The sequence below is a fragment of the Pseudomonas sp. P1.31 genome (assembly GCF_001269815.1).
Lineage (GTDB): Bacteria > Pseudomonadota > Gammaproteobacteria > Pseudomonadales > Pseudomonadaceae > Aquipseudomonas > Aquipseudomonas rustica.
In genome coordinates, this window is sequence record NZ_LHVN01000040.1 from 1 (window position 1) to 57,671 (window position 57,671).

General features: G+C 59.3%; 49 protein-coding genes (1 of these 49 running past the window's edge). 28 read left to right on the forward strand and 21 right to left on the reverse strand.

The window, feature by feature from the left end:
- Positions 1-105: 105 nt before the first annotated feature.
- The 6 genes from AD669_RS25025 to AD669_RS25050 all read right to left on the reverse strand — a co-directional run bounded on the left by AD669_RS25025 (position 106) and on the right by AD669_RS25050 (position 7,911).
- Positions 106-876: an electron transfer flavoprotein subunit beta gene (locus AD669_RS25025; protein WP_053124552.1), complete on the reverse strand. Its 771-nt coding sequence runs from the start codon at positions 874-876 to the stop codon at positions 106-108.
- Between the two features lie 9 nt (positions 877-885).
- The gene (locus tag AD669_RS25030; protein ID WP_053124554.1) at positions 886-2,106 is read right to left on the reverse strand and encodes an electron transfer flavoprotein subunit alpha/FixB family protein; all 1,221 of its coding nucleotides are present in this window, start codon (positions 2,104-2,106) and stop codon (positions 886-888) included.
- Entirely contained in the window at positions 2,106-4,055 is a 1,950-nt protein-coding gene (gene dgcB / locus AD669_RS25035; RefSeq protein ID WP_053124556.1) for a dimethylglycine demethylation protein DgcB, read from the reverse strand. The genes AD669_RS25030 and dgcB overlap by 1 nt, the downstream gene beginning before the upstream one ends.
- 163 nt (positions 4,056-4,218) lie before the next feature.
- Positions 4,219-6,279, reverse strand: coding sequence for a dimethylglycine demethylation protein DgcA (dgcA, locus tag AD669_RS25040; RefSeq protein WP_053124557.1), 2,061 nt, complete (start codon positions 6,277-6,279; stop codon positions 4,219-4,221).
- A 15-nt stretch (positions 6,280-6,294) separates the two neighbouring features.
- Positions 6,295-6,825 (reverse strand): DUF5943 domain-containing protein, encoded by a 531-nt coding sequence (locus AD669_RS25045; RefSeq protein ID WP_053124559.1) that lies wholly within the window; start codon positions 6,823-6,825, stop codon positions 6,295-6,297.
- 108 nt (positions 6,826-6,933) lie between these two features.
- Entirely contained in the window at positions 6,934-7,911 is a 978-nt protein-coding gene (locus AD669_RS25050; RefSeq protein WP_008083166.1) for a dipeptidase, read from the reverse strand.
- 234 nt (positions 7,912-8,145) lie between these two features.
- Here AD669_RS25050 and AD669_RS25055 point away from each other — a divergent pair, with 234 nt between their 5' ends.
- Together AD669_RS25055 and AD669_RS25060 are read left to right on the forward strand one after the other, a co-directional pair.
- Positions 8,146-8,547: a lysozyme inhibitor LprI family protein gene (locus AD669_RS25055; RefSeq protein WP_008083168.1), complete on the forward strand. Its 402-nt coding sequence runs from the start codon at positions 8,146-8,148 to the stop codon at positions 8,545-8,547.
- 47 nt (positions 8,548-8,594) lie between these two features.
- Positions 8,595-9,011, forward strand: a complete 417-nt coding sequence (locus AD669_RS25060; RefSeq protein ID WP_053124561.1) for a DUF3010 family protein — start codon at positions 8,595-8,597, stop codon at positions 9,009-9,011.
- An 84-nt stretch (positions 9,012-9,095) separates the two neighbouring features.
- Here the strand turns inward: AD669_RS25060 and AD669_RS25065 are convergent, their stop codons facing one another.
- Positions 9,096-10,040 (reverse strand): GlxA family transcriptional regulator, encoded by a 945-nt coding sequence (locus AD669_RS25065; protein ID WP_053124563.1) that lies wholly within the window; start codon positions 10,038-10,040, stop codon positions 9,096-9,098.
- A gap of 206 nt (positions 10,041-10,246) precedes the next feature.
- Here AD669_RS25065 and AD669_RS25070 point away from each other — a divergent pair, with 206 nt between their 5' ends.
- From AD669_RS25070 to AD669_RS25100, 6 genes are all read left to right on the forward strand, one after another.
- Positions 10,247-11,191: a choline ABC transporter substrate-binding protein gene (locus AD669_RS25070; RefSeq protein WP_053124565.1), complete on the forward strand. Its 945-nt coding sequence runs from the start codon at positions 10,247-10,249 to the stop codon at positions 11,189-11,191.
- A gap of 111 nt (positions 11,192-11,302) precedes the next feature.
- Positions 11,303-12,190 (forward strand): 3-keto-5-aminohexanoate cleavage protein, encoded by an 888-nt coding sequence (locus tag AD669_RS25075; protein WP_053124567.1) that lies wholly within the window; start codon positions 11,303-11,305, stop codon positions 12,188-12,190.
- A 156-nt stretch (positions 12,191-12,346) separates the two neighbouring features.
- Positions 12,347-13,312, forward strand: coding sequence for an L-carnitine dehydrogenase (locus AD669_RS25080; RefSeq protein ID WP_053124569.1), 966 nt, complete (start codon positions 12,347-12,349; stop codon positions 13,310-13,312).
- A gap of 227 nt (positions 13,313-13,539) precedes the next feature.
- A complete protein-coding gene (locus AD669_RS25090) occupies positions 13,540-14,016 on the forward strand; it encodes a thioesterase family protein (RefSeq protein WP_053124573.1) in 477 nt (158 codons plus the stop codon).
- Between the two features lie 24 nt (positions 14,017-14,040).
- Positions 14,041-15,204 (forward strand): gamma-butyrobetaine dioxygenase, encoded by a 1,164-nt coding sequence (locus AD669_RS25095; RefSeq protein ID WP_053124575.1) that lies wholly within the window; start codon positions 14,041-14,043, stop codon positions 15,202-15,204.
- 387 nt (positions 15,205-15,591) lie between these two features.
- The gene (locus tag AD669_RS25100) at positions 15,592-15,855 is read left to right on the forward strand and encodes a hypothetical protein (protein ID WP_007962640.1); all 264 of its coding nucleotides are present in this window, start codon (positions 15,592-15,594) and stop codon (positions 15,853-15,855) included.
- A gap of 163 nt (positions 15,856-16,018) precedes the next feature.
- Here the strand turns inward: AD669_RS25100 and AD669_RS25105 are convergent, their stop codons facing one another.
- The 3 genes from AD669_RS25105 to AD669_RS25115 all read right to left on the reverse strand — a co-directional run bounded on the left by AD669_RS25105 (position 16,019) and on the right by AD669_RS25115 (position 19,258).
- Positions 16,019-17,122 (reverse strand): GlxA family transcriptional regulator, encoded by a 1,104-nt coding sequence (locus AD669_RS25105; protein WP_053124577.1) that lies wholly within the window; start codon positions 17,120-17,122, stop codon positions 16,019-16,021.
- 514 nt (positions 17,123-17,636) lie between these two features.
- Complete coding sequence (locus AD669_RS25110; protein ID WP_053124580.1) at positions 17,637-19,013, reverse strand: L-serine ammonia-lyase; 1,377 nt, start codon at positions 19,011-19,013, stop codon at positions 17,637-17,639.
- Positions 19,014-19,078: 65 nt separating this feature from the next.
- Positions 19,079-19,258, reverse strand: coding sequence for a hypothetical protein (locus AD669_RS25115; RefSeq protein ID WP_053124581.1), 180 nt, complete (start codon positions 19,256-19,258; stop codon positions 19,079-19,081).
- 191 nt (positions 19,259-19,449) lie between these two features.
- On the opposite strand from AD669_RS25115, the gene AD669_RS25120 reads away from it, so the two are divergent.
- The 3 genes from AD669_RS25120 to choV all read left to right on the forward strand — a co-directional run bounded on the left by AD669_RS25120 (position 19,450) and on the right by choV (position 22,484).
- Entirely contained in the window at positions 19,450-20,397 is a 948-nt protein-coding gene (locus tag AD669_RS25120; protein ID WP_008085762.1) for a choline ABC transporter substrate-binding protein, read from the forward strand.
- A 66-nt stretch (positions 20,398-20,463) separates the two neighbouring features.
- Positions 20,464-21,309, forward strand: a complete 846-nt coding sequence (gene choW / locus AD669_RS25125) for a choline ABC transporter permease subunit (protein ID WP_008085763.1) — start codon at positions 20,464-20,466, stop codon at positions 21,307-21,309.
- Positions 21,306-22,484 (forward strand): choline ABC transporter ATP-binding protein, encoded by a 1,179-nt coding sequence (choV, locus tag AD669_RS25130; RefSeq protein ID WP_053124583.1) that lies wholly within the window; start codon positions 21,306-21,308, stop codon positions 22,482-22,484. Before choW ends, choV begins: the two co-directional genes overlap by 4 nt.
- 253 nt (positions 22,485-22,737) lie before the next feature.
- Here choV and betT read toward each other — a convergent pair whose 3' ends face one another.
- Positions 22,738-24,735 carry a choline BCCT transporter BetT gene (betT, locus tag AD669_RS25135; RefSeq protein ID WP_053124585.1) on the reverse strand — a complete coding sequence of 666 codons (1,998 nt, stop codon included), beginning with the start codon at positions 24,733-24,735 and terminating at the stop codon, positions 22,738-22,740.
- A gap of 323 nt (positions 24,736-25,058) precedes the next feature.
- On the opposite strand from betT, the gene betI reads away from it, so the two are divergent.
- The 12 genes from betI to yccS all read left to right on the forward strand — a co-directional run bounded on the left by betI (position 25,059) and on the right by yccS (position 41,335).
- Entirely contained in the window at positions 25,059-25,652 is a 594-nt protein-coding gene (betI, locus tag AD669_RS25140; protein ID WP_053124587.1) for a transcriptional regulator BetI, read from the forward strand.
- A gap of 88 nt (positions 25,653-25,740) precedes the next feature.
- A complete protein-coding gene (betB, locus tag AD669_RS25145; RefSeq protein WP_053124590.1) occupies positions 25,741-27,213 on the forward strand; it encodes a betaine-aldehyde dehydrogenase in 1,473 nt (490 codons plus the stop codon).
- A 145-nt stretch (positions 27,214-27,358) separates the two neighbouring features.
- A complete protein-coding gene (betA, locus tag AD669_RS25150; RefSeq protein WP_053124592.1) occupies positions 27,359-29,062 on the forward strand; it encodes a choline dehydrogenase in 1,704 nt (567 codons plus the stop codon).
- 184 nt (positions 29,063-29,246) lie between these two features.
- Positions 29,247-30,245 carry a hypothetical protein gene (locus AD669_RS25155; protein WP_053124594.1) on the forward strand — a complete coding sequence of 333 codons (999 nt, stop codon included), beginning with the start codon at positions 29,247-29,249 and terminating at the stop codon, positions 30,243-30,245.
- On the forward strand, positions 30,245-30,970 hold the full coding sequence (locus AD669_RS25160; RefSeq protein ID WP_053124596.1) for an AzlC family ABC transporter permease: 726 nt from the start codon (positions 30,245-30,247) through the stop codon (positions 30,968-30,970). The genes AD669_RS25155 and AD669_RS25160 overlap by 1 nt, the downstream gene beginning before the upstream one ends.
- Positions 30,967-31,311 (forward strand): AzlD domain-containing protein, encoded by a 345-nt coding sequence (locus tag AD669_RS25165; protein ID WP_053124598.1) that lies wholly within the window; start codon positions 30,967-30,969, stop codon positions 31,309-31,311. Before AD669_RS25160 ends, AD669_RS25165 begins: the two co-directional genes overlap by 4 nt.
- A gap of 218 nt (positions 31,312-31,529) precedes the next feature.
- Entirely contained in the window at positions 31,530-32,972 is a 1,443-nt protein-coding gene (locus AD669_RS25170; RefSeq protein ID WP_053124600.1) for a TldD/PmbA family protein, read from the forward strand.
- The gene (locus tag AD669_RS25175) at positions 32,972-34,309 is read left to right on the forward strand and encodes a TldD/PmbA family protein (protein ID WP_053124602.1); all 1,338 of its coding nucleotides are present in this window, start codon (positions 32,972-32,974) and stop codon (positions 34,307-34,309) included. The genes AD669_RS25170 and AD669_RS25175 overlap by 1 nt, the downstream gene beginning before the upstream one ends.
- A gap of 189 nt (positions 34,310-34,498) precedes the next feature.
- Positions 34,499-35,926, forward strand: a complete 1,428-nt coding sequence (gene mdtD, locus AD669_RS25180) for a multidrug transporter subunit MdtD (protein WP_053124604.1) — start codon at positions 34,499-34,501, stop codon at positions 35,924-35,926.
- Between the two features lie 275 nt (positions 35,927-36,201).
- Entirely contained in the window at positions 36,202-37,587 is a 1,386-nt protein-coding gene (gene dbpA / locus AD669_RS25185; protein ID WP_008085781.1) for an ATP-dependent RNA helicase DbpA, read from the forward strand.
- Between the two features lie 159 nt (positions 37,588-37,746).
- Positions 37,747-38,925, forward strand: a complete 1,179-nt coding sequence (locus AD669_RS25190; RefSeq protein ID WP_053124606.1) for an NAD(P)/FAD-dependent oxidoreductase — start codon at positions 37,747-37,749, stop codon at positions 38,923-38,925.
- Positions 38,926-39,142: 217 nt separating this feature from the next.
- Positions 39,143-41,335: a YccS family putative transporter gene (gene yccS / locus AD669_RS25195; protein ID WP_053124608.1), complete on the forward strand. Its 2,193-nt coding sequence runs from the start codon at positions 39,143-39,145 to the stop codon at positions 41,333-41,335.
- A gap of 112 nt (positions 41,336-41,447) precedes the next feature.
- Here the strand turns inward: yccS and AD669_RS25200 are convergent, their stop codons facing one another.
- Positions 41,448-42,185 (reverse strand): ABC transporter substrate-binding protein, encoded by a 738-nt coding sequence (locus AD669_RS25200; protein WP_053124610.1) that lies wholly within the window; start codon positions 42,183-42,185, stop codon positions 41,448-41,450.
- Between the two features lie 255 nt (positions 42,186-42,440).
- Here AD669_RS25200 and AD669_RS25205 point away from each other — a divergent pair, with 255 nt between their 5' ends.
- Positions 42,441-42,893, forward strand: a complete 453-nt coding sequence (locus AD669_RS25205) for a GNAT family N-acetyltransferase (RefSeq protein ID WP_053124612.1) — start codon at positions 42,441-42,443, stop codon at positions 42,891-42,893.
- A gap of 98 nt (positions 42,894-42,991) precedes the next feature.
- Here AD669_RS25205 and AD669_RS25210 read toward each other — a convergent pair whose 3' ends face one another.
- Genes AD669_RS25210 through AD669_RS25220 form a run of 3 tightly spaced genes read right to left on the reverse strand, consistent with a single transcriptional unit; the run spans position 42,992 to position 45,996 of the window.
- Positions 42,992-43,288, reverse strand: coding sequence for a helix-turn-helix domain-containing protein (locus AD669_RS25210; RefSeq protein WP_016772794.1), 297 nt, complete (start codon positions 43,286-43,288; stop codon positions 42,992-42,994).
- Between the two features lie 50 nt (positions 43,289-43,338).
- The gene (locus AD669_RS25215) at positions 43,339-43,827 is read right to left on the reverse strand and encodes a M48 family metallopeptidase (RefSeq protein ID WP_053124615.1); all 489 of its coding nucleotides are present in this window, start codon (positions 43,825-43,827) and stop codon (positions 43,339-43,341) included.
- Between the two features lie 45 nt (positions 43,828-43,872).
- Positions 43,873-45,996 carry a bifunctional diguanylate cyclase/phosphodiesterase gene (locus AD669_RS25220; RefSeq protein ID WP_053124617.1) on the reverse strand — a complete coding sequence of 708 codons (2,124 nt, stop codon included), beginning with the start codon at positions 45,994-45,996 and terminating at the stop codon, positions 43,873-43,875.
- 321 nt (positions 45,997-46,317) lie between these two features.
- Between AD669_RS25220 and AD669_RS25225 the strand changes: the two genes are divergently transcribed.
- The gene (locus AD669_RS25225) at positions 46,318-46,986 is read left to right on the forward strand and encodes a polysaccharide lyase family 7 protein (RefSeq protein ID WP_053124619.1); all 669 of its coding nucleotides are present in this window, start codon (positions 46,318-46,320) and stop codon (positions 46,984-46,986) included.
- Positions 46,987-47,250: 264 nt separating this feature from the next.
- Here the strand turns inward: AD669_RS25225 and fba are convergent, their stop codons facing one another.
- From fba to tkt, 6 genes are all read right to left on the reverse strand, one after another.
- Positions 47,251-48,315, reverse strand: a complete 1,065-nt coding sequence (gene fba / locus AD669_RS25230) for a class II fructose-bisphosphate aldolase (protein ID WP_007913760.1) — start codon at positions 48,313-48,315, stop codon at positions 47,251-47,253.
- Positions 48,316-48,560: 245 nt separating this feature from the next.
- Positions 48,561-48,893, reverse strand: a complete 333-nt coding sequence (locus tag AD669_RS25235; protein WP_053124621.1) for an MliC family protein — start codon at positions 48,891-48,893, stop codon at positions 48,561-48,563.
- 57 nt (positions 48,894-48,950) lie between these two features.
- Complete coding sequence (locus AD669_RS25240) at positions 48,951-49,172, reverse strand: hypothetical protein (protein ID WP_007913756.1); 222 nt, start codon at positions 49,170-49,172, stop codon at positions 48,951-48,953.
- A gap of 34 nt (positions 49,173-49,206) precedes the next feature.
- Positions 49,207-50,370, reverse strand: coding sequence for a phosphoglycerate kinase (locus AD669_RS25245; protein WP_008081033.1), 1,164 nt, complete (start codon positions 50,368-50,370; stop codon positions 49,207-49,209).
- Positions 50,371-50,382: 12 nt separating this feature from the next.
- Positions 50,383-51,435, reverse strand: a complete 1,053-nt coding sequence (epd, locus tag AD669_RS25250) for an erythrose-4-phosphate dehydrogenase (RefSeq protein WP_053124623.1) — start codon at positions 51,433-51,435, stop codon at positions 50,383-50,385.
- A 159-nt stretch (positions 51,436-51,594) separates the two neighbouring features.
- Complete coding sequence (gene tkt, locus AD669_RS25255) at positions 51,595-53,592, reverse strand: transketolase (protein ID WP_053124625.1); 1,998 nt, start codon at positions 53,590-53,592, stop codon at positions 51,595-51,597.
- 283 nt (positions 53,593-53,875) lie between these two features.
- Between tkt and AD669_RS25260 the strand changes: the two genes are divergently transcribed.
- The 3 genes from AD669_RS25260 to ligB form a co-directional block, all read left to right on the forward strand.
- The gene (locus tag AD669_RS25260) at positions 53,876-54,871 is read left to right on the forward strand and encodes a metalloregulator ArsR/SmtB family transcription factor (RefSeq protein ID WP_016987232.1); all 996 of its coding nucleotides are present in this window, start codon (positions 53,876-53,878) and stop codon (positions 54,869-54,871) included.
- 18 nt (positions 54,872-54,889) lie between these two features.
- Positions 54,890-56,080 carry a methionine adenosyltransferase gene (gene metK / locus AD669_RS25265; RefSeq protein ID WP_053124627.1) on the forward strand — a complete coding sequence of 397 codons (1,191 nt, stop codon included), beginning with the start codon at positions 54,890-54,892 and terminating at the stop codon, positions 56,078-56,080.
- A gap of 236 nt (positions 56,081-56,316) precedes the next feature.
- Positions 56,317-57,671 carry the 5' portion of an NAD-dependent DNA ligase LigB gene (ligB, locus tag AD669_RS25270; protein ID WP_053124628.1) on the forward strand. 322 nt of this gene lie beyond the right edge of the window, so 1,355 of the gene's 1,677 nt are visible here — the first part of the coding sequence; it begins with the start codon at positions 56,317-56,319; its stop codon lies off the right edge, out of view.

A 57,671-nucleotide genomic window follows, 5' to 3' on the forward strand; every position in this document is an offset into this window, starting at 1 on the left:
GCAACGMGGCTGCGATCTTTTGGTGTTGGTATTTGAAAACAAGATCAAAAGATCGCAGCCTCGTTGCACTCGTCAGCTCCTACAGAGATTTGGGGGTGTCGGGGGTCAGCGGACGACGCCTTCTTCGATGAGGAGTTTGAGGATGGCTTCGGCACCGGCCTGTGGGGTAACGCCTTTGAGCACTTGCCCACCGCCGCCGCTGGCTTTCGCCGTAGCGGCTTTCATCCGGTCAGCACCGCTTTTGGCTTTGATCACTTTCAGGCGTTTTGGCCGTGGTTTGGCCGGTTGCAGGGTCGCGACGGACAGAAGTTCATCATCGATAACTTCAACGTCGTCAGCCTCCAGTACCCCTCGTCGCGCCGGGCCGTAAGCACTCTGCCGAGGTTTGGGCGCAGCGTTATCCACAGTCGCCAGAAACGGCAGTTTCACCTTCAAGCGACGTCGTTGCCCACGCGGCAAAGCCTGCAGCACCAACGCCGATCCATCATTGATCGACTCCACCTGCGCCAACCCGACCACCAGCGGCCAGCCCAAACCTTCAGCGAGCAGAAACGGCAACATCCCCGAACCTTCACCGGTTTCGGCCTGGCTGCCGGTCAGCACCACTTGCGCACCGGCATCGCGGAGATACGCGGTCAGCGCCGGTAACGCATCAGCGCCAGTCGGTTGCTCAAGCACATGCATCTGTTCCAGGCCCATGCCCAGATAGGCGCGCAACGCCGGTTCCGTAACATCGCCGGCATGCAGCACTTGCAGGTTATCCCCAGCGAGTTGCAGGCCCAACTCCACAGCGCGGGCATCTTGCTCGGCGCGACGTGGCCGGCCGGAGGTCGGGTGAGCGCCGATTGAAACCAGACTGATAACGTTCGTGTTCATAGCGTTTCCTTAAGCCGCATCGCGCTTGGCGTCGTTGCGGTAAGCCGCCACCGCCGCGATCAAGGCTTGAAGAATCTCTGCGCTTTCGCCGATCACCGAGAGGTCGGCGCGTTTGATCATGTCGCAACCGGGATCGAGGTTGATCGCCACGACCTTGTCGCAGGCGCCAATGCCCTGCAGATGCTGGATCGCCCCGGAGATGCCCACAGCGACATACACCCGCGCGGTGACCCAGGTGCCGGACGCGCCGACCTGGCGATCACGCGCCATAAAGCCATCGTCCACCGCCACCCGCGATGCGCCTTCGGTGGCGCCGAGTGCGGCAGCCGTTTCGTGGAACAGCGCCCAATCCTTGACGCCGTTACCACCGGAGAAAATGAACTCCGCTTCGGCCATCGGAATCGCTGCCGGGTCGACCGCCACTGCGCCAAGATCTTCGATCCGCGACAGGCTGCGGGCGACGCTTGTGGATAACTCAACCGGCAACGCTTCATGACGGGTTTCGCTGACCGGTTCGGCACATTCCGCCGACGCCAGAATCAACCGCGCGAGCGGACGTGCAAGATCCTGCAAGCCAGCACCGGCGCGGCCGATGCACTCTTGATCCTTGACCTGCCAGACCCGCGTCGCCGGGCGTTCACCCAGTGCAGCGGCGAAGCGTCGACCGAGTTCACCGCCACCGCTGCGACTGTCCGGTAGCAGCCAGTGACGCGGATTGAACTGGTTATCCACAGCACGCAAACCTTGCACGCGCTGCTCCGGTGCATAACCGCTGAAGGCTTCACCTTCGAGCACCAACAAACGATCGACGCCAGCAGTAGCGAACGCGTTTTCCTTATGTTCACCAAAAACCACCGCCAACACCGCGCCATCCTTGCCAGCGAGTTGATGGGCGAGGCCAAGCAAATCGCGATCATGGCTACTCAAGCGGCCACCGACCATGTCCGGCACCACGCTGATATAGAACGCCGGGGCCGGCACTTGATGCAGCGGCAATTGCACTTCCACAGCCGCCGAACGTTTGACCGCCCCGCCCTGCTGCGCGCCGCTGCGGTCGATCCGTTTGATGCCGTTGGGGCCGATAAAACCCATGCCGTGCAGGTTCTTGCGGATGACGCCGTTCGGCCCCATCCAGCTGTGCTGCGCCGGTTGCATCGCCGCGTGCAGCGGGTGCAGGCGGTTACGGGCAATCCATTCGGCGCGCGGGTCGCGGCGGATAATATCGCTCATCAGTGGGCCTCCGCAGGTTCACGTTTGGCCGGGGTGGCAGGCTTGCTTGGCGCGGCGTCTTCGAGCAGCGCGTCGGCCACCAGTTCGGCAATGTCCTTGATCAGCGGACGCGGTTCGACCACGCCTTCGAGCATCGCCGTGCACTGTGGACAACCCACGGCCACCAGTTCGGCACCGGTTTCGCGGATGTCTTCCATGCGCATATCAGGGATCCGTTGCTTGCCCGGAATGTCAGTGATCGGCGCCCCGCCACCGCCGCCGCAGCAGCGCGAACGGAAGCCGGAACGTTGCATTTCTTTGACTTCGATACCCAGCGCGCGCAGCACTTCACGCGGCGCCTCGTACTCGCCGTTGTAGCGGCCGAGGTAGCACGGATCGTGATAGGTCACGCTGTTGCCTTTGTGCTGACCGAGATTGAGTGCGCCGGCCTGAATGATTTCCGCCATGTAGGTGCTGTGGTGCTGCACCAGGTAGTTGCCGTCGAACGCGCCGTACTCGTTTTTCAGCACATGGAAACTGTGCGGATCGCAAGTGACGATGCGGTTGAAGCTGTATTTGCCCAGGGTCTGGATGTTGCGTTTGGCGAGCAACTGGAAGGTTGCTTCATCGCCCAAACGGCGCGCTACGTCACCGCTGTCACGCTCTTCAAGACCGAGCACGGCGAAGTCGATTTTCGCCGCTTTCAGCACTTTGACGAACGCGCGCAGAGTGCGTTGGTTGCGCATGTCGAACGCGCCGTCGCCGACCCAGAACAGCACGTCGGTGGATTTCTTTTCGCTGAGCAGATTGAGGTTCAAGTCCGCCGCCCAGTTCATCCGCCCGCCCGGGGCGAAACCGCCAGGGTTGTCGGTGGCGATGAGGTTTTCGAGGACTTCGGCGCCCTTGTTCGGGGTCGCGCCTTTTTCCAGGGTCAGGTGACGGCGCATGTCGACGATGGCGTCGACGTGCTCGATCATCATCGGACACTCCTCGACGCAGGCGCGGCAGGTGGTGCACGACCACAGGGTTTCGGCGTCGACCAGACCATTGACGATCGGTTGATGCGGATTGCCGCTGTGTTCGCCAATGGGTTTGCCGGGATACGGGCTGCCAGCAAACTTGGCATCGGTACCGCCAGCGAGGCCGACGACCATGTCCTGAATCAGTTTTTTCGGGTTCAGTGGCTGACCAGCGGCGAACGCCGGGCATGCGGCTTCGCACTTGCCGCACTGCACGCAGGCGTCGAAACCGAGCAACTGATTCCAGGTGAAATCTACAGGTTTCTCAACACCCAACGGCGCGGACGGATCATTGAGATCCAAAGGTTTCAGGCCCGTGGAACGACCGCCGCCAAAGCGTTCAGCGCGACGGTGCCAAGCCAAATGCAAAGCGCCGGCAAAGGCGTGTTTCATCGGCCCGCCCCAAGTCATGCCGAAGAACAGTTCCGACACGCCCCACAACACACCGATCCCCAGAATGACCGCGAGCACCCAACCGCCAAAGTTCTCTGGCAGGATTCCGGCCACCGGCAAAGTCAGCAAAAAGAACGACGCCGAGAATGCCAGCAAGCTTTTCGGCAGGCGCATCCACGGGCCTTTCGAGAGCCGCGCTGGCGGGTTGCGCCGACGCAGATAAACGAAGATCGCGCCAACGAACATCACTGCCGTCATCAGCAGCAGCGCGTAGCCGAGAATGCGGTTGTGCAGGCCGAAACCGTGCACCAGCAGCGCCAGCACAATCGACGCCACCGCGCCGCCGGCCGTGGCCACGTGGGTGTTGGCGATGTATTTGTCCCGCGCGACGACATGGTGCAAATCGACCATGTAACGCTTGGGCATGGCGAACAGGCCGCCGATCAGGTCGACCTTCGAGGCCCGGCCCCGACGCCACATGGCCACCCGCCGCAACGCGCCAAGGACACCAAGGCCCAGAGCTGCGAACAACAGGATTGGAAGAAGGGTGTTCAACATGGTGAAGCTCCCAAAGACCGCAGGGTCTTGCAGGTCGAGTTGCCTTACTCGGTCACTGTGGGAGCGAGCTTGCTCGCGAAGGCGGACTGACATTCAACATCGATGTCGACTGATCCACCGCTTTCGCGAGCAAGCTCGCTCCCACAGGGTTGTGTGTAAGCCTTTAGAAGTCTTTACACAGTCTGAGCGCGTCGTAGATGGCGGCGTGGGTGTTGCGCTGCGCCACGCAGTCGCCGATGCGGAACAGCAAGTAACCGTCGCCCGTGGTGCTCAACGAAGGCTGCGGTTTGATCGCGAACAAGGCATCGATATCGATCTGGCCCTTGTTGCGCGAACCGTCCTTGAGCCCGTAATACAGCTCTTCGTCCGGACGCACGCCGTTCTCCACTACAACCTGATCGACCACCCGTTCCTCTTTGGCGCCGGTGTATTCGTTCTCCAGCACCGCGATCAGTTTGTCGCCTTCGCGGTAGACCTTCTCGAGCATCATGTCGCCGGTCATGATCACTTCTTTCGGGTACATGCTGCGGTAGTAGGTCGGGAACGACGTACCGCCGATGGCCACGCCCGGTTTGATGTCGTCGGTGACGATCTCGACCTGGCTGCCCTTGTCGGCGAGGAAGTCGGCAACCGACATCCCGGTGAACTCGCAAATGGTGTCGTAGACCAGCACGTTCTTGCCGGGCGCGACCTTGCCGTCCAACACGTCCCAACTGCTGACGACCAAACCTTCAGCGGCGCCCCAGTGTTCGTTCTGCTCCAGGAACGGATGACCGCCCACCGCCAGCACCACCACGTCCGGACGCAAATCCATGATGGTCGCAACGTCAGCTGCCGTGCCCAGACGCAGGTCGACTTTCAACCGCGCCAGTTCCAGTTGGAACCAGCGGGTGATGCCAGCAATCTGGTCACGCTGCGGCGCTTTCGAAGCGGTGGTGATTTGCCCACCGATAAATTCTTTCTTCTCGAACAAGGTCACGTCGTGGCCACGTTCAGCCGACACGCGAGCGGCTTCCATCCCCGCAGGCCCGGCACCGACAACGACCACTTTGCGTTTGACGCCGGTGGATTTTTCGATGATGTGCGGCACGCCCATGTATTCACGGGAGGTCGCGGCGTTCTGGATGCACAGCACGTCCAGACCTTGATACTGACGGTCGATGCAATAGTTGGCGCCGACGCACTGCTTGATCTGATCGATCTGACCCATTTTGATCTTGGCGATCAGGTGCGGGTCAGCAATGTGCGCGCGGGTCATGCCGACCATGTCGACGTAACCGCCTTCGAGAATGCGCGTGGCCTGATTCGGATCCTTGATGTTCTGCGCGTGCAAAACCGGCGCCTTTACGACTTCTTTGATGCCCGCAGCCAAGTGCAGAAACGGCTCCGGTGGATAACTCATGTTGGGGATAACGTTGGCCAGGGTGTTGTGGGTGTCGCAACCCGAACCGACCACACCGATGAAATCGAGCATGCCGGTGTCGTCGTAATACTTGGCGATCTGTTTCATGTCCTCGTGGGACAAACCGTCCGGGTGGAATTCGTCACCGCACAGACGGATGCCGACGCAGAAATCATCACCGACTTCCTTGCGCACAGCCTTGAGCACTTCGAGGCCGAAACGCATGCGGTTCTCGAAGCTGCCGCCCCACTCGTCCGTACGCTTGTTGACGCGCGGGCTCCAGAACTGGTCGATCATGTGCTGGTGCACGGCGGACAGTTCGACACCGTCGAGACCACCGGCCTTGGCCCGCGCGGCAGCGGTAGCGTAGTTGCCGATCACCCGCCAGATTTCTTCCGGCTCGATGGTTTTGCAGGTCGCGCGGTGCACCGGTTCGCGGATGCCCGACGGCGACAGCAGGGTCGGCCAGTGCTCGCCATCCCAGCGCGAACGACGGCCCATGTGGGTAATCTGAATCATGATCTTGGCGCCATGCTTGTGCATCGCGTCCGCCAGATTCTGGAAGTGCGGAATGATCCGGTCGTCCGCCAGGTTCACCGATTTCCACCAGCCTTGCGGGCTGTCGATGGCGACACTGGAAGAACCGCCGCAAATCGCCAGGCCGATGCCGCCCTTGGCTTTCTCTTCGTAGTATTTGACGTAGCGGTCGGTGGTCATGCCGCCGTCCGTTGCGTAGACCTCAGCGTGCGCGGTGCTGAGCACGCGGTTGCGGATGGTCAGTTTGCCGATCTGGATCGGCTGGAACATTGCTTCGAAAGCCATGGCGGGTTCCTCGACTTACAACGGCTTGACGGTGAACAAGCCGTCTTCGTGGCCTTCTTCGGAGCCACCGTAAACTTGCTCGGCAACCGTGCGAATCTTGCTGCCGCGGGCTTCAAGAATCTGATCCATCGCACCGGCAAACCAACCGGTGAACATGTAATCGACCTTGCGCCCGACCTTGCCGTAGACGTAGACGAATGCTGAGTGTTCGAGCTTGACGCTGGCAGTGCCTTTGTCGAGGTCGATGTCCTGAATCTTGAACAGGCCCCAGCCACGTTGCGACAGGCGTTTCATGTAGTGCTCGAATACGGCGACGCCTTCCAGGCCGTGGCATTCAGCTTCTTTTTCGCACCAGTGCCAGGCGGATTTGTAGCCGGCCTTGTAGAGGATTTCGGCGTAGGCGTCGGCGCCCAAGACTTCTTCGATGCCCATGTGGTTATTGACGAAGAAATGCCGTGGCACGTAGAGCATCGGCAGGGCGTCGGAGGTCCAGACACCGGTCTCGCTGTCGACTTCGATTGGCAATTGCGGGGCGATCTTGGCCATGGAAAGTTAACTCCAAAAAAAAATAGTGGATTCAGTGGTGACCGCTGCCCTCACCCCAGCCCTCTCCCACAGGAGAGGGGGCAGTGCGGCGGCGGTCTTGAGTCAGCGTTACTCGCCCCAGACGTCTTTCAAGACGTTGACCCAGTTCTCGCCCATGATCTTGCGCACCACGCGCTCGGGATGGCCGCGCTTGAGCAGGGTTTCGGTCAGGTTCGGGAACTCGCCGACGGTGCGGATGCCCAGCGGGTTGATGATCTTGCCGAAGCTGGTCAGGCGGCGGGCGTAGCCTTTGTCGTGAGTCAGGTATTCGAAGAAGTCCTGGCCGTGGCCCTGGGTGAAGTCGGTGCCGATGCCGATGGCGTCTTCGCCGACGATGTTCATCACGTATTCGATCGCTTCGGCGTAGTCGTCGATGGTCGAATCGATGCCCTTGGCGAGGAACGGCGCGAACATGGTCACGCCGACAAAACCGCCGTGGTCGGCAATGAACTTCAGTTCTTCATCGGACTTGTTGCGCGGGTGCTCTTTGAGCCCCGACGGCAGGCAGTGGGAATAGCACACCGGTTTTTTCGATTCGAGGATGACTTCTTCAGAAGTCTTGGAACCGACGTGAGACAGGTCGCACATGACGCCGACGCGGTTCATCTCGGCGACGATTTCGCGACCGAAGCCCGACAGGCCGCCGTCACGCTCGTAGCAACCGGTGCCGACCAGATTCTGGGTGTTGTAGCACATCTGCACGATGCCAACGCCGAGCTGCTTGAACACCTCGACATAGCCGATCTGGTCTTCAAAGGCGTGTGCATTCTGGAAGCCGAAGAGGATGCCGGTCTTGCCCTGCTCCTTGGCTTTGCGGATGTCGGCGGTGGTACGCACCGGCATCACCAGGTCGCTGTTGTCGCGGATCAGCTTCTGGCTGGCGGCAATATTGTTCACGGTCGCCTGAAAACCTTCCCACACCGACACAGTGCAGTTGGCTGCCGTCAGACCGCCCTTGCGCATGTCTTCAAACAGCTCGCGGTTCCATTTGGCAATGATCAGACCGTCGATAACGATGCTGTCGGCGTGTAATTCGGCTGGGCTCATCAGGCGTCCCCTTATTGGCGATTCATGCGCCGAATCGTCTGCCGGCGCTTTGGGGCCAGCATATGCCTCGGTGCAGGGGCGACCGGGTGCAAAAACGACAGGGGAATTGCCGAAAGCGTCAATCCGCGACAAAGGGTCATCCGCCGCCCCGACCGGCCACCTTTCCAAGCCCGCACGCTTGAGCCAGAATCACCGGCATCTTGCAAACACCACTGGATTAGAGCGGCGACAACAATGAAATCGATCTTCCTGGCCCTGGCACTGATTGCGACCGGCGTACACGCCGCCGAAGAGTCCGACAACAACCCGTGCGACGCAGTCGAAAACGACGTCCAGACCCTGGAATGCTCGACCTACAGCCGCACCACCGCCGAAGACCTGCTCAAAGACAACTACGCCAGCCTGACCGAACGCATGCAGACCGCATACGGCAAAAACGCCACGCAACTGGCGGATATCACCGCCAAACTCAAAACTGCTCAACAGCAGTGGTTGAAGACGCGGGATGCGGATTGCGCGGTTGAGGCATTCCCGGCTACGGCGGGGAGCAAGGCTTTTACCATTGCGCAGAATGATTGCGTGGCGCGGATGAGTGATGAGCGGTCGGAGTTTTTGGAGTCGATTGGGCAGGAGTGAGTGTCTGAGCTGTAAGCTGCCCTTCTATAGCCAATCTAGGTAATCACATGAACATCTGCGGCATTGAAATCAAAGGCAGCGAAGCGATCATCGCCGTGGCCGCTCTCGACGGTTCGACCCTGAGCCACGTTCCCCTTGCCACCAAGAAGATCGCCCTCGACGAAGATGACGAAGCGGCGAACGTGAAGCTGTTCGCGGCGCAAGTGGCGTCGTTTGTGCGTGAGAATTCGGTTGACCGGATTGCGATCAAGAAGCGCAGCAAGAAGGGTGAGTTCGCCGGCGGGCCGACGACGTTCAAGATTGAGGGGATTTTGCAGTTGCTCGATGGTTGTGAAGTGACGCTGCTGTCGCCGCAGACGATCAATGCGCAGGCGAAAAAGCATAATTTCGAGCTGCCGGGGACGCTGAACAAATATCAGCATGAGGCTTATAAAGCGGCGTGTTCGGCGTTGGTGAAAAAGTAAGATCAAAAGATCGCAGCCTTCGGCAGCTCCTACATTGGAATGCAATCAACTGTAGGAGCTGCCGAAGGCTGCGATCTTTTGATTTCAGGCTTGGGCGGTACGCCGGTCTTCGCGGGGGCAGCGGGCGAATTTTGCGCGATAGCTGCGGGTGAAGTAGGACGGTGATTCGAAGCCGCAGGCGATGCTGACCTCGAGCACGCTCATGTCGGTCTGACGCAGCAACTGCCGGGCCTTTTCCAGGCGCAATCGCAGGTAAAAGTTACTCGGCGTATCGTTCAGATGCAGCCGAAACAACCGCTCCAGTTGCCGCCGCGTGACTTTGATCGATTCCGCCAATTGCAGCGTGGTCAGCGGCGGTTCGCTGTGCTGTTCCATCTCGCCGATCACCTGCACCAGTTTCTTGTTATTGATGCCGTAACGCGTGGCAACTTCCATGCGCTGGTGGTCCTTGCGTGGGCGAATCCGCCCCAGCACAAACTGCTCACTGACCTCAATCGCCAGCTGCGGCCCATGGGCCTGGGCGATCAGATCGAGCATCAGATCGATGGACGCGGTGCCGCCCGCCGAGGTGATGCGCCGACGGTCGATCTCGAACAGCTCCTGAGTGACGCTGAGCTGTGGATAAGATTCCTTGAACGCATCGATCGCTTCCCAGTGCAGGGTCAGGCGATGGCCCTCAAGCAACCCGGCTTCGGCAAGGACAAAGCTGCCCGTGTCGATGGCGCCCAGCGTCACGCCATCGTTATCCAGCCGCCGCAGCCAATGTTCCAGCGCCGGGGTGGCGAATTTCAGCGGCTCAAACCCGGCCACCACCAACAACGTCGCGCCTTTCTTCAGCGGTTCCAGCGCGGCATCGGCGTTAACCGACATGCCATTGCTCGCCAACACCGCCCCGCCATCAGCGCTAAGTACGTGCCAGCGGTACAGCTCGCCGCGAAAGCGGTTGGCCACGCGCAGCGGTTCGATGGCGGAAATAAAGCCGATGGCGGAGAAGCCCGGCATCAGCAAGAAATAGAAATCCTGAGACATGTGCGCACTCGATTCGCGGGTAACGAGAGGGAGGGGAGCGTGGATCGTTGATACGCCGATTGTCCTCAGCGTTCAAGGGTGCAGGTCGCTACAGTGCAAATGCCCGTCGCCGTAGTGCGCTTTCACGGGCGCATTGCTGCGTAACTTTGCATCACCGGCGCATCAGATGCCGGGAACCACAATAACGACCTGCCGAGGAACCCGACATGAAACGACTGATCAGCAGCTGTGTTCTTGCACTCAGCGGTACCGCTTTCTTGAGCGCCAGCGTCATGGCGGCCGAACCTGCGTCATGCCAGAACGTGCGCATGGGCGTGGTCAACTGGACCGACGTGATCGCCACCAGTGCGATGACCCAGGTATTGCTCGACGGCCTCGGCTACAACACCAAACAAACCAGCGCGTCCCAGCAAATCATCTTCGCCGGGATTCGCGATCAGCGTCTGGACTTGTTCCTCGGTTACTGGAACCCGTTGATGACGCAGACCATTACGCCGTTTGTCGACGCCAATCAGGTCAAAGTCCTTGAAGCACCAAGCCTGAAGGACGCCCGCGCCACCCTCGCGGTACCGACTTATCTGGCAGATAAAGGCCTGAAAACCTTTGCCGACATTGCCAAGTTCGAAAAGGAACTCGGCGGCAAGATCTACGGCATCGAGCCAGGCTCAGGCGCCAATACGCAGATCAAGGCAATGATCGCCAAGAACCAGTTCGGCCTCGGCAAGTTCCAGTTGGTCGAGTCGAGCGAGGCCGGCATGCTCGCCGCCGTCGATCGCGCCGTGCGCCGCAAAGAGGCCGTGGTGTTCTTCGGCTGGGCGCCGCACCCGATGAACGTCAACGTGAAGATGACCTATCTCACCGGCAGTGAAGACGCCCTCGGCCCGAACGAAGGCATGGCGACGGTGTGGACAGTGACCGCGCCGAAATACGCCGAGCAATGCCCGAACATCGGTCGCCTGCTGAGTAATCTGACCTACACCGCCGAAGACGAGAGCCGGATGATGCAGCCGCTGCTCGATCACAAAGATGCTTTCGAATCCGCCAAGCAATGGCTCAAGGATCACCCGGAAGACAAGCAGCGCTGGCTCGACGGTGTGACCACGTTCGATGGCAAACCAGCCGCTGAAAACCTCCAGCTGACCAGCAAATAACCCTCTCAATTTAAAGCCCCTCTCCCTGACCGGAGAGAGAGGACTGAACCACGCTTCGCAGCCCCGAAACGGGCTGCGGACAGACCCATCACGCCTGAAGGAAACCGCACCATGAACCACGACGTCATCATCACCTGCGCACTTACCGGTGCTGGCGACACGACCGCCAGAAGTCCTCATGTGCCGGTCACCCCGAAACAAATCGCTGCGGCGGCCGTTGAAGCCGCCAAGGCTGGCGCCACCGTCGTGCACTGCCACGTGCGTGATCCGCAAACCGGCAAGTTCAGCCGCGACGTCGCGCTGTACCGCGAAGTGATGGAGCGCATCCGCGAGGCCGACGTCGACATCATCGTCAACCTCACCGCCGGCATGGGCGGCGACCTGGAAATCGGCGCGGGCGAGAACCCGATGGAGTTCGGCCCGAACACCGATCTGGTCGGCCCGTTGACCCGTCTGGCGCACGTAGAAGAATTGCTCCCGGAAATCTGCACCCTCGATTGCGGCACCCTGAATTTTGGCGATGGCGACACCATTTACGTGTCCACTCCGGCGCAACTGCGCGCCGGCGCCAAGCGCATTACCGAGCTGGGCGTGAAGGCCGAGCTGGAAATTTTCGACACCGGGCATCTGTGGTTTGCCAAGCAGATGATCAAGGAAGGTCTGCTGGATAACCCGCTGTTCCAGCTGTGCCTGGGCATTCCATGGGGTGCGCCGGCGGATACCACGACGATGAAAGCCATGGTCGATAACTTGCCCGCCGATGCAGTGTGGGCCGGGTTCGGCATTGGCCGGATGCAGATGCCGATGGCGGCGCAAGCGGTGCTGCTTGGCGGCAACGTGCGGGTCGGGCTGGAAGACAACCTGTGGCTGGACAAAGGCGTGCTGGCGACCAACGGCCAATTGGTTGAGCGCGCCAGCGAAATCCTCAGCCGCCTCGGCGCCCGCGTACTCACGCCGGCGGAAGGCCGCAAGAAAATGGGCCTGACCCAGCGCGGCTAAGCCTCAGCCAAAAAATGGGGCTCTCACAGCCCCCCAATTCCACCTGTAGGAGCTGCCGAAGGCTGCGATCTTTTGATCTTAATCTTAAAAAACAAGATCAAAAGATCGCAGCCTTCGGCAGCTCCTACAGGGATTACTTTCCACGGGAAAATTCCTATGAGCTTTATCACCGAAATCAAAACCTTCGCCGCGCTGGGCAGCGGTGTCATCGGCAGTGGCTGGGTCGCCCGTGCCCTCGCCCATGGCCTCGACGTCGTGGCCTGGGATCCGGCGCCCGGCGCTGAAGCGGCGCTGCGCAAACGCGTCGCTAATGCCTGGGGTGCGCTGGAGAAAAACGGACTGGCACCGGGTGCTTCGCAGGATCGTCTGCGCTTTGTCGCGACCATCGAAGAATGCGTGCGCGATGCCGATTTCATTCAGGAAAGCGCTCCGGAACGACTGGAGCTGAAACTCGAACTGCACAGCAAAATCAGCGCAGCGGCCAAGCCGAATGCGTTGATTGGTTCGAGCACTTCGGGGCTGTTGCCGAGTGAGTTTTACGAGAGTTCGACGCATCCGGAACGCTGCGTGGTCGGCCACCCGTTCAACCCGGTTTATTTGCTGCCGTTGGTCGAAGTGGTCGGAGGCAAAAACACTGCGCCGGAAGCCGTGCAAGCAGCGATGAAAGTCTACGAATCCCTCGGCATGCGCCCGTTGCATGTGCGCAAGGAAGTGCCAGGATTCATCGCCGATCGCTTGCTCGAAGCGCTGTGGCGTGAGGCGTTGCACCTGGTTAACGACGGTGTCGCTACCACGGGCGAGATCGACGATGCGATCCGTTTTGGCGCTGGATTGCGCTGGTCGTTTATGGGGACTTTCCTGACTTACACCTTGGCCGGCGGCGATGCGGGCATGCGCCACTTCATGTCGCAATTCGGCCCGGCGTTGCAGTTGCCGTGGACGTATCTGCCGGCGCCGGAACTGACTGGCAAGTTGATTGATGATGTGGTCGATGGCACCAGTGATCAGCTCGGTCGGCACAGCATTTCGGCGCTGGAGCGCTATCGTGATGATTGCTTGCTGGCGGTGCTGGAGGCGGTGAAGACCACCAAGGAAAAGCATGGCATGGCGTTCAGCGAGTAATGGGCTCGCTTCAAACCGCCGCCCTCACCCTAGCCCTCTCCCAGAGGTAGAGGGGACTGACCGAATTGATTGTTAGAGTTACGCCGACTTGCACCACCGAGCCGAACTCAAGTTTTGAATAGCATAAAAATCGGCTCCCTTTCCCCCTCGCCCCCTTGGGGGAGAGGGCTGGGGTGAGGGGGTAGCTCTTGATCTTAAAAACCCGCCCAATGCCCGGAACCCAAACCATGCCCCACCTCACCACCTACCAAACCAAAATCATCCCCGACTGGGTCGACTACAACGGCCACCTGCGCGATGCCTTCTACCTGCTGATTTTCAGCTACGCCACCGATGCCCTTATGGATCGCCTCGGCATGGACAGCAACAACCGCGAAGCCAGCGGCCACTCGCTGTTCACCCTCGAACTGCACCTCAACTATCTGCACGAAGTGAAGCTCGATACCGAGGTTGAAGTGCGCACGCAAATCATCGGCCACGACAGCAAACGCCTCCACCTCTATCACAGCCTGCACAAGGTCGGTGACGATCAGGAACTGGCCGGCAACGAACAAATGCTCCTCCACGTCGACCTCGCCGGGCCACGTTCGGCACCGTTCAGCGCCGACACCTTGAGCCGTCTGCAAGCCATCGTCACCGAGCAGAAAGACCTGCCCGCTCCCGCTTACATCGGCCGCGTCATCGCGCTGCCACCCGCCCGGTAATTCCATCGATCGCAAGGAGCCGCCATGAACACCGCTGCCGCTGTTGCCGACTTCCGTACTTATCCGTTGATCAGCGCGCTAAGCGGCGTGCAGAGTCTGGCGGATCGTGTTGCCATCGAGTGGGCTGACGGCCGCGTCAGCCCGTTTCACCATGTCTGGTTGCGGGACAATTGCCCGTGTCAGCAATGCGTTTACAACGTTACGCGCGAACAGGTTTTCGAGATCGTCGATGCCGCTGAAGAGTTGAAACCAACAGCCGCACACATCGACACCGATGGCTGCTTACGCATCGATTGGCAGGACGGCCACCTCAGCCGTTTTGATCCGGGCTGGCTACGCGCTCACGCCTACGACGATGAATCCCGCGCGGAACGCCTCGAAGCCAAACCCAAGCCCTACCTGTGGCGCAGCGATTTGCAGTTGCCGGTGTTCGAGTACGCGGCGCTGATGAACGACAACGCCGCCCTCCTGCAATGGCTGCTCGCCATTCGCGACATCGGCCTGACCCAAGTACGCGGCGTGCCCACCGAACCCGGTTCGCTGAAACTCATCGCCCAGCGGATTTCATTCATCCGCGAGAGCAATTTCGGCGTGCTGTTCAATGTGCAATCCAAGGCCGATGCCGACAGCAATGCCTACACCGCTTTCAACCTGCCATTGCACACGGATCTGCCGACCCGTGAGCTGCAACCGGGGCTGCAATTTCTGCATTGTCTGGTGAATGACGCCGAGGGTGGCGAGAGTATTTTTGTCGATGGCTTTGCGATCGCCGATGCGTTGCGCAGTGAAGACCCGGCGTCGTTTCAGGCCCTGTGCGAAATACCGGTAGAGTTTCGCAATAAGGATCGGCACAGCGACTATCGCTGCCTGGCGCCGATCATTGCTTTGGATGCGCTGGGGCGCGTGGCGGAGATTCGCATGGCGAACTTCTTGCGCGGGGCGTTTGATACGTCGGTGGAGCAGATGCCGCTGTTGTATCGGGCGTATCGACGATTTATCGCGATGACCCGCGAGCCACGGTTTCGGTTGATGCAGCGGCTGAATCCGGGCGAGCTGTGGTGCTTTGATAATCGCCGCACGTTGCATGCGCGCAATGCTTTTGACCCGGCCACCGGGGCGCGGCATTTTCAGGGCTGCTATATCGACCGGGATGAGTTGTTGTCGCGGATTCTCGTGTGGCAGCGTTAGACCGCGTTATCGTTCTTCGCGAGCAGGCTCGCTCCCACATTTAATCGCATTCCCCTGAATGAACGCGTTCACCTGTGGGAGCGAGCCTGCTCGCGAAGGCGTCAGATCAAACAACCCAACTCCTCTGATTCACAGCCAAAAAAAAGCCCCGATTCCAGCCGTGACCGGATCGGGGCTCAAACTACTGTTGAGGAGCTGCCGTGCGAGGGTGACCAAACCTTCGTGAAGCGAGCTTGCGCCAGTGTGCCCACTCCCCTGTCTGTCGAGTTAGCCGAAAACGACCTGTTCATAGTCGTCGCAGCCACACAGACAAAACGCCCTTGCCGTCCCCGTCCCGGCCTTACAGAATCAAGCCAAGACCTCCGTTGCCACAGAAGGATTTGCGTGATGATGTACGCCGATTTGATTGACCAGGAAGACCTGTTGGGACAGCTCAAGGCCTTGGGTTTTCAGGTGCCGAGCGGTTCAACAGCCGAGCAGGCCTGCGAGTGTGCGGTGCGGGGTCTGGATAATGTTCGCGCGTTTGAACTGCGCAAGATGGTCAAGGACATGTACACCAGCGGCGCCAGTATTCAGCCGGCGGTGCGGCAGGCGATCGACAAGCAGTTGTTGCCAGCATTGGCGGACTATCAGCAAAGCCATAGCGCCTGACAGCAGATCAAAAGATCGCAGCCTTCGGCAGCTCCTACATTGGAACGCATGATCGTTCCCACGCTCTGCGTGGGAATGCCTCAACGGACGCTCCGCGTTCGGCCTTTTGGAACGCAGAGCGTCCCGGGCTGCGTTCCCACGCAGAGCGTGGGAACGATCCTTATCAGAGCCTTACGCTGGCAAACGTCGATTCATTGCGCGCCTGACTCAACGCCGACATCGGCCCCGACAGCGGCGACATCACAATCGCTTGAGGCAGCGGCAGCATCGCCACTTGTTGGGTGGTGTTGGAACCTACGCGCTCGTCACGCGGCGGAATGCCGAAGTATTCGCGATAGCACTTGGAGAAGTGCGGCGTCGATACAAACCCACACACCGACGCCACTTCGATGATCGACATCGGCGTTTGCTTGAGCAGTTGCCGCGCGCGGATCAGGCGCAGCTTCAAGTAGTAACGCGACGGCGAACAGTGCAGGTATTTCTGGAACAGCCGCTCCAGCTGTCGACGCGACACGGCGACGTACACCGCCAGTTCATCCAGATCGATTGGCTCTTCCAGATTGGCTTCCATCAGCGCAACGATTTCCTGCAACTTCGGCTGATTGGTGCCGAGCATGTGCTTGAGCGGCACGCGCTGGTGATCCTGCTCGTTGCGGATGCGTTCGTAGACGAACATTTCCGAGATCGCGGCGGACAGTTCACGGCCGTGATCGCGGCTGATCAGGTGCAGCATCATGTCCAGCGGCGCGGTGCCGCCGGAGCTGGTGAAACGGTTACGGTCGAGGGTGAACAAACGGGTGCTCATGGCCACGCGCGGGAAAGCTTCCTGCATCGCCGCCAGACATTCCCAGTGCACGCTGCAATCGAAGCCGTCGAGCAGGCCGGCGCAGGCCAGTGCCCAACTGCCGGTGCACACGGCGCCGAGGCGCTTGGACTGGCGCGCCTGGCTTTGCAGCCACGAGACGTGTTCACGGGTAACGGTGCGTTGAATGCCGATGCCGCCGCAGACAATGATGGTGTCCAGTGGCGGGGCTTTGTGCATGGAGGCGTCTGGGGTGATTTGCAGACCGTCACTGGCCCACACCTGGCCGCCATCGACGGTGAGGGTGCTCCAGCGATACAGCTCGCGACCGGACAATTGGTTGGCCATGCGCAGGGGTTCTACTGCGGAGGCCAGAGAAATCAGCGTGAAATTGTCCAGCAGCAGAAAGCCGATGGATTGAGGCGCACGGTTCTGGGGTTGGGCCCCGGAGTTGAACGACGTCATCGCGGTATCTCCTCACACAAAGCGGGTGATGGCCTCAGGCGGAGGCTCTTGTTATGGCCATCGTTCTCGCGTGGGAGACGGGCTTTGTTATGACAGAGCAATTGCCATGCCTAAAGTTGGATGGCCGTTCAATAACTCCTGAAAACGACCTGCTGAAGTGTCTATACAAGCCGTGCGACGGAAGGTGTTTCGAAGTGCCATCAGGGCGGGTGATAGCCCTGCGCAAAGGATCGTGAGCAAATCGGTAGCACTTGTGGGAACAGGGCTGAGCGCATTTGTATCGGAGTGTCACCACAGGCACGGGTGACGGGCGGTAGGGGTGGTGGTTGGGCGGTGTGGCTGAGAAAGGCGCTTATCTGATTGCGACGCGCTAAAAGGTGGCGTGTTTGATTGGGTGTGTTCACTTACTGAGCAGTTTTGACTGGTCTGGCGCCTTCGCGAGCAGGCTCACTCCTACAGGGGAACGCATTCCAATTGTAGGAGTGAGCCTGCTCGCGATAGAGGCGACTCGGTCTCAGCACTCAACCGCACTAACCGCCAACCCACCCCGCGAGGTCTCTTTATATTTGTCATGCATGTCGGCCCCGGTATCGCGCATGGTGCGAATCACCCGATCCAGCGAGATAAAGTGCTGACCATCGCCACGCAGCGCCATCTGCGCCGCGTTAATCGCCTTCACCGCCGCAATCGCATTGCGCTCAATACACGGCACTTGCACCAGTCCGCCGACCGGATCGCAGGTCAGCCCAAGGTTGTGTTCCAGGCCAATCTCCGCCGCGTTGCACAACTGCTCCGGCGTAGCACCGAGAATCTCCGCCAGCCCCGCCGCCGCCATTGCGCACGCCGAACCGACTTCACCCTGACAGCCCACCTCGGCACCCGAGATCGAAGCATTCTTCTTGCACAGAATCCCCACCGCCGCCGCACTCAGGAAGTAGTCGACCACGTTGGCGTCCGTCACCGCTTCGCTGAACTTCATAAAGTAGTGCAGCACCGCCGGAATGATCCCCGCCGCGCCATTGGTCGGCGCCGTCACCATTCGCCCGCCTGCTGCGTTCTCTTCATTCACCGCCAGCGCAAACAGGTTGACCCACTCCATCGCGCTGAGCGTCGAGCCGATCACATTGGGCTTACCCAACTCCTGCAGACTGCGATGTAACTTCGCCGCACGCCGCCGCACATTCAAACCGCCGGGCAGGATGCCTTCGTGTTTCAGCCCCTGCTCGACGCAATCCTGCATCGCCCGCCATAGCTTCATCAGGCCGGCGCGAATCTCTTCTTCACTGCGCCAGACCTTTTCGTTAGCCATCATCAATTCAGCGACGCGCAGGTTGTTCTTCTTGCACAGATCCAGCAGTTCAACCGCGCTGGAAAAGTCATACGGCAATTCAGTGCGATCCAGATCGACGACACCGCTGGACGCCTGCGCTTCGTCCACGACAAAACCGCCGCCAACCGAATAGTAGGTGTCGCGATGCAATTCACCGTGATCGCCTTCGGCAACAATCGTCATGGCATTGGGATGGAACGGCAGGTTTTCATCGATCAGGCGCATGTCCCGCGCCCAGACAAACGGCACCGATAAACGACCATCCAATAAAAGCGTGTGAGTTTCACGCAGTGCCTGAATGCGCGGGCCAATCTGCGCCGGGTCGATTGCGTCCGGCCACTCGCCCATCAACCCCATGATCACCGCGTTGTCGCTGCCGTGACCGATACCGGTGGCCGACAGCGAACCGAACAGTTGCACCTCGATCCGCCGTACCTGCTCCAGCTGATGCTTGCCCCGCAGCGACTCGACAAACAACGCCGCCGCGCGCATCGGCCCGACGGTGTGGGAACTGGACGGGCCGATGCCGATTTTGAACAGGTCGAAAACGCTGATAGCCATTGCTGCAGAGCTCCTGAGGATGCCGGTCCGGGACGCAAAAGCGCCCGCTGGCGGAGCTGCTACGCTCAAGCTGCGATCCGCCAGAATGCCCGCATCATCAGGCTTTTGTCGGGACGCACGACGTCTGGCACCGACGCACTCATGTCCACCAGCGCCGCGCCGTTTTCGCCCCGGTTTTCGCCGTTTTTGTGCGGTTCAGATGGCTGATCGGGGCAGAAAAAAGCTGTAAACGACGTCACCGACACTAGATACGACCATCCCTGTACTGGATACGACCCCCCCTGTAGGCGTCAGATTTTCACTGGTACATGATCGTTATGACTCGATTGCAAGGCGCCGTGGTAGAGCTGTCTCCAGAACGCCATCCAACCGCAACCTATAAGTGCGGTGGTCCACAGTCGGAACACTGCCAAAAAAAACACCAAGGAGTCCATCCATGAAAGGTTCCCCGTCGTTGTTATTGGCCGCCATGCTGAGTCTGCCGTTACTGGCGCAAGCTGCAGAACCGGCGCAGTGCAGTACCGTGAATTTCTCCGATGTCGGCTGGACTGACATCACCGCGACCACCGCGACCACTTCCGTTGTTCTCAACGCCCTCGGCTACAAGACCAAGACCACCATGATCTCCGTGCCCGTGACCTACAAGTCGCTGGCGGACGGCAAGAACATGGACGTGTTCCTCGGTAACTGGATGCCGACCATGGAGAACGACATCAAGGCCTACCGCGACGCCGGTACCGTGGAAACCGTGCGCACCAACCTCAAGGGCGCCAAGTACACCCTCGCCGTGCCGCAAGCCCTGTATGACAAAGGTCTGCACGACTTCGCCGACATCGCCAAATTCAAGAAAGAACTCGACGGCAAGATCTACGGGATCGAGCCTGGCAACGACGGTAATCGCCTGATCCAGAGCATGATCGACAAGGACGCCTTCGGCCTGAAAACCGCCGGTTTCAAAGTCGTTGAATCGTCGGAAGCGGGCATGCTCTCGCAGGTTGATCGCGCGCAAAAACGCGACACCGCCGTGGTCTTCCTCGGCTGGGCGCCGCACCCGATGAACAAGCGCTTCAAGATTCAATACCTGACCGGTGGCGATGATTTCTTCGGCCCCGATTTCGGTGCGGCAACCGTGGCGACCAACACCCGCAAGGGTTACGCCGAGGAATGCAGCAACGTCGGTCAGTTGCTGAAAAACCTGGAATTCAACGTCGACATGGAAAGCGAACTGATGGGCAACATCCTCGACGACAAGATGAAGCCTGACGCGGCCGCCAAGGCCTGGCTGAAAAAGAATCCACAGGTGCTCGATACCTGGCTCGCTGGCGTGACCACCATTGACGGTAAACCTGGCCTGGAGGCCGTGAAAGCCAAGCTGAATCAGTAATCGCTTATGCCGGGGGAGCTTGCTCCCTCGGGCTGTTTATTTCCTCGCATGCGGACGTTCACTACCATGCTGATTGATCAGAAAATACCTTTAGGCCAGTACATCGCGGGCTTCGTTGAATGGTTGACGCAACACGGCGCCAACACCTTCGACGCAATCGCCGTGACACTGGAAACGATGATCCACGGCGTGACGTTTGCGCTCACCTGGTTCAACCCTTTTGTCTTGATCGGCCTCATCGCCCTGCTCGCGCATTTCATCCAGCGCAAATGGGGATTGACCGTTTTCGTCATCGCTTCCTTTCTGCTGATCCTCAATCTGGGGTACTGGCAGGAAACCATGGAAACCCTCGCCCAGGTGCTGTTCGCGACCCTGGTCTGCGTGGTCATCGGCGTGCCGTTGGGCATCGTCGCCGCGCACAAACCGATGTTCTACACGTTAATGCGTCCGGTACTCGATCTGATGCAGACCGTACCGACCTTCGTTTACCTCATTCCTACCCTGACCCTCTTCGGGCTGGGTGTGGTGCCGGGCCTGATCTCCACGGTGGTGTTCGCCATCGCTGCGCCGATCCGCCTGACCTACCTGGGCATCCGCGATGTCCCGCAAGAACTGATGGACGCCGGCAAAGCCTTCGGCTGCTCGCGTCGCCAATTGCTCTCACGGATCGAATTGCCTCACGCCATGCCGAGCATCGCTGCCGGCATCACCCAGTGCATCATGCTGTCGCTGTCGATGGTGGTGATCGCCGCACTGGTAGGCGCCGACGGACTCGGCAAACCGGTGGTCAACGCACTGAACACTGCTGATATCGCCCTGGGCTTCGAAGCAGGCCTGGCGATCGTACTGCTGGCGATCATGCTCGACCGTATCTGCAAACAACCCGACGCCAAAGTAGGGGGTGACGCATGAGCATAATTCGCTTCGAAGACGTAGACGTAATCTTCTCCAAGGATCCACGCGAGGCGCTCAAGCTGCTCGATCAGGGCATGACCCGCAACGAGATCCTGAAGAAAACCGGGCAAATCGTCGGCGTGGAAAAAGCCACGCTGGACGTCAACAAGGGCGAAATCTGCGTGCTGATGGGCCTGTCCGGTTCGGGCAAGTCGAGCCTGCTGCGCTGCATCAACGGCCTCAACACCGTGAGCCGCGGCAAGCTGTTCGTCGAGCATGAAGGCAAGCAGATCGACATCGCTTCCTGCACCCCGGCCGAACTGAAAATGATGCGCACCCAACGCATCGCCATGGTCTTCCAGAAATTCGCGCTGATGCCATGGCTGACGGTGCGCGAGAACATCAGTTTCGGTCTGGAAATGCAGGGTCGTCCGGAGAAAGAACGGCGCAAACTGGTCGACGACAAACTCGAACTGGTCGGCCTGACGCAATGGCGCAACAAGAAGCCTGACGAACTCTCTGGCGGTATGCAGCAGCGCGTTGGTCTGGCGCGGGCGCTGGCGATGGACGCCGATATTTTGCTGATGGACGAACCGTTCTCGGCACTCGACCCGCTGATCCGTCAGGGTCTGCAAGATGAGTTGTTGGAGCTGCAACGCAAGCTGAGCAAGACCATTGTGTTCGTGAGTCACGACCTTGATGAAGCACTGAAACTCGGCAGCCGCATCGCGATCATGAAGGACGGCCGGATCATCCAGTACAGCGTGCCGGAAGAGATCGTGCTCAACCCGGCGGACGACTATGTGCGCACGTTTGTCGCCCACACCAATCCGCTCAACGTGCTGTGCGGCCGCAGCCTGATGCGCACGCTGGACAACTGCAAACGCATCAATGGTTCGGTGTGTCTGGATCCGGGCGGCGATTCGTGGCTGGATCTGGCTGAGGGCAACACCATCAAGGGTGCGCGGCAGAACGGTTCAGTGCTGAATTTGCAGAACTGGGCCCCGGGGCAAGCGGTGGAAGGGCTGGAGCGTAAGCCGACGCTGGTGGATTCGAACATCGGCATGCGTGACGCGCTGCAGATTCGTTATCAGACCGGCAACAAACTGGTGCTGCACGATAACAATCATGTGGTGGGGATCTTGGGCGACAGCGAGTTGTATCACGCGTTGCTGGGCAAGAACCTGGGGTAAGAACCCCGGAGACAAAAACGCCGCGAGAGGATCGCGGCGTTTTTGTTAGTGCAGATATTCAGCTGTGAATACAGGATCTGTGGCGAGGGGATTTATCCCCGATGGGCCGCGAAGCGGCCCCAAGTCGTCAAACGCGGTAATCCAGGAAAACCGCGTTTGACGGTTACAGGACTGCTTCGCAGCCCATCGGGGATAAATCCCCTCGCCACAATGGTTCTGCGGTGCGGCTGATTGCACTGCAGAACTTCAAGTCTTAGCTATACACCCGGCCAAGGAGCTGCCGATGGCTTTCAAACTGATCGAGCACATCCCGCGTGATCTGATCCTGCGTGAAGCCCATCAGGTCGTAATCCTGGCTGCCGTTGTGCAAATACACTTCAGCGCGGTAGTAACGCTGGCGCGCTTCGTCGGACTGCGCCGATTCAGTCGGCGTCGCCAGATAACCGTCCAGGCTGACTTCGTAAACGAAAGGGTTGCCCTCTTCCATCTCGACGCGCACGCCCATGCAACGCTTGGATTTACCCAGCAGCGTCTGCACTGTCAGACCCTGCGCACGCATCTGCGCGGTGGCATCTTCCAGCGCCGGGCTGACTTGTTTGTCCATGAAACGCTGCACCACCGATTGGCTCGGCTGCAGATCAAGTTGCGTCAGACGCTCGCTGAAACCGCGACGACCGCGCTCTGCCAGTTGCGCTTGCTCCTGTTCGATCTGCACGTCCTGGCGCATCGCCTTGTGCAGGCCGAACATGAAGAACACCAACACCACCGAGAACGGCAGACCGGCCAGCACCACCATGGTTTGCATGGCTTCGAAGTTACCGGCGAACAGCAGGCCGATGGTCACCAGGGTGATCACGGCCGACCAGAAAATCCGCAGCCAGTGCGGCGCATCTTCATCAACGTTGCCGCCCTTGCAGGACAGATTCGCCATCATCACCGCGCCAGAGTCGGCCGGGGTCAGGAACAGTACGAAACCAACAAAGATCGACACACCGATGACGATTTTCGACGCCGGGTAATGCTCAAGCATTTGGTAGATCGCCATCGACGGCTGTTCCAGCGCCGTCTTGCCGAGCTCCACCGCCCCTTGGTTGATCACCAGATCCAGCGCCGAGTTACCGAAGATCGACAGCCAGGCCAAAGTGAAGCCCAGCGGAATCAGCAGTACGCCAGCCACCAGTTCACGCACGGTGCGACCACGGGAAATACGCGCGATGAACATACCGACGAATGGCGCCCAGGAAATCCACCAGGCCCAGTAGAACAGTGTCCACAGGCCCATCCAGCGTTCGGTTTTTTCGGCACTGCCTTCGTACACATACAGGTCGAAGGTTTTCAGCACGATGCCGTTGAGGTAATCGCCGATGTTCTGCACGAAGCCGTTGAGCAGGTGCAAGGTCGGGCCGAACAACAGCACGAAAATCAGCAGACCGCTGAACAGCACGATGTTCAGGTTGGACAGACGACGAATGCCGTTTTCCACGCCGGACACCGCAGCGATGGTCGCTACGGTGCTCATCACGATGATCACGATCAAAAGGTTGGTGTTGCTGTGTTCCATGCCGAACAGGTTTTCCAGGCCCGACGACACTTGCAGCGAACCAATCCCCAGGTTCGTCACCAGACCCAGCAGCGTTACGAACATGCCGAAGCCGTCCACCGCGTGACCGGCCGCGCCTTTGACCCAACGCTCGCCGACCAGCGGATACAGCGCCGAACGCAGTGCCAGCGGCTGGTTATGACGGTAAGCAAAATAGGCTACGGCCAGACCGACCAGTGCGTAGATCGCCCAGCCGTGCAGGCCCCAGTGCAGGAAGGTCAGTTGCACCGCCTGACGCGCAGCCATGTTGGTGGCCGAAGCGCCTTCCGGCGGATTGAAATAGTGATCCAGCGGCTCGGACGCGCCGAAGTACAGCAGCGAAATACCGATACCCGACGAGAACAGCATCCCCGCCCAGGCGCCGTAACTGAAATCCGGGGTGTCGTCCTTGCTGCCCAGTTTGAGTTTGCCGTACGAGGAAAACGCCAGACCGACGACAAAGACCAGATAGGCGGCGATCACCACCATGTAGTACCAGCCGAAGCTGCGCGACAACCAGGCCTGAGCGATACCCAACAGTCTGCCGGCCTCTTGCGGGGCGATAATCAGAATGGCGGTCAACAACAGAATCAGCGCGGTAGAGGTGTAAAACACCCAACCGTTGACCGTCACCTTCTCGGGCGGGGTCTTTATTAGCGAGGCAGAACTCATGGCACAAATGCTCCAGGCAGTGCGAGAGAAGAACACAAGGCAACACGGCACCCGACTAATCGGTTAGTTGGCAGCCGACCGACGGGTGATATAAAGACACCCCGAAAAAAGCCCGAACCCTGAGAGCGCCGTGGCGTATAGGGTTCGAGCGGTTTTGGATGTCAGTTTTTGCGCCATTCACATGTGGGAAAAATCTGTAAGCAGCGACGATTTGTCGCAGATCTTATTCTTTGTTGATTGAACGTTCAATCAAAACAAAATAGACTGGCCCTCAATCCGATGAGCGTTGATCGCCCCTCGGAAGGCCTAAGGAGATGTGCAAGATGCCCAAGGTCGGTATGCAACCCATCCGCCGCCAACAACTGATCGAAGCCACTTTGCAGGCGGTCGATCAGGTCGGAATGGGGGACGCCAGCATTGCGCTGATCGCCCGTTTGGCCGGTGTCTCGAATGGCATCATCAGTCATTACTTTCAGGACAAGAACGGCCTGATTGCCGCCACGATGCGGTATCTGATGAGCGTCCTCAGCGAGAACGTCACCCTGCGCCGCCAAGCGCTGGCAGATGACAGCCCACGGGCGCATCTGCAGGTGATCATCGAAGGCAACTTCGACGCCAGCCAGGTCAATGGCCCGGCAATGAAAACCTGGCTGGCCTTTTGGGCCACCAGCATGCACCAGCCGTCTTTGCACAGGTTGCAGCGGATCAACGATCACCGTCTGTATTCCAACCTGTGCTGCGAGTTCCGCCGTGTGTTGCCGCTCGAAGATGCGCGCACCGCAGCGCGTGGCCTGGCAGCGTTGATTGACGGTTTGTGGTTGCGCGGCGCGCTGTCGGGAGATGCTTTCGACACGGCGCAGGCGCAACAGATCGCTTACGAATACATGGATTTCCAATTGGCCAAGAAGGTGAGCTAGAGCACACAGAAAACGCTCGGCCCCTCACTGCCACCGCAGCCTCACCGCGGTGGTCAACGCCAACCACTAATGCACTTGCGAGGACACTATGGCCCGTTTCGAACTGCAAAAACTTTACATCGATGGCGCGTACTCGGACGCCGGCAGCGATGCCACCTTCGAAGCCATCAACCCGGCTAACGGTGAAGTCCTCGCACAGGTGCAACGTGCGACCAAGGAAGACGTCGAGCGCGCTGTAGTCGCCGCTGAAAAGGGCCAGAAAATCTGGGCCGCGATGACTGCCATGGAGCGTTCGCGCATCCTGCGTCGCGCCGTCGACATCCTGCGCGAGCGCAACGATGAACTGGCTGCGCTGGAAACCCTGGACACCGGTAAATCCTTCTCCGAAACCAAGTACGTCGACATCGTTACCGGCGCTGACGTGCTGGAATACTACGCAGGCCTGGTGCCGGCGATCGAAGGCGAGCAGATTCCACTGCGCGACACTTCTTTCGTCTACACCCGTCGCGAGCCGCTGGGCGTTGTCGCCGGTATCGGCGCGTGGAACTACCCGATCCAGATCGCGCTGTGGAAATCCGCTCCAGCCCTGGCTGCCGGTAACGCGATGATCTTCAAGCCAAGCGAAGTCACCTCGCTGACCACGCTGAAGCTGGCCGAGATCTTCACCGAAGCCGGTCTGCCAAACGGCGTGTTCAACGTCCTGACCGGCAGCGGCCGTGAAGTCGGCACTTGGTTGACCGAGCACCCGCGCATCGAAAAAATCTCCTTCACCGGCGGCACCGACACTGGCAAGAAAGTAATGGCCAGCGCTTCGGCTTCGTCGCTGAAAGACGTGACCATGGAACTGGGCGGCAAGTCCCCGCTGATCATCTGCGACGACGCCGATCTCGATCGCGCTGCCGACACCGCCATGATGGCCAACTTCTACAGCTCCGGTCAGGTCTGCACCAACGGCACTCGCGTGTTCGTTCCGGCGCACCTGAAAGCCGCTTTCGAAGCCAAGATCGTTGAACGCGTTGCACGCATCCGCATCGGCAACCCGGAAGACGAAAACACCAACTTCGGCCCGCTGGTCAGCTTCGCGCACATGGAAAGCGTGCTGGGCTACATCGCCAAGGGTAAAGAGCAAGGCGCCCGCGTCCTGTGCGGCGGCGAGCGTCTGACCGACGGCGAATTCGCCAAGGGCGCATTCGTCGCACCGACCGTGTTCACCGATTGCACCGACGACATGACCATCGTTCGTGAAGAAATCTTTGGCCCGGTGATGGCGATCCTCTCTTACGAAACCGAAGAAGAAGTGATCCGCCGCGCCAACGACACCGACTTCGGCCTGGCCGCCGGTATCGTCACCAAAGACCTGAACCGCGCACACCGTGTGATTCATCAACTGGAAGCCGGTATCTGCTGGATCAACGCCTGGGGCGAGTCCGACGCAAAAATGCCGGTCGGCGGCTACAAGCAGTCGGGTGTTGGCCGTGAAAACGGCATCAGCTCTCTGAATAACTTCACGCGCATCAAGTCCGTGCAAGTCGAACTAGGTGAGTACGTTTCGGTATTTTGATTAGCTGATCAGCTACGAGCGGCAAGTTTCAAGCTGCAAGTAAAAGCAGTTTGGGGGTTGCCGCACTCCCCGATTTCGAAGCCACCGCTCGCTGCTTTTTCTTGCAGCTTGAAGCTTGTGACTTGTAGCTCCCTCAGGAGAACTTATGACTCAAGAATACGACTACATCATCATAGGGGCCGGCTCTGCAGGTAACACACTTGCGACCCGTCTGACTGAAGACGCCGGCGTCACCGTTCTGCTGCTCGAAGCAGGCGGCCCTGACTACCGTCTCGACTTCCGCACGCAAATGCCGGCTGCTCTGGCGTTCCCGCTGCAAGGTCGTCGCTACAACTGGGCTTACGAAACCGACGCCGAGCCACACATGGACGGTCGCCGGATGGAATGCGGTCGCGGCAAAGGCCTCGGCGGTTCTTCGTTGATCAACGGCATGTGCTACATCCGTGGCAACGCGATGGACTACGACGGCTGGGCGAAACTGCCGGGCCTGGAAAACTGGTCGTACCTCGACTGCCTGCCGTACTTCCGCAAGGCCGAAACCCGCGACATCGGCCCGAACGATTACCACGGTGGCGAAGGCCCGGTCAGCGTGACCACGCCGAAGGCTGGCAACAACCCGCTGTTCCACGCCATGGTTGAAGCCGGCGTACAAGCCGGTTACCCGCGCACCGAAGACTTGAACGGTTACCAGCAGGAAGGCTTCGGCCCGATGGACCGCACCGTGACGCCGAACGGCCGTCGTGCTTCCACCGCCCGTGGCTACCTCGACACCGCGAAAAAGCGTTCGACCCTGACCATCGTCACTCACGCCCTGACCGACAAGATTCTGTTCGAAGGCAAGCGTGCGGTTGGCGTGCGTTATCTAGTCGGTTCGGCTGAGGAGCGCGTTGAAGTCAAAGCGCGCAAAGAAGTGCTGCTGTGCTCCGGCGCCATCGCTTCGCCGCAGATTCTGCAGCGCTCCGGTGTCGGCCCGGCCGAACTGCTGAAGTCGCTCGACATCCCGGTGGTTCACGACCTGCCAGGCGTCGGTGAAAACCTGCAGGATCACCTTGAGCTGTACCTGCAATACGCGTGCACCCAACCGGTTTCGCTGTACCCATCGCTGCTCTGGTACAACCAGCCAGCCATCGGTGCAGAATGGCTGTTCAACGGCACCGGCATCGGCGCCAGCAACCAGTTCGAAGCCGGCGGTTTCATCCGTTCGCGTCCGGAATTCGAATGGCCGAACATTCAGTACCACTTCTTGCCGGTGGCGATTAACTACAACGGCAGCAACGGTGTGAAAGAGCACGGTTTCCAGGCGCACATGGGTTCCATGCGCTCGCCAAGCCGTGGTCGCATCCAGGCCAAGTCGAAAGACCCGCGCCAGCACCCGAGCATCCTGTTCAACTACATGGCCACCGAGCAAGACTGGCAGGAATTCCGCGACGGCATCCGCCTGACCCGTGAAATCATGCAGCAGCCTGCGCTGGACGCTTTCCGTGGCCGCGAAATCAGCCCGGGCATCGAAGTGCAAACCGATGAGCAACTCGACAAGTTCATCCGCGAGCACGCCGAAACCGCGTTCCACCCGTCCTGCTCGTGCAAGATGGGCACCGACGAGATGGCTGTAGTGGATGGCGAAGGTCGCGTGCACGGCATGCAGAGCCTGCGTGTGGTCGATGCTTCGATCATGCCGATCATCACCACCGGCAACCTGAACGCGCCGACGATCATGATCGCCGAGAAAATCGCCGACAAGATCCGTGGCCGCCAGCCGCTGCCACGCAGCACCGCACCGTACTACGTCGCGGGCGATGCACCGGTCAAAGGCAAGCCGATGCGTGATATCACCCCGGCTGCGCACTGACAGCTAACTAACGCCACGTCTAAAAACCGCCAGCTCTTTTAAAGACTGGCGGTTTTTTGTTTAAACTTTCAGATTCTCTAACAGTACGAACCCACCCGAACAGACTTGTAATACTTACCATCTGCACCTCTCTCACAAACACACTAGAATGCGCGCCATCAAAAAACACAATCAAGGAAGAATGATGCCGCTCAACCGCACAAACTCAGAAATATCCGCCAGTGCATTTCGACATGAACTGTCCAAAGAAACGACTATCTCTTTGGACTTCGGCTATCTAAGCGGCGTCATCGAATCATGGTGGGAGAAAAATAAAGAACAAAGCCTGCACACGCTAAAAATACAACTTACAAACTTATTGATTAATTATCTCAGACCAGAAGACACCCTCTATTTTGACCAGGTTGGCGCCCGCAACGGTGTCGCCGCCGTGTGTATCAAAAATGTTTTTACCAGCGACTGCCCAGCACTGGCCCTCACTGTTCATGAGGCACTGGCCGACCTGTTTCACTTGACTGATATAAAATACGAATATGAAGACCACAAAGCCCTGTACTTGAAACCTTCCGCGGAAAAATATCGGGAATGGGGTAATGGTTATGGTGATATCACCCCTCATTCTGATGACTTGTATGAAAGCCTTAACGTTGACTATCTTGCGCTGACGGTGTGCCGGGATACTACACACACGCCGACCGCCTATTATTTCCCTGCTGACTTGCTGCTATCACTTAATGATGAGGAAATTCAAACCTTGCTGGGTATGCAGGCGATATTTGTTTCAGGCAAAAACGTCAGTGGCTCGAAGGAGCGCGTTCGAAATGTCGTTGAATACGATGAACAGTATGGCTACCGATTTTCACTGGATTTCCGTATCGACATTCACAGCGGCGAGCGAATGCGTGCGTTCAACGGTGGTCAAGAGGTACTGGATAAAATCCGCGCCGGGATCTCGGCCGCCAAGTGTAATGTCTCCACAGCACAGACCGGCACGTTCCTCATCGTTGCCAATAACAAGATATTGCATGCCCGCCCTACGCTGAACATCAGTGCCGATGACGTTCGCTCGCAAGCCGCAACTTCGACATTGAACAACACGCCACGCTTGCTGTTTCGCAGCAAAGGGCCTCGCAAGCAGTACTACTCGCTGGACGAAAAACACACCATTCAGGAAGCGATTTGATGAAGGGCTGTCAATCGCCAGCAAATTCCACCTTCGCACAAACGCTCAAAGCAGGTGGACGAGACGCGATCACGTTCGGCATCGCGTTCATTTTTCTGTATCTATCAATCGGCATGGTGGGCGCAGCCCAAGCGCTGACCTTGAGTCAGACGATGGCAACGACCCTGCTGATTTTTTCGACACCGCTACAGTTTCTACTCATACAAAACTATAACGACGGATGGTTACTGATCCCGATTATTCTGGCGCTCAATGCCCGATTCGTTTTGCTCTCAGCGACGTTGGCGCCGCACTTGAAGCATACGTCGACGCGTAAAATTCTCGCGTCACTGGTTTTGCTGACACCCTCGATATTCACCGCGTGCATAACTCGCTTCAAGCACGAGAAAAGTTTCCCGTTCGCGTATTTTATCGGCGTCGGTGCTCCGATCTTCGCCTTGTCGATTATCTGCACTTACGTTGGCTTCATCGCCGGTGCAGGTTTTGCCTCGCCGGTCATTGCTGCCGCCATGACGATGCTCTTGCCACTTCAGTTTACTGCATTGGCCGGCAAGCACTGGCCGCACTACATGGAAGTCTCCAGCTATTGGCTGGGTTTCATCGGTGCTCCTTTGCTGGTGTTGTTGTTCAAGGACTACAACTTGCTGATCACACCTTTTGTAATCGGCGGCTTGATCGTAATGATCGAAAACACCTGTACTCGCCAAGGAACGGTTATCCAATGACCCTCTGGATGCTAATCGGCTTTGCCGCACTCACAGCTTTTGCATTTCGCGCACTACCGTTTGCTTTCAAAAACACTTCGGCGTTGACGCGCACCAACGGTTCCTTCTACCGCTTCGTCAGTTACAGCGCCCAGGCGATGTTAGGTGTGATCATTTACGAAACCGCATTTGCCAAGCTTGATGGCCCAAGTCTGATGCAACAGTTTCAGATTCTGGATGCGCTGAAGATTCTGCTGTTAGTCGGAACATTTGTCGCAGTGGCCAAGACCCGACAAATCCTGCCCAGTTTCTTTGCCAGCTTGCTGATTTACGTATGCGCGTTCGTCTATTTGAATAACTGAAATTTTATTCCTAGGGACCGACAAAGGGGGCTATTGGACAGGCCGGCCAAGCTCCCCTCTGTCGGGTGGCGGGATGACTATCACTCGCCGAATATTTTCCCTCTCAAGCGTCACCCTTGATACTCCCCCCCACGCAGGCCTACTCTAGACCTCGCGCAACCGTTTCACCCCCTCCCCGCCGTTGCTCTGCCGCTTCCCCCTGACAAGGAGGTTCCCGAATGTTCGATTTCCACCCCCAGCTCAAGCAGCGCTTCGCTGCCTTGCGCACGGGCGCTGAGTTCTTTTCCCTGCGGTATGTACGCGAGTCCGGGCAATACCTGTCGGTGCGCAAGAACGTCGCCGAGCCGCCAAGCCTGAGCCGTGACGAGGGCGCGATGCTCACCGTTCGCGTCAATGGCGTTGAGGCGTATGCCGCGACCAACGACCTGTCGCAACAAGGCCTGCAAGCTGCGCTTGAACGCGCCGAAACTCAGGCCCGCCGCCTCAAGCCGCACGCCTTGCTCGACCTGCGCGATCAGCCAGTGTCCAGCGATCGCGCTGATTACTTTTCGCCCAATCTCGAACAACCCTTCCCGTCCCTGAGCGAATGCTTTGAGCTGCTCGGCGCGGAATCCGCCTCGGTGCCAAAGGATGAGCGCCTGGTGAATTGGCAGGTGAGCATCGGCATTACTCACGTCGAACAGATTTATCTGAGCAGCGCCGGGGCCGAATTGCGCCAGGCCCAGCGCTTCGTCTATCCAGGCCTCGACGTCACCGCCTACGACGGCAACGACAGCCAGACCCGCAGCCTCGGCCGCGAAAACTTCGGCCAACAGGGCGGCGCTGATGTGATCAGCCGCTGCGGCCTGATCGGCGCCGGCCCGCAAGTCGCCGATCAGGCCCTGCAATTGCTGCTCGCGCCGAACACCCCGCAAGGCCCGCGCGATCTGCTGTTGATGCCGGATCAGATGATGCTGCAGATCCACGAATCCATCGGCCACCCGCTGGAGCTCGACCGCATCCTCGGCGATGAACGCAATTACGCCGGCACCAGTTTCGTCAAGGCCAGTGACTTCGGCACCCTGCAATACGGCTCGAAGCTGCTCAACGTAACCTTCGATCCGGGCATTCCCGAAGAACTCGCCAGCTACGGCCATGACGACGACGGCACGCTGGCGAGCAAACAATTTTTGATCCGCGAAGGTCTGTTGCTGCGGCCGCTGGGCGGTGCGCTGTCGCAATTCCGTGCCGGCATGGATGGCGTTGCCAACAGCCGCGCCTGCGGCTGGAATCGTGCGCCGATCGACCGCATGGCCAACCTCAATATCGAGCCGGGCGATCAGCCGTTGAACAAGCTGATCGAAGGCATCGAGCACGGCATTTTGATGAGCACCAACCGTTCGTGGTCGATCGACGATGCGCGCAACAAATTCCAGTTCGGCTGCGAATGGGGCCAGTTGATCGAAGACGGTGAACTTAAAGGCGTGGTGAAAAATCCGAACTACCGGGCGATTTCCGCGCACTTCTGGAAAAGCCTGCGCGCCGTCGGCGACGCCAACACCGTCAAGGTGCTCGGCACGCCGAACTGCGGCAAGGGCGAACCAAATCAGGTGATCCGCGTCGGCCACGCTTCGCCGGCCTGCGTATTCAGCAACGTTGATGTGTTTGGGGGAGACGCCTGATGAGCATTTCGAAGAGTCAGTCCGACGCCTTCAAGGTCATGGTCAATTGGCTGCGTGACAGCGTCCGTGAGCCGGAACAGTTCACCCTCAGCTATGCCGCTGAATCCTCGGCGTTTGTGCGCTTCAATCACGCCAAAGTGCGTCAGGCCGGGCAGGTGCAGCAGGCCAACATCGTTCTGAAGCTGATCAACGACGGGCGTCATGCCGACCTGCAAGTCACCCTCTCCGGTGATCAGGAAGGCGATCTGCAACGCCTCGCCGAAGGTCTGCAACAACTGCGCGAAACCTTGCCGCTGTTGCCGCAGGATCCCTATCTGCTGCTCAATCACAACGGCTGGCAGAGCAAGAATGTGCAGGAACATCCACTGCCGGACACGGAACAGGTGGTCGATGAAATCTGCGCTGCCGCTGAAGGTCTCGACTTGGTGGGCTTCTATGCCGCCGGGCCGATCAGCCGTGGTTTTGCCAGTTCTTCGGGGGCGTTTGGCTGGCATCAGGCGAACAGCTTCAACTTCGATTTCAGCCTGTTTCACGAGAACGGCGAAGCGGTGAAAGCCAGCTACGCCGGGCATGACTGGAGCAGCGAAGGGTTCGCCAAGCGCTTTGCTCAGGCGCGCGAGCAACTGGAATTTCTCGGTCGGCCGTTGCGCACCTTGGCACCGGGGCAGTACCGCGCGTATCTGGCGCCAGCAGCGTTGGAAGAAATCATGGGCATGTTGAGCTGGGGCGGATTTTCGGCGCAGTCGATTGCCAGCAAGAGCAGCCCGTTGCAGAAGTTGTATGTCGGCGATCAGGCGTTCAGCCCACTGGTGTCGCTGGACGAAAAGGTCAGCGACTCACTGAGCCCGGCGTTTTCCGGCGAAGGTTATCCGCGCAGCGATCTGCGTTTGATCGTCGAAGGCAAGGCGGGCGATCAACTGGTTGGTTCACGCAGTGCGGCGGAATATGGTTTGGCCGCTAACGGCGCCAGCGGCGGTGAATCGCCAAGTGCGTTGAACATGGCGGCGGGGGATCTGTCGCAAGCAGAGATCCTCAAGCAGTTGGGCACCGGGTTGTACATCAGCAACCTGTGGTACCTGAATTTCTCGGATCAACCGGCGGCACGCATGACCGGCATGACCCGTTTTGCAACCTTCTGGGTCGAGAACGGCGAAATTCAGGCGCCGGTGAGCACCATGCGTTTTGACGACAGCGCGTACAGCCTGCTGGGTTCGCAGCTGGAAGCGCTGACGGCGGAGCGCGAGTTGCTGCTCTCGGCGAGCACGTACAGCCAGCGCAATACCTCGTCGGCATTGCTGCCGGGGGCGCTGGTTAGCCGACTCACGCTAACGCTGTAAAACAAAGATCCCCGGCACACAGGGAATCAACTGTTGGAATAGAAACTGTGGCGAGGGGATTTATCCCCGATGGACTGCGCAGCAGTCCCGCTTTTTGGGGCCGCTGCGCGACCCATCGGGGATAAATCCCCTCGCCACAGGGTTTCATGTTTGAACAAGAATTTGGATTAACCACCCATCAGAGGTTCCATGCCCAATCGCCCGCCTCTCGACGCCATCACCGCCCGCTGGTTGCCGTGGGTCGTCGCCATTGCGTTTTTCATGCAGTCTCTCGACGGCACCATTCTTAACACCGCCCTGCCCGCCATGGCCCGAGATCTCGCCGAGGATCCGCTGCGCATGCAAGGCGTGATCATCGCCTACATGCTCACCGTGGCATTGCTGATCCCCGCCTCTGGCTGGATCGCCGACCGCTTCGGCACCAAGAAAATCTTCTTCGGTGCGATTCTGCTGTTCAGCTTCGGCTCGCTGCTTTGTGCGCTGTCGAGCAGCCTGAGCATGCTGATCGGCGCTCGCGTCATTCAAGGCCTGGGCGGTGCGCTGATGTTGCCGGTCGGGCGCCTGGTGGTGCTGCGCGCTTATCCGCGATCCGAACTGGTGCGGATCATGGGCTTTATCACCATCCCCGGTCTGCTCGGCCCGTTGATCGGCCCGACCATGGGCGGCTGGATGGTCGAATACCTGACGTGGCACTGGATCTTTCTGATCAACCTGCCGGTCGGCGTGATCGGCTGCTACGCGGTGTGGAAATTCATTCCCGACCTGCGCGGCAGCGAGCGCACGCGATTTGATGGACTGGGTTTCCTGTTGTTCGGCGCGGCGATGATCCTGATCACCATCGCCATGGAAGGCCTTGGCGAATTGCATCTGCCGCACCTGCGCGTGATGTTGCTGCTGTTCGGCGGCATGGCCTGTCTGGCGGCGTACTGGTTGCGTGCCGGGCATATCGAAAACCCGCTGTTCGCGCCGTCACTGTTCAAGACCCGAACCTTTGCCGTCGGCATTCTTGGCAACCTGTTTGCGCGTCTGGGCAGCGGCGCGTTGCCGTTTCTGGTGCCGTTGCTGCTGCAAGTCGCGCTGGGTTATTCACCGTCGCAAGCGGGGATGAGCATGCTGCCGCTGGCCGCTGCGGCGATGATCGCCAAGTGGGTGGCGCGACCGCTGATTGAGCGGCTCGGTTACCGCATCGTCCTCACCGGCAACACGCTGGCGCTGGGGATCATGCTGGCGAGCATGGGCCTGGTCAGCGAGCAGACGCCGTACTGGTTGCTGCTGTGTCTGCTGGCGGTACTTGGCGCGATCAACTCGCTGCAATTTACGGCGATGAACACGGTGACGTTGATTGATCTGGATGATGCGAGCGCCAGCAGCGGCAACAGTTTGCTGTCGGTGGTCGCGCAGTTGTCGTTGAGTCTTGGGGTGGCGTGCGCGGGTGCGTTGCTTGGCGGGTTTACGGCGGAGGTCGGTAATGATGGTGTGGAGACTGTGCTGGGTGCCTTCCAGCTGACCTTTGTCACTGTCGGGATCATGGCGATGTTGGCGGCGACGATCTTCTCGCAGCTGTCGAAAGAAGACGGCCGCCGCGCGAAACGGCCGGAAGAACACATTGAACATTAATTTGCCATGCTGGCTTTTGTGGCGAGGGGATTTATCCCCGTTGGGTTGCGCAGCAGCCCCAAAAGGTTGAATGCGATCGGTCTGATGTACCGAGGTGGCAGGTATAGGGGGGTGCTGCGCACCCCAACGGGGATAAATCCCCTCGCCACAGATAAATCCCCTCGCCACAGGTAAATCCTTCACTTCTGGTTTTAGTCGCTGTTCGTCCAGAACTTTCGAGGAAAGTGGCACGGGGCTGCTACACTGCGCGACATTTTGTTTTGCAGGCCTGTCCCGTGACCACCATCGCCACCGCTTTTAATACTCTGCCGCTGTCCGCCGCCATGCTGGCTAACCTCGAATCCCTCGGTTATGCCCAGATGACGCCGATCCAGGCGCAGAGCTTGCCGGTGATCCTCAAAGGGATGGATCTGATCGCTCAGGCCAAGACCGGCAGCGGCAAAACCGCCGCGTTCGGCATCGGTTTGCTGAACCCGATCAACCCGCGCTACTTCGGTTGCCAGGCACTGGTGATCTGCCCGACGCGTGAGCTGGCCGACCAGGTCGCCAAGGAAATCCGTCGTCTGGCCCGTGCCGAAGACAACATCAAAGTTCTGACCCTGTGCGGCGGCGTGTCGTTTGGCCCGCAGATCGCTTCGCTGGAACACGGCGCGCACATCATCGTCGGCACCCCGGGGCGCATTCAACAGCACCTGCGCAAAGGTTCACTGGTGCTCGATGGCCTGAACACGCTGATCCTCGACGAAGCCGATCGCATGCTCGACATGGGCTTCTACGACGCCATCGAAGACATCATCGTCAAGACCCCGGAGCGTCGTCAGACCCTGCTGTTCTCCGCGACGTACCCGGTGGGCATCAAGCAACTGGCGTCGAAATTCATGCGTGACCCGCAAACGGTGAAAGCCGAAGCGTTCCACGATGACACGCAGATCGAGCAGCGCTTCTACGAGATTTCCCCGGAAGATCGCATGAGCGTGGTGACCAAAGTCCTGCACCACTTCCGCCCGGCGTCGTGCGTGGCGTTCTGCTTCACCAAGCAGCAAGTGCAAGAAACTGTTGATCACCTGACCGCCAAAGGCATTTCCGCCGTCGGCCTGCACGGCGATCTGGAACAGCGTGATCGCGATCAGGTGCTGGCGATGTTCGCCAACCGCAGTACTTCGGTATTGGTTGCCACCGACGTTGCCGCCCGTGGTCTGGACATCGATGCGCTGGACATGGTGATCAACGTCGAACTGGCGCGCGATTCGGAAATCCACATTCACCGCGTCGGCCGTACCGGTCGCGCTGGCGAGAAAGGCATCGCGATCAGCCTGGTTGCTCCGGGCGAAGCGCATCGCGCGCAAGCCATCGAGCAACTGCAAAAATCGCCGCTGAACTGGGATCAGGTCGATAACCTCAAGTCCCAGGGCCTCGCCCCGCTGCAACCGCCGATGACCACGCTGTGCATCGGTGCTGGCCGTAAAGACAAAGTGCGTCCGGGCGACATTCTGGGTGCACTGACGGGTGATGCCGGTATTCCGGGCGCGCAGGTTGGCAAGATCGCGATCTTCGATTTCCAGGCTTATGTGGCTGTAGACCGCACCGTGGCCATGCAAGCGTTGCAGCGCCTGAACGACGGCAAGATCAAAGGCCGTTCGCTGCGCGTGCGTATCCTGTAACCGATCTGCTGGCCGACAGAGATCAAATGTGGGAGCGGGCTTGCTCGCGAAGTGGGAGTGTCAGACAACATCAATGTTGACTGATATACCGCTTTCGCGAGCAAGCCCGCTCCCACATTGGTCTTCGGTGAATTTTGAATTCTTTGTGAGGACACCGTTTTGCGCTCTACCGAAGTCGTGATCATTGGCGCTGGCGCCGCTGGGTTGATGTGTGCACTGACCGCCGCCGGGCGTGGGCGTCAGGTTTTGCTGCTTGACCACGCGAACAAGGCCGGCAAGAAAATCCTGATGTCGGGCGGTGGCCGCTGCAATTTCACCAACATGTACACCGAACCGAGCAATTTTCTCTCGCAGAATGCGCACTTCTGCAAATCCGCACTGGCGCGTTACACCCAGTGGGATTTCATCGGCATGGTCGGCAAGCACGCCGTGCCGTACCACGAGAAAAAACTCGGCCAGTTGTTCTGCGATAACAAATCCAGCGACATTCTTGAAATGCTCCTCACCGAGTGCGATCAGGCCGGCGTCGAGTTGCACCTCGACACGTCGATCCAGACCATCGAGAAAGTCGAGAGCGGTTACCTGCTCGACACTAACCTCGGACAGGTTCAGTGCCAGTCGCTGGTGATCGCTACCGGCGGGCTATCGATCCCGACGCTGGGCGCCACCGGTTTTGGTTATCAAGTGGCCAAGCAATTCGGCCATGAACTGCTGCCGACCCGCGCCGGCCTGGTACCGTTCACCATCACCGATCAGCTCAAGGAATTGTGCACCGAGCTGTCCGGGACGTCGGTGGATTGCCTGGTCAGCTGCAACGATCAGAGCTTTCGCGAGAACATCCTGTTCACTCACCGCGGCCTCAGCGGCCCGGCGATTTTGCAGATCTCGTCGTTCTGGGAATCGGGCGATACAGTGGAGATCAACCTGCTGCCGGATCACGACGCGGCGAGCTGGCTGCAACAGCAAGTGGCCGAGCGTCCGAACAGTGAATTGAAAACTTTGCTGGGTGAGATTTTCACCAAGAAGATGGCCAATCTGCTGGCGGATAACTGGTTTGTCTCCAAGCCGATGAAGCAGTACACCCACGCAGAGCTGGCGGAAATCGCCGAGAAGCTGGGCAGCTGGAAAGTCGTGCCGGCGGGGACTGAAGGTTATCGCACGGCCGAAGTGACGCTCGGTGGCGTTGATACCCGCGAAGTGTCGTCCAAAACCATGGAATCGCTGAAAAGCCCCGGCCTATATTTCATTGGCGAAGTGCTCGACGTCACCGGGCATCTGGGCGGCTTCAACTTCCAGTGGGCCTGGGCCTCCGGCTACGCCGCCGCGCAATACGCCTGACCGAAACAACACTCCCCCTGTAGGAGCTGCCGAAGGCTGCGATCTTTTGATCCTGTTTTAAGATCAAGATCAAAAGATCGCAGCCTTCGGCAGCTCCTACAAGGGCGTGCGGGGCGATCAAGGAACACTTTTTGCTGTCAGATGTGATCGCCGCCATTGCGTCGGCGTCATTACTGGCTCAATTTAGCGGCATCGCCTCGGAAGGCCTTCGCACTTCATGTCCTCGACCTCGTTTCGTCAGTCTTTGCGGCGCCTGTGGGCGCTGGATAAATTCAGCTACAGCGTGCGGGTGTTCATCGCCCTGACCGGCAGCATGGCGCTGTGTTGGTATCAGGATGAAATGGGCCTGTTGATCCCGTTGTTCCTCGGCATCATCGCCAGCGCCCTGGCCGAAACCGACGACAGTTGGCAGGGCCGCCTCAACGCCCTCGCCGTGACGCTGGTGTGTTTCAGCATCGCCGCGCTGTCGGTGGAATTGCTCTTCCCCTACCCCATCGTGTTTGCCATTGCCCTGGCGCTGGCGAGTTTCGGCCTGACCATGCTCGGTGCGCTCGGCGAGCGTTATGGGGCGATTGCTTCGGCGACATTAATCCTCTCCGTGTACACGATGATCGGCGTGGATCAGCGCGGTGGCGCGGTCACCGATTTCTGGCACGAACCGATGCTGCTGGTCGCCGGCGCCGCGTGGTACGGCTTGCTCTCGGTGTTGTGGCAGGCACTGTTTTCCAATCAGCCGGTGCAGCAAAGTCTGGCGCGACTGTTCCGCGAACTGGGCTTTTACCTGAAACTGAAATCCTCGCTGTTCGAGCCGATTAGGCAGATGGACGTCGAAGCGCGACGCTTGGAACTGGCCCAGCAAAACGGTCGTGTGGTGGCGGCGCTGAACAGTGCCAAAGAAATCATCCTGCACCGGGTCGGTAACGGTCGCCCCGGCTCGAAAGTCAGCCGCTACTTGAAGCTGTACTTCCTCGCGCAAGACATTCACGAACGCGCCAGTTCTTCGCACTATCCGTACAACGCCCTCGCTGATGCGTTTTTCCACAGCGACGTGCTGTTCCGCTGCCAACGCCTGCTGCGCCAGCAAGGCAAAGCCTGCCGGGCTCTCGCCGAGTCGATCCAGTTGCGTCAGCCGTTCATCTACGACGCCAGTTTCGCCGAAGCCCTCAGCGACCTCGACGCGTCCCTCGAACACCTGCGCATCCAGAGCAATCCGGCCTGGCGCGGGCTGCTGCGCTCGCTGCGCGCACTGGCGGCCAACCTCGGCACCCTCGACCGTTTACTTAGCGACGCGAGCAATCCCGATGCCTTGGCTGACGCGACCGACAGCAGCCTGCTCGATCGTTCACCACGCAATTTCAAAGACGTGTGGATTCGCCTGCGCACACAACTGACGCCGACGTCGCTGCTGTTCCGTCATGCCCTGCGCCTGCCATTGGCACTGAGTATCGGCTACGGCATGGTGCATTTGATTCACCCGTCGCAAGGCTACTGGATCATTCTCACCACGCTGTTCGTCTGCCAGCCGAACTACGGCGCGACGCGGCGCAAACTCGGTCAGCGGATTTTCGGCACCGCCATCGGCCTGACCGTGGCGTGGGCGCTGTTCGATCTGTTCCCGAACCCGTTGGTGCAATCGTGTTTCGCCATCGCTGCCGGCGTGGTGTTCTTCACCAACCGCACCACGCGCTACACCTTGGCGACCGCGGCGATCACCATCATGGTGTTGTTCTGCTTCAATCAGGTCGGCGACGGTTACGGGCTGTTCCTGCCACGGCTGTTCGATACCTTGCTCGGCAGCTTGATTGCGGGGCTCGCGGTGTTCCTGTTCCTGCCAGACTGGCAGGGTCGACGCCTGAACAAAGTGCTGGCCAACACCCTGACCTGCAACAGCATCTATCTGCGGCAGATCATGCAGCAATACGCCGCCGGCAAAAGCGACGACCTCGCTTATCGTCTCGCCCGGCGCAATGCGCACAACGCCGATGCCGCGCTGTCGACGACGCTGGCGAACATGCTCATGGAGCCGGGGCATTTCAGGAAGGAAGCGGATGTCGGTTTCCGCTTTCTGGTGCTGTCGCACACGTTGCTGAGTTATCTGTCAGGCCTGGGCGCGCATCGCGAGACGCAGTTGCCGGCGGAGGTGCGCGAACAGTTGATCGATGGGGCCGGGGTGAAACTGGCGGCAAGCATTGATGAAATTGCTCAGGGGCTGGCGAGTAAACAGCCGATTGCGATTCAGAGTGATGAAGAAGAAGCGCTGGCCAATGAGCTGGAGCAGATGGCCGATGAGATTGATGAAGGGCAGCGGTTGGTGCAGACGCAGTTGGCGCTGATTTGCCGGCAGTTGGGGCCGTTGCGCACTTTGGCGGCGCACCTGATCAAGGATACCAGTGAGGTTAGTGCTGCCTGACAGGACGCCTTCGCGAGCAAGCTTTGCTCCTACGGGATTGCGTAGGCCTTGTAGGAGCAGAGCTTGCTCGCGAAGAGGCCATCAGCAACAACACAACTCCGGGATCAGAAACTCACATCCCATGCTGGCGCAGCATCCGCTCATAACTCCCATCCGCCTTCATCGCCGCAATCGCCTTATCAAACCCCGCGACAATCTGCGCATGCTGCGGATTCTTCAGGCTGACCAAAATGTGCAGGCTGTTCTCACTCAACGGCTTGGGCAAAAATTCCACGGAGTTGCGCACCTTGGCTGATTCCCGCGCCAGGTAATACTTCGCCACGTACTCATCTTCCAGCGTCAACTTGACCCGATCCGCCGCGAGCATGCGCACGGCCATGGCGAAGTTATGCACAGGGACTTTCTGCAACGCCGTGTCGGCATCGAACGGCGCTGAATAGGCATAACCGCGCACCACCGCAATCGGATAGGTGTGCAGTTGTTGCAGATTGGAGTAGTCGAGCGGTGTGTCTTTGCGCTTGAGAAAGCGGATGCGGTTGAGCAGATATTCGCCGGAAAACTGCCCGAGTCTGGTGCGATCTTCGTTGTACCAAGCGTTGACCAACACGTCATAACGCCCTTCACCAACACCCATCAGCGCCCGTGCCCACGGCACTTGCTCGTAGCCACTGGCATATCCGGCGCGGGCCAGCGCGGTGCTGACGATGTCGGTGGCCAGACCGCCATTGACCAGCGTGTCGTCGGTAAAGGGCGGCCAGATATCAAACACCAACCGCAGCTTGTCCGCTGCAGCGGTTTGAGCCAGCAGGAGCAGTCCGATCAACGCAAAGGCTCGATACACACGCGGCATGCTTGAAAATCCTTAGCGGGCGGGCTGCCCGGCCTGTTTTCAGTCAAAACCCCAAGGCCCCTTACCGGCAAAACCCAGGCACTAACAGTAGCTCAACGGAGCCAGTGCACAGCGCTCTCCAGCAGATTACACAAAGACGTGACGACCGCGAGAAAGGAATGATGGCATTTTGATCTTTGTCACAGACTCTTACGCCATGCAGACATCAAAGGCGTGGACGCTTAGTATCCGGACACACGTTCAAGGAGTCGGCAAATGAATATCGAGTGGATCTGCAAACATCACAGCGATCTGGGCAAGGAGCAGCTGTACGCCATTTTGAAGCTGCGCTCGGAAGTGTTCGTGGTCGAACAGAAATGTGCCTACCTGGATCCCGATGGTCAGGATCTGGCCGGCGACACCTGCCATTTGATGGGTTGGGCCGATGATCAACTGGTCGCCTACCTGCGCCTGCTGGATCCGGAATCCCAGGGCGGTGACGTGGTGATTGGCCGCGTGCTGACCTCAACGGAGGGACGCGGTAAAGGCCTGGGCCACGAGATGCTGGAAGAGGCGTTGAAACAGGCTGAGAAGAACTGGCCAGCGATACCGATCTATCTGTCGGCGCAGGCGCATTTGCAGGGGTATTACGGCAAGTACGGGTTTGTGGTGGCGGGTGAGGAATATCTGGAGGATGACATTCCACATATCGGCATGCGTCGCTCTTAAGGGCCCTTTCGCGAGCAAGCTCGCTCCCACACTTGGGATGCATTTCCCTGTGGGAGCGGGCTTGCTCGCGAAGGCGTCAGCCTCAGGCACAGCAACTTTCAGGGATATTCCAGCACCGCTTTTATCTGCCGCAAATTCCGCTCAATCCACCCCCGATCAATCGCCCCCCACTCGCGAATCCGATAACGACCGGCATGGTTGCGTGCGCCCTCTTCCTGCTCGAATTCACAAATGATATCCAGATCCGCCAGCGCCGCGATCGTGTCCTGCGCCGTGCGCCGGGGCATGCCGGTCACTTCGGTCAGCGTCGGTACACTCGGCGCCAGACCGCTGTCGATCAGGTACGCCACGTATAGGCGGCGATAGAAACTGCTTTTGGTCTTGCTGACGTCCATGCATGGGCCCATTAATTGGAAAATCAAAAGATCGCAGCCTGCGGCAGCTCCTACAAATCCCGGCACGTCAGGTACACACGCAGATCAAACTCGATCTGGTGATACCCCGGCAGCATGTGCTCGCACAATTTATAAAACGACTTGTTGTGATCCGACTCTTTGAAGTGCGCCAGTTCGTGCACGACGATCATTTTCAGAAACTCCGGCGCGGCGTCCTTGAACAACGAGGCGATACGAATTTCTTTCTTCGATTTGAGCTTGCCGCCCTGCACCCGCGACACCGTGGTGTGCAGACCGAGGGCGCGGTGGGTCAGGTCGAGGCGGTTGTCGAACAGCACCTTGTCGATGGCCGGGGCGTTGCGCAGGTATTCCTGCTTGAGATCCAGCGCGTAGCTGTACAACGCCTTGTCGCTCTGCACATCGTGCCGCCCCGGATAACGCTGGCTCAGGTAATCGCCCAAACGCCCTTCGGCGATCAGTTGGCGCACCTGATCCTGCAATTGCGCGGGATAGGCCTGGAGGTACTTCAACACGGTCATGGACGGGCGGCACGGTTCGAAAAAAGGTGCGCCAGTGTAGCGAATTCAACCGGGCAGCGCGCTCCAGTCGAAAGGCTCGGCGAAGCTGGCGGCGTCTTCGGCGATCAATGGCCGTGCGACAAGGAAACCTTGCACGTACTCGCAGCCATGCGCCTGCAGCCATTGGTATTGCTCGATGGTTTCGACCCCTTCGGCGATCACCAGCAAACCGTACTGTTTGCACAAGTTGATCACCGTGCTCACCAGCGAAGCGTCGCGCGCAGAGTCCGGCAATCGAGCGATGAGGTGGCGATCGAGTTTAAGCGTGTCCAGCTCCAGATCACGCAGATGCGCCAGCGAACACGGGCCAGAACCGAAATCATCCAGCGCCACCCGCACGCCGAGATTGCGCAACAAGCGCAGTTGCTTGCGGGTTTCGTCAGGGTTTTGCATCAAGGCTTCTTCGGTGACTTCAACTTCCAGTTGCCGAGGCTGCAGCGCATGGCGCTCCATGACCTGACGCAATTCAGTGACCAGGTTCGGCATGCTGAACTGGGTGTTGCTCAAACTCACACCAAGCACCAGATCTTCAGCGAACAAGGTTTCCCAGGCTTTGCGTTGACCAGCGCCGCGATGATAGATCCAGCTGCCAAGCCGACTGATCAACCGCGCCTCTTCCAGCAACGGTAAAAACAGCCCTGGCGGGACATCGCCGACACTTGGGTGCTGCCAGCGCAGCAGTGCTTCAAACCCACGGATCTGGCCAGTGTCGATGGCCACTTGCGGCTGATAAACCAGATTGAAATCACGGTTCTCGATGGCGGTGCGCACGCTCTCTTCGAGCATCAAGCGCGAACGGGCGCGGCCATTCATTTCGTGATCATAGAAGCGATATTGCTGACGCCCCGCACGTTTGGCTTCGTACATGGCAATGTCGGAGGCGCGCAGCAGTCCGTCGAGGTTTGAGCCGCAGTCAGGGAACGTCGCGATACCGATACTGGCGCCGAGGGCGATATCCAGCCCTTCGATTTGCTGGCAGATGGAAACGCGCTCGATGAGTTTCTCGGCGATCTTTGCCGCTTGCTCAGGGAATTCCAGATCCAGCAGTGCGGTGAATTCATCGCCGCCCATGCGCGCGAGGATATCGAACGGTCGCAGGCAAGCCTTCAACTGTTCAGAGACCCAGCGCAACACGCGGTCGCCGGCATCGTGACCCAGCGAATCGTTGACCCGTTTGAAGCCATCGAGATCCAGATACAGCAGCACCCAACTGCTGTCGCTGCGCTCCCCACGCAGCAGCAGGTTTTCAACGGTCTGGTAGAAACCTCGGCGATTGAGCAAACCGGTCAAAGGATCGGTAACCGCTTGGAATTCCAGTTGCTGATGAAGGTGACGTACGACCGACATGTCCAGCACGGTCACCACCATCGCGTGCTGCTCAGACGGCAGCGCAGCACATGAAAGTGCCACCGGCACCTGCTGACCCGGCGCGGTGCGTAATAAAGCGTCGTGCAGTCTTAGGGTTTCCCCGCGTTTGTAGCCGGCATAAAACTCGGAATCGGCCCACACGGGAATGTGCGGTTTCTGCAGGTAGTCGAGAAACTCCTTACCCTCCAGCTCCGTTACTGGCGCGTTGAGCAGCCGGGAAATCGCCGGGTTGGCAAAACGGATCACGCCGTCCTCGCCCACCACCAAAATCCCTTCGGCAGCGTTATCCAATACCGAAGCATTAAAGGCTCGCGCCGCTTCCAGATCATGACTCAGACGCTGCAATGCGCGGCGATTGCGCTGGTGTTCCAGCAATGCCTGCACCTTGGGCTTGAGAATCTGTGGGTCGAACGGTTTGAACAGGTAATCCACTGCACCGCTGGCGTAACCCTTGATCACGGCATCCTGAGATTGCTCGTTGGCGGTGAGGAAAATAATTGGCGTAAGCCGCGTACGCTGACTGCCGCGCATCAGCCGCGCGACCTCGAAACCGTCCATGCCCGGCATCTGCACATCGAGCAGTACCAGATCGACGTCGTGTTCAAGCAACAGACTGAGCGCCTCGAAACCGGAGGCGGCGGTGATGACCTGCCAGTCCTGACGCTGCAGCAACGCGCGCATGCTGATCAGGTTTTCAGGGTAATCATCAACAATCAATAGGACAGAGTTGCCTTCACCTGGCGGGGGTTGCGCGCATTCCATGCTGCTTCTCTTCTCGGGACTACAGGTCGGTTCCGGTAAAAACCGTACACATACTGAGCGTTCACTCTAGTCCGGGATCTGTAAAAGCAATAGCTGTCATCAGGCCATCATTTAACCAAACGTGCCATTTACCGACTAACGGTCACCGCTACAGCCCCCGGAATCCGGGAAAGATGGCATTTCGACAGGATGTTGACGTCAATCATCTGCCAAACGGGCGTTAACAAAAAACGCCTCTACGCTTATAAAGGCCGCCCCCAAAAGGCGCGGGCTAGAGCTTCTGGCACCCGCGTTCAGGATGAACTGAGTGGAAGAACCGACATGATCGATCTCGCAACCTGGAACCTCAGCGTTCCCGTCGGCAGTCCGCCGTACACCGTCGAAACCTCAAAACTGGTGAATGGCTTCAAAGATCAGTACTTCCATTCCGACACCGGCACTTTGTTCTTCTGGTCACCGGTGACCGGCTCAAAAACCGAAAACGCCATCTATCCACGCACTGAACTGCGCGAGACCTACAGCAATGGCACGCTGCGAAACTGGTATTACCCCGACGCCGACAACTTGCTGCGCGCGACGGTTACGGTCAACAAAGTGCCGAGCTCGGGCAAAATCGTGATCGGCCAGATTCATGCGTATGAAAGCCAGCGGCCGATGGTGAAACTTGAATATCAGTACAAGACCAAGACTGAAACCGGCAATCTTGTGATCAAGGTGCGCATGCACCCGGATGACAAAGAAAGCCGCGTTATTACCTTGGCCACCGGGATCAAACTGGATAACGAGTTCAACTACCTCATTCACCTGAGCCCGGGCGGCGCGCTAGGCGTGAGCGCGGCCGGGTATCAATGGGATTCACAAATCAGCGCAACGTGGCGGAATAAGCCGCTGTACTTCAAGGCCGGGGTTTACGTGCAAGACAACACCGGTTACACCAGCGAAGGCGGCCAGGTGACCTTCACCAAACTGGATATCGATCACGATAAATAACCCCCGTCACTTGTGAGAGTTGGCCTGTCAACGTTGACGGTCTGACAGCCACCCAATTTCCTACAGCCCACATCCGATCCAACTGTAGGAGTGAGCCTGCTCGCGATGACGGACCAACATCCAACATCTGTGCTGACTGACCCACCGCCATCGCGAGCAGGCTCACTCCTACAGGGGTTCAGCTATGCGTCACAGACTGCGTACAACCCACCCACAAAAAAACCCGCCTCTCGGCGGGTTTCTTTAACAGGTCAAACCGAACGCTTAGTTAACCTTAGCGTTCAACTCACCTTTCAGATAACGCTGATACATCGCTTCCAGCGAGATCGGTTTGATCTTCGAAGCATTGCCCGCAGTACCGAACGCTTCATAACGAGCGATACACACATCACGCATCGCAGTCACGGTCGCGCCGAAGAATTTACGTGGGTCGAATTCGCTCGGGTTGGTGGCCATCAGGCGACGCATCGCGCCGGTGGATGCCAGACGCAGGTCGGTGTCGATGTTGACTTTGCGTACGCCGTATTTGATGCCTTCGACGATTTCTTCAACCGGTACGCCGTAGGTTTCTTTGATGTCGCCACCGTACTGGTTGATGATCGCCAGCCACTCTTGTGGCACCGACGAGGAACCGTGCATCACCAAGTGGGTGTTCGGGATGCGTTTGTGGATTTCCTTGATACGGTCGATGGCCAGCACGTCACCGGTAGGTGGCTTGGTGAACTTGTAGGCGCCGTGGCTGGTGCCGATGGCGATGGCCAGGGCATCGACCTGGGTGCGTTTAACGAAGTCAGCGGCTTCTTCCGGGTCGGTCAGCATTTGGCTGTGATCCAGAACGCCTTCGGCGCCGATGCCGTCTTCTTCACCGGCCATGCCGGTTTCCAGCGAACCCAGGCAGCCCAGCTCGCCTTCTACCGAAACGCCGCAGGCGTGAGCCATGGCCACGGTTTGTTGGGTAACGCGGACGTTGTAGTCGTAGTCGGTCGGGGTCTTGCCGTCTTCGCCCAGCGAGCCGTCCATCATTACCGAGCTGAAGCCCAGTTGGATCGAGCGCTGGCAGACGTCAGGGCTGGTGCCGTGATCCTGGTGCATGCACACCGGGATGTGCGGGAACTCTTCGATCGCGGCCAGGATCAGGTGACGCAGGAATGGTGCGCCGGCGTATTTGCGAGCGCCGGCCGAAGCCTGAACGATCACCGGGGAGTCAGTCTTGTCAGCGGCTTCCATGATGGCGCGCATCTGCTCAAGGTTGTTGACGTTGAAAGCTGGAACGCCGTAGCCGAATTCGGCTGCGTGGTCCAACATCTGGCGCATGCTGATAAGTGCCATTGTGTGTGTCTCTCCCGGTTGAGGGTCGTTAATCGTGCCAGCCTGCCGGAGCGGCGGCGGCTATTCAAGTGATTGCAGATCGGGGGTTGAGGCCCGGTCTGGTGATTCGATACAGCCAATTCTTCAGAACTGCGCAGAACCCTTGTAGGAGCAAAGCTTGCTCGCGAATGCGCAGGCACATTCACTGTTGATGCAAGCTGAACCAGCGCTTTCGCGAGCAAGCTCTGCTCCTACAGGTGTTGCAATTACTCGGCTTTGCAGCCGCGGCCGATCAGGTCATTGGTGGCGACCCAGTACACCAGGCCTTCCTCTCCCTTGACGTGAAACGCCAGCATGCCGTCGCTGTACAGCGTGCCCGAAGCGCCCGGCTCTTCTTTCAGGCGATAGACCTGATCACCGCCACCCAGTCGAACGTCGACTTCCTTCTTGTCGGCATCGGCGTAGCGCCACAGCACTTTGGCCTGGCTGTCGCAGGTCCAGGTCGTCCAGTTATCCGCCGGGGCAGACGACTGGAACAGGTTCAACTGCGCGCAACCGCCCAACAATGCCAACGCCACAATGGCGATCAAGCCTTTCATCCGTGTTCCTCGACTGACGGCGCACGCCGCCAGCCCTGAGTTAAAGAGTCAGACCCGTCAAGGACAACCATGTTCCTTGGCCGGGGTTTGCGTCTCGTATTTGTCCAGACCGTCCGGCCCCGAGCGCTTGTTCAGCACAGGGTTGGTTTCGGCCTGCCAGTCGGCCTGATAACAGCCCTTCTGCGACTCGCTCGGTGCCGGCGTCGCTTCGGCCTTCGGGTTACTCCCGCAGGCCGCCAGCGTACCGGTCAGCAACAACAGTGCTAACGACTTGACCATGTGAACACTCCTTTGCCTGGCCAAACGGGCGGCCTCAGGCCTTGGCCCGGCTTTCCAGGACTTCAACGGCTGGCAGCACTTTGCCCTCGACGAATTCGAGGAACGCGCCACCACCGGTGGAAATGTAGGAGATTTGCTCAGCCACGCCATATTTATCGATGGCGGCCAGGGTGTCGCCACCGCCAGCAATGGAGAATGCCGAGCTTTCAGCGATGGCCTGAGCCAGCACTTTGGTGCCGTTGCCAAACTGGTCGAATTCAAACACGCCGACCGGGCCGTTCCACAGAATGGTTTTCGACGATTTCAGCAGTTCGGCGAAGTTGGCTGCGGTTTGCGGGCCGATGTCCAGAATCATGTCGTCAGCCGCGACGTCAGCGATCAGCTTGACGGTGGCTTCTGCGGTTTCGGCGAATTCTTTGGCAACCACTACGTCAACCGGTAACGGCACGCTGACTTTGGCGGCGATTGCACGCGCGGTGTCGAGCAGATCCGGCTCGTACAGCGATTTGCCCACCGGGTGACCGGCCGCCGCGAGGAAGGTGTTGGCGATGCCGCCGCCGACGATCAACTGGTTGCAGATCTGGCTCAGGCTGTTCAGCACGTCGAGTTTGGTCGACACCTTGGAGCCGGCAACGATGGCTGCCATTGGCTGAGCCGGTGCGCCCAGCGCTTTACCCAGTGCATCCAGTTCGGCGGCCAACAGTGGGCCAGCAGCGGCGACTTTGGCGAACTTGGCCACGCCGTGGGTCGAACCTTCGGCGCGGTGAGCGGTGCCGAACGCGTCCATCACGAACACGTCGCACAGGGCGGCGTATTGCTGGGCCAGTTCGTCAGCGTTCTTTTTCTCGCCTTTGTTGAAGCGCACGTTTTCGAACAGCACGATGTCGCCAGCCTTGACGTCAACGCCACCGAGGTAATCAGCCACCAGCGGCACTTCACGGCCCAGCGCTTTGCTCAGGTAGTCAGCGACAGGCTTGAGGCTGTTCTCGGCGGAGAACTCGCCTTCGGTCGGACGGCCAAGGTGCGAGCAGACCATCACGGCCGCGCCTTTTTCCAGGGCCAGCTTGATGGTCGGCAGCGAAGCCAGGATACGCGCATCGCTGGTGACAACACCGTCCTTGACTGGGACGTTGAGGTCTTCGCGGATCAATACGCGCTTACCTTGCAGATCGAGGTCGGACATCTTCAACACGGTCATGGGTCGCACTTCCTACGGTTTTTTTGAAATGGCTGTTTGCAGATAGTGTTCTGCAACGTCCAGCATTCGGTTGGCAAAACCCCATTCGTTGTCGAACCAGGCCAGGATGTTCACCAGTTTTGGGCCGGAAACACGGGTCTGACTGGCATCGACGATGGCCGAATGTGGGTCATGGTTGAAATCACAGCTGGCGTGCGGCAACTCGGTATACGCCAGCAGGCCTTTGAGCGGGCCACTGGTGGCGGCCTCGCGCAGGATCCGGTTGACCTCATTGGCGTCGGTCGCGGTGGCGGTCTGCATCGTGATGTCGAGGCAGGACACGTTGACCGTCGGCACGCGTACGGCTTTGGCTTGAATTCGCCCGGCAAGTTCCGGCAGCAGACGCTCGATCCCGCGCGCCAGACCAGTGGACACCGGGATCACCGACTGGAACGCCGAGCGCGTGCGACGCAGGTCTTCGTGGTGATAGGCGTCGATCACTGGCTGATCGTTCATCGCCGAGTGAATGGTGGTGATCGACACGTAATCGAGGCCGATGGCCTTGTCGAGCAGACGCAACAGCGGCACGCCGCAGTTGGTTGTGCAGGAGGCGTTGGACACCAGCAGTTCGTCGCCGGTCAGGCAATCCTGATTGACGCCGTAGACGATGGTGGCGTCGACATCCGCCTCGCTGGCCATCGGCTGCGAGAACAACACGCGTGGCGCGCCGGCGTCGAGAAAGCGCTGGCCGTCTTCGCGGGTGTTGTAGGCACCGGAACACTCAAGCACCAGATCGACGCCAAGCGACGCCCAATCAATACCTTCGGGGGTGGCACTGCGCAGAACCTTCACGCAGTCGCCATTAATGTAGAGACAATCGCCTTCTACTCGCACTTCGCCGGGAAAACGGCCGTGGGTGGAGTCGAAGCGTGTCAGGTATTCGATGCTGGCCATGTCCGCCAGATCGTTGATCGCGACAATTTCAAACCCGGCTTTCTCGCCTCGCTCAAACAACGCACGCAAGACGCAACGACCAATCCGGCCGTAGCCGTTGAGTGCAACTTTGTAAGGACGCGGTTGAGGCATGGGGTTCTCGATAGTATTCGCTACAACACAACCCCCTGTAGGAGCTGCCGAAGGCTGCGATCTTTTGATCCTGTTTTTTTAGATCAAGATCAAAAGATCGCAGCCTCCGGCAGCTCCTACAGGGGAATGCGGTGGCTGGGGCCACCGCATTCGTACTGCTTAGTCTTCCAGCAGTTCTTCAGCCTGACCGAGGATGTTTTCCAGGGTGAAGCCGAACTCTTCGAACAGTGCCGAAGCCGGAGCCGATTCGCCGTAAGTGGTCATGCCGATCACGCGACCTTCCAGACCCACGTACTTGAACCAGAAGTCGGCGTGCGCCGCTTCGATCGCGATCCGCGCGCCAACCTGTAATGGCAGCACGTCCTGCTTGTAGCCAGCGTCCTGAGCGTCGAACACGCTGGTGCACGGCATGGAAACCACGCGCACTTTGCGGCCCTGTTCGGTCAGCTTGTCGTAAGCCTGAACCGCCAGACCCACTTCCGAACCGGTCGAAATCAGGATCAGCTCAGGCTCGCCTGCGCAGTCCTTCAGTACATAACCGCCACGGCTGATGGCGGCAATCTGGCCAGCATCGCGTTCCTGGTGTTGCAGGTTCTGACGCGAGAAGATCAGCGCCGAAGGGCCGTCCTTGCGCTCCAGCGCATTTTTCCAGGCCACGGCCGATTCAACGGCATCGGCTGGACGCCAGGTGTCGAGGTTCGGTGTGGTACGCAGGCTGGTCAGTTGCTCGATCGGCTGGTGCGTCGGGCCGTCTTCGCCCAGACCGATGGAGTCGTGGGTGTAGACGTGGATGACTTGCTTCTTCATCAGCGCGGACATGCGCACGGCGTTGCGGGCGTATTCCATGAACATCAGGAAGGTCGCGCCGTAAGGCACCAGACCGCCGTGCAGGGTCACGCCGTTCATGATCGCGGTCATGCCGAATTCGCGCACGCCGTAGTACATGTAGTTGCCGCTGGCATCTTCAGCGCTGACGCCTTTGCAACCTTTCCACAGGGTCAGGTTGGAACCGGCGAGGTCAGCGGAGCCGCCAAGCAGTTCCGGCAGCAATGGGCCGAACGCGTTCAGGGTGTTCTGGCTGGCTTTACGGCTGGCGATGGTTTCGCCCTTGGCCGCGACTTCAGCGATGTAGGCCGAAGCTTTTTCGGAGAAGTCAGCCGGCAGCTCACCGCTCAAGCGACGGATCAGTTCGTTGGCTTCGGTCGGGAACGCGGCGGAGTAAGCAGCGAAACGCTGATCCCACTCGGCTTCGGCCGCGCGACCTTTTTCCTTGGCATCCCACTCGGCATAGATGTCGGCCGGGATTTCGAACGGGCCGTAGTTCCAGTTCAGCGCCTTGCGGGTCAGCGCGATTTCCGCGTCACCCAATGGGGCGCCGTGGCAGTCTTCTTTGCCCTGCTTGTTCGGCGAACCGAAACCGATGGTGGTCTTGCAGCAGATCAGGGTCGGCTGCGCGCTCTTGCGCGCGGTTTCGATGGCAGTCTTGATCTCTTCCGGGTCGTGACCGTCAACGTTGCGGATCACTTGCCAGTTGTAGGCTTCGAAACGCTTCGGGGTGTCATCGGTGAACCAGCCTTCGACTTCGCCGTCGATGGAGATGCCGTTGTCATCGTAGAAAGCGATCAGCTTGCCCAGACCCAACGTACCGGCCAGGGAAGCGACTTCGTGGGAAATGCCTTCCATCATGCAGCCATCACCCAGGAACACATAGGTGTGGTGGTCGACGATGTCGTGGCCAGGACGATTGAACTGCGCGCCCAGGACTTTTTCAGCCAGGGCGAAACCGACGGCGTTGGCCAGACCCTGACCCAACGGACCAGTGGTGGTTTCAACGCCCGGGGTGTAACCGAATTCCGGGTGGCCCGGGGTGCGGCTGTGCAATTGACGGAACTGCTTGAGGTCGTCGATCGACAGGTCGTAACCGGTCAGGTGCAGCAGCGAGTAGATCAACATCGAGCCGTGGCCGTTGGACAGCACGAAGCGGTCACGGTCGGCGAACGATGGATTGCTCGGGTTGTGCTTGAGGTAGTCGCGCCAAAGCACTTCGGCGATATCTGCCATACCCATAGGTGCACCGGGATGGCCGCTGTTGGCTTTTTGCACGGCATCCATGCTGAGGGCACGAATGGCGTTGGCACGCTCACGACGGCTAGGCATCGCTGATCTCCTGGGGTTCTGAAACTAAGGGTGAATAATCGGAACGGAAAAAAGGCGAGCATTTTCCCTCACCGGGACGCCTCGGGGCAATGATAGATAGTCATCGGCGGGCGTTTTTCCCATGCTTAACGGCGGTTTCGGCTGGTGAAACCTTTCCGCTGTTCGTTTGTAGAGTGAACCGCTTGGTTAGAAGTGCAATAAAAAGCGCCATTGATCGAGCAATATCAAAACTTTTTGATATTGCCCTTGCGAGGAATTCTCACCGTCACTAGACTGCGGCCCTATGAATTTACGCGTGCCTTCCATTCGCCATGACGATTGCGACGAGCTGGCGGCCCTGTGCAAGGCCGGCGGCGATCCGTTGCGGCTGAATGTATTGCGCGCGCTGGCCAACGACTCGTTCGGTGTACTGGAGCTGGCGCAGATTTTCGGCATCGGTCAGTCCGGCATGAGTCATCACCTTAAAGTGTTGGCGCAGGCTGATCTGGTGGCAACGCGCCGCGAAGGCAACGCGATTTTTTATCGCCGCGCCCTGCCCCACACCGAATTGCTTGGCGGCAAATTGCACGCGGCATTGTTAGAAGAAGTCGACAACCTCGACCTGCCTGACGACGTGCAAGCGCGGATCGAACAGGTTCACGGCCAACGTGCCGCCGCCAGTCAGGACTTTTTCGCCCGGGTCGCGGAGAAATTTCGCGCCCAGCAAGACTTGATCGCCGGCCTGCCGCAGTACCGCGACAGCGTGCTGGCCCTGCTCGACAAACTGAACTTCAATGGTGCGGCCACGGCCATTGAAGTCGGCCCCGGCGATGGTGCTTTTCTGCCGGAACTGGCGCGTCGCTTCGGCACTGTAACCGCGCTGGACAACAGCCCGGCGATGCTCGAACTGGCGCGTCAGGTATGCGAACGTGAACAGCTGGCTAACGTCAGCCTGCAATTGGCCGATGCATTGAACGGCACAAGCCTTCAGGCCGATTGCGTTGTACTGAATATGGTCTTGCACCATTTCGCCGCGCCGGCCGATGCGCTCAAGCACATGGCCGACCTGCTGCAACCGGGCGGTAGTCTGCTCGTGACAGAGTTATGTAGCCACAACCAGAGTTGGGCCAGGGAGGCCTGCGGTGATCTATGGTTGGGGTTTGAACAGGACGATTTGGCCCGTTGGGCCACCGCTGCGGGACTCGTTCCCGGGGAAAGCCTCTATGTAGGCTTACGTAATGGTTTCCAGATCCAGGTTCGCCACTTTCAGCGACCGGCTGGCGACACTCACCATCGGTAAATTCAGGAAAACATCGAGATGAGCGAATACTCCCTCTTCACCTCCGAGTCCGTGTCTGAAGGACATCCGGACAAAATCGCCGACCAGATTTCCGATGCGGTGCTGGACGCCATCATTACCCAGGACAAACACGCACGCGTTGCCGTGGAAACTCTGGTCAAGACTGGCGTGGCCATCGTTGCCGGTGAAGTGACCACCAGCGCCTGGGTCGATCTGGAAGAGATCGTGCGTAACGTGATTCTCGACATCGGCTATGACAGCTCCGACGTCGGCTTCGACGGCGCGACCTGCGGCGTGATGAACATCATCGGCAAGCAGTCCCCAGACATCAACCAGGGTGTTGACCGTGCCAAGCCTGAAGATCAGGGCGCCGGCGACCAAGGCCTGATGTTCGGCTATGCCAGCAACGAAACCGACGTGCTGATGCCTGCACCGATCACCTTCTCGCACCAGTTGGTGCAGCGCCAGGCTGAAGCCCGTAAATCGGGTCTGCTGCCTTGGCTGCGCCCAGACGCCAAGTCGCAAGTGACTTGCCGTTACGAAGGCGGCAAGGTTGTCGGTATCGACGCGGTTGTTCTGTCGACCCAGCACAACCCTGAAGTGTCGTACAAAGACCTGCGCGAAGGCGTGATGGAGCTGATCGTCAAGCACGTACTGCCTGCCGAACTGCTGAGCAAAGACACCCAGTTCCACATCAACCCGACCGGCCAGTTCATCATTGGCGGCCCGGTAGGTGACTGCGGTCTGACCGGTCGCAAGATCATCGTCGACAGCTACGGCGGCATGGCCCGTCACGGCGGCGGCGCGTTCTCCGGTAAAGATCCATCGAAGGTTGACCGTTCGGCTGCGTACGCTGGCCGGTACGTTGCCAAGAACATCGTCGCTGCCGGCCTGGCCGAGCGTTGCGAGATTCAGGTTTCCTACGCGATCGGCGTGGCTCAGCCTACTTCGATCTCGCTGAACACCTTCGGCACCGGCAAGATCAGCGACGACAAGATCGTCAAACTGGTGCGTGAAGTGTTCGACCTGCGTCCATACGCAATCACCACCATGCTCGACCTGCTGCACCCGATGTACCAGGAAACTGCAGCGTACGGCCACTTCGGTCGCACGCCAGAGACCAAGACCGTTGGCGAAGACACCTTCACCACGTTCACCTGGGAAAAAACCGACCGCGCCGACGCCCTGCGCGCTGCTGCTGGTCTGTAAGACTTCCCCGGCGGTACAAAAAGCCCCGCACGGTTCGCGCCGTGCGGGGCTTTTTTATGACTGAAATACGTTGTCGAATTCAACCCAAAACCCTGTGGGAGCCGGGCTTGCCCGCGAAGAGGCCGGCAAGATCCACATCAAATCCCGCCCAGACACACCTCGCAAAACACCCCACCAACCGAACTCACCATCGTCTTCTAACCTTCAATCATTCCCCTCGAGCAAGGACGCTCACGATGCTTGCCACGCTGCGCCTGTTATTTATTGTCCTGCTGATGCCCGCAACATTCAGCGCCCACGCCACCTGCCCGAACTGGCCCGGGCCCCAAGCCCAACGCGAAATCACCACCCTGCAAAAACAGATCAACCAATGGGACGACGCCTACCACCGCGAAGGCCGTTCACTGATTGCCGACGAACTCTACGACCAATCCATTGCGCAATTGAACGAATGGCGGGCGTGCTTCAACCTGCCCTCGCCGCCCGATCCTTTGCGCACAGTCTCAGGCTCGGTTGCACACCCCATCGCCCATACCGGTCTGGATAAAATCCACAAAGCCGAGGCCGTGGGTGCATGGCTACATGATCGCAAGGATGTCTGGGTTCAACCCAAAGTCGACGGTGTCGCCGTGACGCTGATTTATCGCGCGGGAGTTTTGCAACAAGCCATCAGCCGTGGCGACGGGGTTAGCGGGCAGGACTGGACAGCCTCAGCACAAAAGATCGGCGCCATCCCGCAACGCCTGTTACAACCCTTGGATTTGCTGGTGCAGGGCGAACTCTACTGGCGCTTGAACCAGCACGTGCAAGCTCGATCCGGCAGCATTAACGCGCGCGCCACCGTTGCCGGCCTGATGGGGCGAAAATCTTTGGATGCCGAGCAAGCTTCCGGGATTGGATTGTTCGTTTGGGACTGGCCCCAAGGCCCAGCGCAATTGCCCGAGCGAATCGCCACGTTGGCGACGCTGGGTTTCGCCACAATTGAACCGTACAGCCACCCCGTCACCGATTTTGCTGCAGCGCAGAAATGGCGCGATCACTGGTATCGCTCGCCCCTGCCCTTTGCCACTGACGGCGTGGTATTGCGCCAGAGCCAACGACCACCCGCCGAGCGCTGGCAGGTGCGCGCTCCCTATTGGGCAATTGCCTGGAAGTATCCTTTTGCTCAAGCGCTGGCCGAAGTACGCAAGGTCAACTTCAAGATCGGGCGCACCGGGCGCATCACGCCGGTGCTCGAACTCAAACCCGTCATGCTCGATGACCGCGAAATCAAACGGGTCAGCGCCAGCTCGTTCAAACGCTGGCAAGACCTGGACATTCGCCCCGGCGATCAAGTGGCAATCAGCCTCGCCGGCCTGACGATTCCACGGCTCGATAGCGTTGTGCTGCGCGCCACCGAACGCACAGCCCTCAACATCCCCAACTCCGACGACTTCCACGCGCTGAGCTGCTGGCAACCCACCCCCGGTTGCGAGAGCCAGTTTCTTGCGCGCTTGACCTGGCTCAGTGGCAAGCAAGGATTGGCAATGCAGAATGTCGGGCGCGGCACTTGGGAGAAACTTCTCGAAACACGCCGCGTGAACAACCTGCT

Coding starts and splice junctions, on each gene's coding strand:
- AD669_RS25025 (WP_053124552.1), bottom strand. CDS start 876: ATGAACACGAACGTTATCAGTCTGGTTTCAATCGGCGCTCACCCGACC.
- AD669_RS25030 (WP_053124554.1), bottom strand. CDS start 2,106: ATGAGCGATATTATCCGCCGCGACCCGCGCGCCGAATGGATTGCCCGT.
- dgcB (WP_053124556.1), bottom strand. CDS start 4,055: ATGTTGAACACCCTTCTTCCAATCCTGTTGTTCGCAGCTCTGGGCCTT.
- dgcA (WP_053124557.1), bottom strand. CDS start 6,279: ATGGCTTTCGAAGCAATGTTCCAGCCGATCCAGATCGGCAAACTGACC.
- AD669_RS25045 (WP_053124559.1), bottom strand. CDS start 6,825: ATGGCCAAGATCGCCCCGCAATTGCCAATCGAAGTCGACAGCGAGACC.
- AD669_RS25050 (WP_008083166.1), bottom strand. CDS start 7,911: ATGAGCCCAGCCGAATTACACGCCGACAGCATCGTTATCGACGGTCTG.
- AD669_RS25055 (WP_008083168.1), top strand. CDS start 8,146: ATGAAATCGATCTTCCTGGCCCTGGCACTGATTGCGACCGGCGTACAC.
- AD669_RS25060 (WP_053124561.1), top strand. CDS start 8,595: ATGAACATCTGCGGCATTGAAATCAAAGGCAGCGAAGCGATCATCGCC.
- AD669_RS25065 (WP_053124563.1), bottom strand. CDS start 10,040: ATGTCTCAGGATTTCTATTTCTTGCTGATGCCGGGCTTCTCCGCCATC.
- AD669_RS25070 (WP_053124565.1), top strand. CDS start 10,247: ATGAAACGACTGATCAGCAGCTGTGTTCTTGCACTCAGCGGTACCGCT.
- AD669_RS25075 (WP_053124567.1), top strand. CDS start 11,303: ATGAACCACGACGTCATCATCACCTGCGCACTTACCGGTGCTGGCGAC.
- AD669_RS25080 (WP_053124569.1), top strand. CDS start 12,347: ATGAGCTTTATCACCGAAATCAAAACCTTCGCCGCGCTGGGCAGCGGT.
- AD669_RS25090 (WP_053124573.1), top strand. CDS start 13,540: ATGCCCCACCTCACCACCTACCAAACCAAAATCATCCCCGACTGGGTC.
- AD669_RS25095 (WP_053124575.1), top strand. CDS start 14,041: ATGAACACCGCTGCCGCTGTTGCCGACTTCCGTACTTATCCGTTGATC.
- AD669_RS25100 (WP_007962640.1), top strand. CDS start 15,592: ATGATGTACGCCGATTTGATTGACCAGGAAGACCTGTTGGGACAGCTC.
- AD669_RS25105 (WP_053124577.1), bottom strand. CDS start 17,122: ATGACGTCGTTCAACTCCGGGGCCCAACCCCAGAACCGTGCGCCTCAA.
- AD669_RS25110 (WP_053124580.1), bottom strand. CDS start 19,013: ATGGCTATCAGCGTTTTCGACCTGTTCAAAATCGGCATCGGCCCGTCC.
- AD669_RS25120 (WP_008085762.1), top strand. CDS start 19,450: ATGAAAGGTTCCCCGTCGTTGTTATTGGCCGCCATGCTGAGTCTGCCG.
- choW (WP_008085763.1), top strand. CDS start 20,464: ATGCTGATTGATCAGAAAATACCTTTAGGCCAGTACATCGCGGGCTTC.
- choV (WP_053124583.1), top strand. CDS start 21,306: ATGAGCATAATTCGCTTCGAAGACGTAGACGTAATCTTCTCCAAGGAT.
- betT (WP_053124585.1), bottom strand. CDS start 24,735: ATGAGTTCTGCCTCGCTAATAAAGACCCCGCCCGAGAAGGTGACGGTC.
- betI (WP_053124587.1), top strand. CDS start 25,059: ATGCCCAAGGTCGGTATGCAACCCATCCGCCGCCAACAACTGATCGAA.
- betB (WP_053124590.1), top strand. CDS start 25,741: ATGGCCCGTTTCGAACTGCAAAAACTTTACATCGATGGCGCGTACTCG.
- betA (WP_053124592.1), top strand. CDS start 27,359: ATGACTCAAGAATACGACTACATCATCATAGGGGCCGGCTCTGCAGGT.
- AD669_RS25155 (WP_053124594.1), top strand. CDS start 29,247: ATGCCGCTCAACCGCACAAACTCAGAAATATCCGCCAGTGCATTTCGA.
- AD669_RS25160 (WP_053124596.1), top strand. CDS start 30,245: ATGAAGGGCTGTCAATCGCCAGCAAATTCCACCTTCGCACAAACGCTC.
- AD669_RS25165 (WP_053124598.1), top strand. CDS start 30,967: ATGACCCTCTGGATGCTAATCGGCTTTGCCGCACTCACAGCTTTTGCA.
- AD669_RS25170 (WP_053124600.1), top strand. CDS start 31,530: ATGTTCGATTTCCACCCCCAGCTCAAGCAGCGCTTCGCTGCCTTGCGC.
- AD669_RS25175 (WP_053124602.1), top strand. CDS start 32,972: ATGAGCATTTCGAAGAGTCAGTCCGACGCCTTCAAGGTCATGGTCAAT.
- mdtD (WP_053124604.1), top strand. CDS start 34,499: ATGCCCAATCGCCCGCCTCTCGACGCCATCACCGCCCGCTGGTTGCCG.
- yccS (WP_053124608.1), top strand. CDS start 39,143: ATGTCCTCGACCTCGTTTCGTCAGTCTTTGCGGCGCCTGTGGGCGCTG.
- AD669_RS25200 (WP_053124610.1), bottom strand. CDS start 42,185: ATGCCGCGTGTGTATCGAGCCTTTGCGTTGATCGGACTGCTCCTGCTG.
- AD669_RS25205 (WP_053124612.1), top strand. CDS start 42,441: ATGAATATCGAGTGGATCTGCAAACATCACAGCGATCTGGGCAAGGAG.
- AD669_RS25210 (WP_016772794.1), bottom strand. CDS start 43,288: ATGGACGTCAGCAAGACCAAAAGCAGTTTCTATCGCCGCCTATACGTG.
- AD669_RS25215 (WP_053124615.1), bottom strand. CDS start 43,827: ATGACCGTGTTGAAGTACCTCCAGGCCTATCCCGCGCAATTGCAGGAT.
- AD669_RS25220 (WP_053124617.1), bottom strand. CDS start 45,996: ATGGAATGCGCGCAACCCCCGCCAGGTGAAGGCAACTCTGTCCTATTG.
- AD669_RS25225 (WP_053124619.1), top strand. CDS start 46,318: ATGATCGATCTCGCAACCTGGAACCTCAGCGTTCCCGTCGGCAGTCCG.
- fba (WP_007913760.1), bottom strand. CDS start 48,315: ATGGCACTTATCAGCATGCGCCAGATGTTGGACCACGCAGCCGAATTC.
- AD669_RS25235 (WP_053124621.1), bottom strand. CDS start 48,893: ATGAAAGGCTTGATCGCCATTGTGGCGTTGGCATTGTTGGGCGGTTGC.
- AD669_RS25240 (WP_007913756.1), bottom strand. CDS start 49,172: ATGGTCAAGTCGTTAGCACTGTTGTTGCTGACCGGTACGCTGGCGGCC.
- AD669_RS25245 (WP_008081033.1), bottom strand. CDS start 50,370: ATGACCGTGTTGAAGATGTCCGACCTCGATCTGCAAGGTAAGCGCGTA.
- epd (WP_053124623.1), bottom strand. CDS start 51,435: ATGCCTCAACCGCGTCCTTACAAAGTTGCACTCAACGGCTACGGCCGG.
- tkt (WP_053124625.1), bottom strand. CDS start 53,592: ATGCCTAGCCGTCGTGAGCGTGCCAACGCCATTCGTGCCCTCAGCATG.
- AD669_RS25260 (WP_016987232.1), top strand. CDS start 53,876: ATGAATTTACGCGTGCCTTCCATTCGCCATGACGATTGCGACGAGCTG.
- metK (WP_053124627.1), top strand. CDS start 54,890: ATGAGCGAATACTCCCTCTTCACCTCCGAGTCCGTGTCTGAAGGACAT.